Source organism: Granulicella sp. L46, assembly GCF_009765785.1.
GTDB lineage: Bacteria > Acidobacteriota > Terriglobia > Terriglobales > Acidobacteriaceae > Granulicella.
This window is the reverse complement of the sequence record NZ_LMUT01000025.1, coordinates 406890-464560: the sequence shown is the minus strand read 5'-3', so window position 1 is coordinate 464560 and position 57671 is coordinate 406890. Positions and strand designations below refer to the sequence as shown.

Here is a 57671-nt window from a genome sequence, read left to right as displayed (position 1 = left end):
AAGGCGGGTGGGAGAACCCGGACACAGCGCACCGCCTCGCCGAATACGAGGGATATGTCGCCGGCGAGCTATCGCGTCTGGGTGTGCGATACTTCTTCACCATTAACGAGATGCGGACGTTTGTCGAACTGGGATATGGCAACGGTACGCACGCTCCGGGCCTCAAGCTTCAACGAAAAGGGTTGGCGCAGGTGAGGCACAATGTGCTGCTGGCCCACGGATTGAGCGTTCAGGCGATTCGCGCCAAGTCTTCGCCGGGTGTTCAAGTTGGGCTGTGCGAAAACCCCACCGTGCCGGTGCCTGTAACGTTGCGAGCCGAGGACATCCACGCTGCGGCCATAGCCTTGCGCGAGGAGAATGCCGGCTACTTGACCGCCATCTTCGAGGGACGATACACAGAACGATACCTACGGGAACTCGGCGATGATGCGCCTCGTTTCACGTCAGAAGAGATGCGCACCATCGCATCGCCAATCGACGCGGTCGGCTTGAACATCTACACGCCGACGTACGTGCGGAGTACGCCAGATGGATATCGGGCGTTGCCAATGCCTGACAATTTCCCGCATATGGCCAGCGATTGGCTGAAGGTAGGCCCAGAGTGCATGTACTGGGGACCGAAGCTAATTCAAGAAGCGTGGAAACCGCGCGCAATGTATATCACGGAGAATGGATGCTCCGCGGCCGATCGCATGACAGAGCAGGGTGAGGTGCTGGACACAGACCGAATCATGTATTTACGTAACTGTCTCGGTCAGATGCTAAAAGCAGTGAAGGAGGGGGCCGACGTAAAGGGCTATTTCGTCTGGAGCCTGCTCGACAACTATGAATGGGCTGATGGTTACGGCAAGCGCTTTGGAGTCGTCTACGTCGACTACAAGACTCAAAAACGGACGCCAAAACTAAGCGCGCAGTTTTACAGCTCAGTCATTGCATCCAGAGGTGCCGGCTTATAGTTTGCTACTTCTTGTTTGAGACGATGGCTTCGCTGTTAGGAAATGCGCATTGGCCTGTTAGCGACAATTGACGACTATGCGTAGACGGAGCGGCGAACAGTAGTCCACTTCACATCACCTGTTATCCCAACAAATCTAGAGTTCCATTTGAATCTTCAGATCATGTAAAGTCACAAAACGATGGCTCCAGTTGCCCAATCAGGTGCGCCACGCTCGCCAAGCCCCTGGCGACCTCTTCGCAACTCGATATTCCGCAATCTGCTTGTAACCAACCTTATCTCTGATATCGGGACTTTCATGCAGGCCATTGGCGCAGCGTGGCTGATGACCTCGCTCACCAGCAATCCTCTCTATATCGCCTTGATTCAGACGGCTACCGCTTTGCCGTTTTTCCTGCTTGCGCTGCCAGCAGGCTCAATCGGAGATATCTTCGATCGCCGCAAGCTGATTTTCGGGACAGAGACCTGGATGTTTGGAATCGCGATTGTGCTCACCGTGGTCACATTCGCCGGAGCGATGACGCCATGGCTCCTGCTCTTGCTTACTCTGGGGCTATCGATCGGGGACGCCGTCGAATCGCCCACGTGGCGCGCTATTTTCCCTGAATTGGTAAATAAGGAGGAATTGCCTGCTGCCCTGGCACTGAATGGGATCGAATTCAACCTGGCCCGAGCTATCGGACCTGGCCTTGGCGGGTTCGTTGTTGCGGCTGTCGGCGTCGGCGCGGCATTTGCTTTCAATGCCCTTAGTTTCCTCGGAGTAATTGCCGTCATCGCTAAATGGAGGAGACCTGCGCGAACGAGCTCACTGCCAGTGGAGACCTTCCGGGGAGCGACCTCAGCCGGCATCCGCTATGTGCGCTACTCCCCTGGCATTCGCAGATTGTTGCTTCGGTCGGCGGTTCTCATCTTCTTCACAAGCTCCTTCTGGGCACTCCTGCCAGTAGCGGCGAAATCGATCAGCAAGAGTCCGATCACTTATGGATTTCTGCTCGGGTTTTTCGGCTTGGGAGCGGTGCTCGGCGCCATGGTCCTTCAGCGGACCCGGTCCAGGCTCTCCTCAGAGACTCTGTTGTCTATCGCCACGGCAATATTCTCGGCGGTTATCTTGAGCCTGGCATTGCTGCGCTCACCTGCAATTCTGTGCTCGCTGATGCTAATTGGAGGCGCCTCCTGGACCGCAATCATGTCCCTCTTCAACATCATGGTGCAGGAACTCGCGCCCGATTGGGTCCGCGCGCGAGTGCTTGCCGTCTACCTTTTTGTATTTCAGGGTAGCGTTGCCGTTAGCAGCACACTTTGGGGATACGTGGCGTTGCACACGAATGTTCATCTCACCCTGGTCTATGCGGGCATTGGAACTGGCGCGTGCCTGTTGTTGGCACCTTTGTTCAAACTACCAAATACGAATTTGGATCTCAGCAGTTGGAATCACTGGGCTCAACCGGCCATGATTCAGGAGCCCGCGCCAGACCAGGGGCCGGTTCTCGTCATCCTGATCTATGTCATTGATCCAGCTAAGGCACAGGAGTTTCTGGTTCAAATCCACAAGTATGAGCGAGTCCGTCGCCGCGACGGCGCAACGAGTTGGGGAGTGTTCTCCGATACCGAAACTCCGGATACCTATCTGGAGAGCTTCAAGGTTGATTCCTGGGCTGAACACGAAAGACAACATGACCGCTTCACAGTGGCCGATCGCGAGATCGAGAAGCAGGTACTGAGCTATGCCATCAAGCCTGTCGAGGTGAAGCACTATATCTATGCCCAGGTGAGCCCTCGTCCGTAGCATCTGCTGGTCCGCGTTGGGGAGCGACTGAGCAACTGACCTCCGCCATGCCTGAATGGCAACTTGAGTTATCGCTGCTGTAATGCGAATGCAGTGATCAGATTGGTCCGTGGGAGAAGTGGATTGGTGACGGTCGCATGTTGCCAGAAACGACCCTGGGCCCGGTGATAAATCGCGATCGCTTGATTCGAAGAAGGCCGGTTCTGGAAACGCGGTGAGACTTGTTGGCGCCAATCAGGGATCGCGCCTGGACAGATCGGCGGACACTAGCCGACTTCAGGGGACTGACCGTTCGACTTAGAGCCTGCGAAGGGCCGTCATAAAGTTCTCGATGTTGCGCGCCGACGAGGCCTTCCGGGGTTTCAGGTTGCTCTCAATACATAATCCGGAGAAGAAGGAGAGCACCATCTCCGCAATTGCAGACGCCGCCATCTTTGGCTTTTCTGCCTCGATGTTCATTGAAAGAAGACGCTGTAACAACCCCCGATTCTCCGTCACGGCCCCATACGCTTCAGCCGGAAGGATAGCGAACTCGCGCATGGAGTTGACGGAAAAACATCCCTGCTTCTCACCCTTGTTGAGAGGACCGTTTTTGAGAAATGTCTCGACGTTCTTCCAGCCCAGGGGCTCCCTGATCAGAAGTCCTCTCCTCCCTTGGCTCTCAAGATAGTGCCGAAGGCAGGCTACAAATAGATCTTCCTTGCCCCGGAACTCGGTATACAGCCCTGACTTGTTTACGCCTGTGACTCGTTCCAGTTGCTGGAGGCTCGTGTCCGCGAACCCGTGCCTTATATCGCAAATCCTGACCTCGTCCAGAGATTTGCCGAGAATGTCTCTCTTGCAGAGGTTGAATGGGAAACCGTGTATGCCTCTGGAGCGCATGGTTATTCCGATTACCCAAAGTACCAATCATCGTAAGAAAACAGGAGCTGAACATGCCAAAGACAACACCCGCACAGAACAAGGCGATCGTTCTCGAAGCCTTCGACACTCTCTTCAATAAACGCGACTATGCTGCAGCAGAACACTTCTGGTCGCCGAGTTACATCCAGCACAGCGCGCACATTGCACCAGGACGCGAAGGACTGTTCGCTTTGGTGCGCTCGTCGCCAGACACGTTGCGCTACGAAAACCAACTGATTGTCGCAGAGGGCGATTACGTCATCGCGCACGGCCGTTTTACGGGAATTGGAAGGCCCGCGGCCTGGATTGCGGCCGATGTTGTCCGATTCGAAGATGGTCTCCTTAAAGAGCATTGGGACGTCTTGCAGGATGAGGCAACTAGGGCCGAATCTGTCAGCGGCCTCCCTATGTTTGGCAAGAGTTTCCCTTCATAACTGTTCGATATCCTATCGGCAGGGGGAACATGGAAGGGCTGGCGCTGAAAAACTTTTCGAAGACATCGCGCTGAAGCGTATCCACTTGAGTCGTGCAGGAGACCTTCGAGCGAGGTTCCTCGGTCAGTTCGCTCGGCGCTGATACTAGTGGCGATTCATAGGTTTGCGAAAACGCCGTTTCCAGAGAACTATGTTTTCACTCTGCCCAGCCGACTTCCCGTTATGATTTTCCTTCGTGAGTGCGTTGGCGATTTGGCACTAATCCAGTAGCATCGCTGAGGAGAAGCGCGTTTGTCGGGACTCAAATCGAGGTCGTTCCGAAAGAATTGAATCCAGGCGCCTAGTCTTACCGAGGCAAATTGATAGGGAGCAGAATGATGGACTTCCCAATTCTCGACGAAACGCTCGGGCCTATGGTGGCATTCGCAGCCGGGATGAGGATCGTGTGAAGCGAAGGGATTTTGTACGACTTGGATGGGCCACCATGATCGCGACCGGGACAGGCAAGTTGCGGCCCGGGTTCGGGGAGGCGCCACAGCATCTGATGGTGCCTTCTGAACGGAAGGCCAACGAGCGGGCAGCAGATTTTACTTTGCAAATCGCGCCCATGATGGTTGAGCTAGCCCCGCAGGTTGTAATCAGCACGATCGGATACAACAATAAAGTCCCCGGTCCCCTCCTACGGACGCGAGAGGGCCGGTCCGTCACGGTTGATGTTGTGAACGACACGGACGTTCCGGAGTACGTGCATTGGCATGGCTTGTTCGTTCCGTCGGAAGTAGATGGAGTGGAGGAAGAAGGCACGCCGCCGGTGCCGCCCCACGGCAGGCGGCGCTATCAATTCGTGGCCAAGCCGGCGGGCTCGCGGTGGTATCACTCGCATACCGCAGCCATGATGGATCTGCACCGAGGCTCCTACACCGGCCAGTTCGGTTTTTTTATGATCGATTCCGCAAATGAGCCTGGACGCTACGATCAAGAAGTCTTCCTGGCGCTGCGTGAATGGCAATACTTTCTGTCAACGATGGATCAGGACGAGATGGAGGCGGATCCCAGAGACCCGATGCCCGAAAAACCCGCCACTCCAGACCTGCGACCGAACGGACTCGAAGTCAGCGCTCCTCTTTACTCGATTAACGACAAGATGCTCGGAGCAGGGGAACCGCTCCGCGTGCAGTCGGGTCAGCGCGTCCTGATACACCTACTCAATGCCAGCGCCGCCCAAATTCATCGCGTGGCTTTGCCCGGCCACAAGTTTCAGGTAATCGCTCTCGACGGCAATCCCGTGCCGGTGCCTCAGGCGGTCGATGTGATTGAGATCGCCCCGGGCGAGCGTGTGGACGCGATCGTGGAGATGAATAATCCGGGCGTCTGGATTTTAGGGGAGATCCGCAATGCCGCGCGGCAATCCGGAATGGGCATCGTGGTGGAGTACGCCAATCAAAAGCAGCGCGCGCTATGGACTCCGCCTCCGAGGTCGCGCTGGGACTACACCATCTTTGGCACCAACGCGCCGCATCCCGCGCCAGACCAGACAATCGACATGGTCTTTGAAAAAGTACCTGGCGGACCCAATGGTATCAATCACTGGCTCGTCAACGGCAAAGAATATCCGCATGAACGGGAATTCGTGTTGCGACAGGGACGCCGCTACCGGCTGGTGTTCCACAATCGCAGCGACGATTCTCACCCCCTGCATATCCACCGGCACCTGTTCGAGCTCGTCGAACTCAACGGCAAGCCGACTGCCGGAATCAAGAAGGATACGGTGATCGTTCCAGCATTTGGGCGCGCGACGGTGGATCTCGTCGCCGATCAGCCGGGCCTGACGCTGTTTCACTGCCATATCCAGCAACACATGGACTTTGGATTCATGGCGCTGTTTCGCTACGCCTAAAAGCAACGCCTCGCCTGCCAACCGGTCACCACGATCGATGACGCGTTTGTTTACGCGAGGCCCCGTTCTCCTCGGTAGCATCACGCATTTTGTCTTGCGGGTGGCATGAACGATCCTTCCAAGAAGCGGACTGCGCTTTTTCACACATTTGTCATACAAGCGCAACGTCGGAAGGCTACAAACGGAAGGCTGTAGCAACCATTTAACACAAGTCAGAATAGGAGAAATCGCATGGAGACGATTCGGAGAAAGTTGCGGGCCGCGGTGCTCATGGGGGCGACCGCCTCGGTCATGGTATTTGCAGTTGGGGCTAAGGCGCAGAACGAGAACTTCAATAACAATCAGTGGTGGCACAGCAAGGGCTGGTCAAGCGGCAATTGGATGCCGAACGACAATCCGTGGCCGTACAACAGGCTGCAAGGCTCGCCGGTGTTGGCGGTAGTGGGCGACGTTGCCTGCCAGCCAGGCGAGGAAGAGAGTGGCGAGAAGCCGGGTGAAAACTGCAGCGGCGACACCGCTCAGAATCTGCTCGCATCCCAGGCGGCCACTGCGCAACAGATTGAGAATATGAAGCCTGACCTTGTCGCGCTCCTCGGAGATGAGCAATACCAGGTAGGCCAATATTCCGACTTTGAGAACTCCTACGAGACGACGTATGGCGCTTTCAAACTGATCACGCGGCCTGCGCCCGGCAACCACGAGTTTTATACCGAGCACGGCGCGATCGGCGTTGCAGGCTACGGATACTTCTCCTACTTCAACGGCGTCCAGCACAATACCGATGGAACCGTAATGACGGCTACTATCTCTGACAACCCTGACACCGACGGAACCTTCACCCAGCCCGTGCCGCATTCTGATGGACAGGCCGGGCACTTCGCGCAGTCGGGCGGACTCGGAACCAACAGCACTGGCGGCCCAGTCGGGGTCGGAGATGGCTGGTATTCCTATAATCTGGGTTCGTGGCATCTTATCTCGCTCAATATCGAGTGCGAAACGCAGCCGGGCGGCTGCACGGGCTCCTGGATTGCTTCCGAACTCGAATGGCTGAAAAACGATCTCTCGGCGAATCATTCCGCGTGCACACTCGCCTACTGGCATCAGCCCGTGTTCAGCCCCACCAACGGAATCGCCGTACCTGAGGGCCCGACCGCTCAGCAATTTTGGCAGCTCCTCTACGAGCACGGAGCCGATCTGGTTCTGAACGGACACGACCACCTCTATGGCCGCTACCGCCCGCTTGACCCCTCTGGAAAGTCAGATCCAAGGAGAGGCATACGTGAATTCGTCGTGGGCACCGGCGGCGAGACACTCGATCCGGTCGTCACAACCACTGTGACGTCCGGCGCAGGCGAAACGAACATGGAAGATCCTAGCGGCAACCCGAACTTCAACGCAGAGAATCTCGAGGCGGGCACTGGAGAATTCTGGGGCGTGATGGGCCTGACGCTCAATCCGAACGGGTACGCGTGGGATTTCGAGTCGGCACTGAAGGATCCTGCACAGACAACTGGACCGGCTACTTACAGTGACAAGGGCGTTGGAAGCTGCCACGGTCCAGCCTTCCGGTAGCGACCGGATCGTCTTCGCGGCGGTAGGCTTGACTTCGTTTTAGTACCCATTCCCCCTTCGCGAAAAATCGCAAAGGGGGAACTTCCTTGTTTGGTTCTCAGTCCCTGTTCGCGGCGTTTCCTTATCCGCGGATTTTTTGCCAGCGACCCCCACCTTCTTACTCGTGTGGGGAACGTTGCGCTAGCCACTATCAGTGGTGGTGAGGGATAAGACAACTGGCAGCGTTGCTCCTCCAGTCAGCGTGATCGACAAAGTGGCACTGCGACTCAATCAACGCCCGAGGAAAACTTTGGGCTTTGAAACTCCTGCTAGTAAACTCCAAGCCAGCGTTGCAGCGACCCGTTGAGACCGCCCCGTTTTCCGCGAAGGTCGATAACGTGGCAATCCGCCGGCGATTGTGTGGAGTAGACCATCCTCAGGTTCCTATGGGAATGCTGTCTATCCTCCACGCGCGACAGATAGCGCTCCCGTTTCCTCGAAGGTCTAAGAACTAGAGGTGAAATTCGAGAAATTGGACTCGGGCATTCTGGAACTCATCTTTATTTCGCTACGACCGTAGCGTCGATCTGCTCTGCTGTCTGGCCTTGCCCCAGTCTGATGGCGCGTCGCTCGGCGTCCGGTTTGGCGATATCTGCTTCATCGAAGGCTCCATTGGCTTGAATGACTCGAGCGATGCATCCGGTCCATCCAGTCTGGTGGCTCGCGCCAACACCGGCGCCGGTATCTCCGTTGAAGTACTCAAAGAAGAGGACGTTGTCGCGCCAGTGCGGATCTGTCTGGAACTTCTCCGCGCTTCCGTAAACAGGCCGTCTGCCTGAACTGTCTTTGACGAACGTTCCGATGAGCCGCTCTCCTAACACCTTGGCTACCTGGAACAAGGTCATCAGCTTTCCCGAACCGGTTGGGCACTCAATGGTGAAGTCATCTCCGTAATACGCGCCAAGCCGCAGCAGCGCTGTATAGAGGAGGAAGTTTACGGGCATCCACACCGGGCCTCTCCAATTCGAGTTGCCTCCGAACATCCCGCTGTCCGAATCGCCCGGAAGATATCCGACCGAATACTTCTGCCCTGCAATGTCAAACTCAAATGGATGTTCGCGGTGATGGAGCGATAGCGCGCGAATTCCATGGGGACCAAAGAATTCGTTCTCATCCAGCATACGGGTTAGAATTCTCCGCAACTTCGCCTCGTTCACTGTAGAGAGGAGTCGTCTCCCGGCTAAGCCCTGTGCGCCCGGCATATGCAGATTCGCCGCCAGCTCCGGATGCCTGGTCATAAAAAGTTTGGCACTCCTGGCAAAGTTCGGCAGCTTGGACATGATGTCGTCCTCAAAGATGGCGACTGCGGCCAGTGGCAGCAAGCCAACCATCGAACGCACTTTCAAGCGAAACGCATCGCCGTTCGGCATCCGCAGAACGTCATAGAAAAAGCCATCTTCCTCGTCCCACATCGTGTCCTGGGCTTTGCCCATGCGATCCATGGCTCCGGCAATCCACATCGTATGCTCGAAGAACTTGCTGACATACTCTTCGAAGACCTGATAATGCAAAGCCAGTTCCACCGCAATGCGCAGCATCTGCTGGCTGAAGAAGACCATCCATGCTGTTCCGTCCGCCTGTTCGAGGTGGCCGCCACCCGGCAACGGCGCGCTCCGATCGAATACCCCGATATTATCCAGGCCTAGAAATCCGCCTTCGAAGAGATTGTTTCCTGAGCGATCCTTTCGGTTCAGCCACCAGGTAAAATTCACCAGCAGCTTGGAGAAGGCATACGTCAGGAACTGCAAGTCGCCCTTGCCGCCGTTCCTCTCCTTGTCGCTCATGTAAATCTGCATCGTCGCATAAGCGTGTACCGGCGGATTGGTATCCCCGAAGTTCCACTCGTACGCCGGTACCTGCCCATTGGGGTGCTGATAGTCGTTGCGCAGGATCAGCATGAGCTGTTCCTTCGCAAAATCAGGATCCACGACTTGGAACGCCAGCATATGAAACGCGAGATCCCACGCTGCATACCAGGGATACTCCCACTTATCCGGCATCGAGATAATGTCGTTGTTGTACATGTGGAACCACTCGCCGTTGCGTACCTTGTCTCTTAGATCAGCAGGACTTGTCGGTTCCACCTGATGTTCTCTCAGCCAGACATTCAGGTCGTAGTAGAAATACTGTTTGCTCCACAGCATGCCAGCCATCGCCTGGCGCAGCACCATGGCGCGGTCGGGATCGGCCTTTACCTTTGCGGGCGTGATTCCGTCGTAGAACTCGTCTGCCTCTTTCAGTCGCGCTGCGAACACGTCGTCGAACTCTTCAAAGGGAGAGACCTTCTGTTTAGCGGAAGCTCGGCCCAGGTGCAGACGCACGACCTCCGTCTTTCCAGCAGCAACATTCAGCGTGTAATGAGGAGCAGCCTTTGTGCCCTCCATGACGGGATTGACCGCCTCGTTCTTTCCCTGCACCAGGAACGTATGAAACGCATCTTTTACATAGGGCGATGCATTGTTGGTTCCGAATAGTTTTTGGTTGTTGTTTTCATTTTCCGTGAAGAGCAGCGGCACATCTCCTTCGCAGTACAAGGCGTAGTCCGCGAGTGACTCCTGGAAGAGTGGGTCGGTATGATGGGCCGAGATCACTCCGAACCCAGCTTCTTTGGTTCCGTTCAGCTTGGGTTTGCTGCCTGCGTCTGACCACATCCATGTGTTTCGAAACCACAGTGTTGGCAGCACGTGGAGGGTCGCTGCCTCCGGTCCCCGGTTGGCGACGCTTATCTTGATTTCAATGTTCTCCGCATCTGCCTTCGCGTATTCCACGAAGACATCAAAGTAATGATCTTCATTAAAAATCCCGGTATCCAGTAACTCGTATTCAGGCGCGCCCCGGCCACGCTCCCGGTTGGTCTTAATGAGGTCTTCATAGGGATAGGCAGTGTGCGGATACTTGTAGAGGTACTTCATGTAGGAGTGGGTGGGGGTGCTGTCGAGGTAGAAGTAATACTCCTTCACATCCTCGCCGTGATTGCCCTCGCTGTTGGTCAGGCCGAAGAGTCGCTCCTTGAGGATCGGGTCTTTCCCGTTCCATAAGGCGATCGCAAAGCACAAGATCTGATGCTCGTCGCTGATTCCCGCCAGCCCGTCCTCACCCCACCGATAGGCCCGCGATCTCGCCTGATCGTGAGTGAAATAATCCCAGGCATCGCCATTAGCGCTATAGTCCTCACGCACGGTGCCCCACTGCCGTTCGCTGAGGTAAGGTCCCCATTTCTTCCAGGGAGAAATGTGTTCTCTGGCTTCTTTGAGTCTGCTTTGTTCTTCCGCCTGTGCCATTGATGCCTCCAGGGCGCTCGCACGATGAATAGACGCGTTCGGTGTGAAATCAGAACATCTTAGATCTTAATGATTGACACTGCGGTTATCCGATCCTCGCATCGAATTCCAGCACCGGGCCGCCATCTTACTTCCTGGGAGGGGGCGCCTTGGGATTAGAAACGTGCATGTGCCGCCGAACACAGTAGTGTCTCCCTTCAACAATTGAACCAGCCAGTGCGGCTGCTGCTGCTGTCACTAGCTGCTTGGGGTGCAGAGACAGTGGCAGTGTCGGCTCTCGGCCGAACCTACTGGACTGCAGTCGCCAGGGTCCTAGGCACGCTAGGTTGCGGGTGGTTTTTCGCCCGCTCTTTAATATTATCTCCAACGCCGCGGCGCAGCGCTCCGTGGCCGCGGGCAGGACCGAGAAACTTGCGGTCATAACCCTCGTTCGCAGACTTTTCAAGATACTGGTTCTCTTTGCCGTTGTCCTTCTTCTGCTAAGCGGAGGCTCAACTCGGTTCCTATTCGAAGTTGCCGAAACGCCCGTCTTTCAGGTTCTTCCGGGGGTGCCGTCATGCCAGGCCGATTAGTTCCAATATCTCCGAACTAAAAGGCCGCTGCGGTCATTTTTGTATTACTGAAATGATTTGTTACTTGGAAGAAGGCTTTCGAGACTTCTGCGTGGCCATAAGAGCTATTGTTTGAAAGTCAACGCCGGGCCACTGACGCGCTTTACTTTGAGGTCCACATTTACCTCGACGCGGTCGGCGATCTTGATGAAAGGAATGCTGCCATCCACTCCATAGTCCTTGCGATCAAAAGCCATCATTCCCTTGATCTCACCCGAACCCGAGCCTTTTGTGCCAAAAATCGTCAAGTTCAACGTTTCCTGCTTGGAAACTCCGCGGATTGTAAACGTGCCCGGTATCTCAAAGGTGGTTGGACCGGTTTGGACAATTTTGCTCGACTTAAAGGTGATCAGAGGGTTGTGATCAACGTCGAAGAAGTCCTTACTTTTCAGTTTGCTGTCCTTCATGCCACTACCCGTATTTACGCTGGCCGCCTGCACCTTGATGTCCAAAACCCCCGAGGTTACGTCGGAAGAGGTAAACGTTAGAGTGGCGTCCCAGCTGTCGAACTTGCCGACTATAGAAACCGAGGACTTCACGTTGAACGTAATCGTGCTGGAGGCCGGTGTGACCGCAAAGACAGGAGCTTGCGCCTGGACCAAAGGCATAAGTAGTGCAGCAGCCGCGAACAATGGCAGGAGTGACTTAAATGTCATTTGTCTGTCGACTTCCTTTTCTGTTAAGGGGAGTGCCTGACTTCGGAATATCCGCCGTCTTGGACGACGCTAGCAGCTCTCGTCGCAGGAAGATACTGGTAGAAGCATCAGTATCGTTTGGGGTTTGTGTAGTTGCAGAAAACACCGTTTTTCGCAAACAACCCCGGGATCAGAGAGTGCATTGGCCTGATATCAACAACTGAGATTCGAGCTTGGCAATAGCCAAACCTTTCGAGAAGCACTTGGGCTCAGCTTTGATACCGATCTAATGATGAAAAACGGAGCGGCTAGCTGAACGGCCGACAAAGCCTTCTTTAATAGTTGAACTCGATGATCCGTAGAGGGATACCAATGCAAGCGCAGCCGGGCATTGCCGAAGATGAGCTCAATGGTGGCCAACCGGCCAAGGGTCGCGTCCAGCGTCCGCTGAAGAAACAGGCCGCCTGTTGTTTACGCTGGTGAGGTTGACGGGCGGCTTACGAGGGGAAAAAAATGGGACGGCCGAAGCCGTCCCCTGGAAATTCCTGATGGGGTGAGATCAGAAGTTGACTTTGCCGAAGACCTGGACAACGCGGCCGCCAACACCTGCGCCCTGGAAGGATCCGTAGGGGCTGGTGGGCGGAGCTGCGATGGAGGTGATGGTTCCAAAGCCGCCGCTAGCGATGTCTGCAGCCGGCAAGGCGAAGTTCGGATGGTTGAAGACGTTGAAGGCATTCGCACCGATCTGGACACTCAGAGAGTTGCGCTGGTAGAGCCTCTTATTCACTGCGAGATCGGTGTCTGCGTAGTGCGGTCCGGTGAACTGGTTGCGCGGAGCATTGCCGAAGTCGGTCTGGGTGTTGTAGGGGGTGAACTCCGCGGTGCTTAGGCAAGGCGTGACCGCGGCACTCGAACCGCAGTGATGGTTGATGCTTGGATTGGTGATGTCGACCAGGACGCCGCTAAGATCCGTGCCGTTGGTGTTGGCGGCGGACGCGGCGCTGTTGTAGACGGTGAAGGGTTGACCGCTGCGGTAGAAGCTCTTGCCGGAGACGGTCCAGCCGCTCAGCACCTGGTTCTCGATGGGGTTGTGGAACTGGAACGGCAGGGCGTAGACGAAGTCCAGCAGGAAACTGTTGCGGATGTCGTAGTCGGACACCGAGTAGTTCAGACGGCCCACGCTGTTGGGATCGATCTGCCAGTTGGATCTGGCGTTGAAGGAGTTGAAGTTGAAAGGCTCGTTGGTGATGCCGCCGTTGGAGGAATCATCCATGGCCTTGCTGTAGGTGTAGGTTGCGTCGACGGTGAGGCCCTTGCTGTCGGCGTGCTTGTAGGTAATGGAGGCGCCGTTGTAGTTCGAATGCGCGGCATTGGTGTAGCTGATCACACCCGCAAAGTTCGGATCAGGCTGACCTGTGGGCAGACCACCAAAGTTGGTGGCGGAGGCCGCGTTGACGGTACCGTTGGTGATGATCTCGTCGTAACCGGTGTTGCCAGCGTAGGCCAGGATAACGGCATCACTCCTGGTGAACTGGTGCTGAAGCTGCAGGCTGAACTCAAGGTAAGTCGGGTTCTTGAACTCGTGTGGGGCGACGGTGAAGGTTGGAGGCGCGTAGGAGGGGACGGCCTGGGACAAGGAGTCTGAGCTGGCTCCGGTGGAGATGCCGGCCTCGACGGCATTGAACGAGGCGAGGGAGTTGGCCATGGCCGTTCCAGGAACGGTGGCGTTGCCAATATCCCCGGTGGTGATGGTCGTGCTATAGACGTTGGGCAGGTTATCGATGAAGCCATCGAGGAAGCCGGCCGGATAGAGATCGGTAAACATACCAAAGCCGCCGCGGATAACAGTGCGGCCGTTGCCGGTGACGTCATAGTTGAAGCCGATGCGGCCCTGCGGATTGATCTTGGGGACGCTGGCGAAGGGGTGGGCCTGGTTGGAAGTGATCAGCTGGTTATAGGGAGTCATCGTGGTGACGCCGGGGTGCGGGAAGGCGCCATTGTAGAGCGAGAAGCAGTTATTGTTGCAGAGCGGATTGCCGGTACGGTCGAAACGGATGCCGAGAGTCAGCTTCAGCCTGGGTTGGATCTGCCATTGGTCCTGCGCATACACGCCCAAATTGTAGAGGGCGAGGTAAGCCGTCTTTTGGTTGGTGAGCGATTGAGAGAAGTTCGAACCATCACTAAAGCCGGCCGGGTTCATGGATCCGTTCGCGAAATCGCTCATGAAGAGAGCGTAGGTTCCTGCGAAATTCTGCTGCGAGTCGAAGTCGGAGATATCGACTCGACGGAAGTCATAGCCGAAGCGAAGAGTATGGTTGCCCTTGACGATGGAGAGGTCGTCGACGAACTGATACTGGGTAATGTTGCGGCCGTCGATATAGCTGTTAGGCAGCCCCAGCACCATGTTGCCTGCGAAAGCCGCGGATCCATTGGAGCCGCCATCGAGGATCGAGCTGAGATAGGTGGGGAAGGCCGCCAGCGTTGCGTTTGTATCCGCAGGTCCGAAGAAAGCGGTGTACCAGTTGGCGGCGAAGATGAATTGATTGATGATGTTGGGCTTGACGATGTAGGTATCGTTCAACTGACCTTCATAGGCTGGCTGCTTGCTGATGGTGTTGAAGACCGGGCTGACGAAGTTGGTGTAGGTGGGCTGAGAGCCGCGATCCATCTTGTAGCGTCCGAAGAGCTTGTTCCTGGGGCTGATGTTCCAGTCGGCGCGACCGGTGAAGAGCCACTCCTCGTTCGTATTGGAAGCCGTACCGAGAGCGGCGGCGGTGCAGGGAGCGGTGGTGCCGAAGGTGCCACCGCCAGGCGCGGCAATACCAAGAGCGGCAGCCGATCCGCAACCCAGGGTGCCGGTACTGTCCTGGAGAAGGCCGTTGCCTGTGGTGACCGGGACCGCGTTGGCATAGTTAGGCGACGCGTTGTAGAGGTTGAAGGCCTGCTGATAGAAGGGCACATTCGCCGCGGGCACTCGGGCCAGCAGCGCCTGCTCAAAGGGCTGCGTTGGGAAGGCGACGTAGCCGGACGCCGGCAGGACATAACGAAGGCCTTCGTAGTCGGCGAAGAAGAAGAGCTTGTCCTTGATGATGGGGCCACCGCCGTTGGCTGCCCATTGGTTGGAGACGGCGTGGGGGCGACCGACGCCTGACTGCTTGCGGAACCAGTCATTGGCGTTGAGGGCGCTGCCGTTGTACCAGTAGTCGGCGGCTCCGTGGAAGTGGTTGCTGCCCGACTTGGTGGTCCAGTCGATGATGATCCCGGCGGCGCGGCCGTACTGCGCACTGTAGCCGTTCTGCACCACGGCGGCCTCGGAGATTTCGCCCTGGCCAAGGGTGAGGTTGCTGGAACCGGAGTTGTTGAGGTTCAGGAAGGGATCTTCGTCGTCATAGCCGTTCAAGACATAGAGATTAGAGGTGCCGGGCAGGCCGTCCGAGCTGAAGTTGCCGTAGGCTCCGCCGGAGTTGAGGACAACACCAGGAGCGGTGTAGGCGACGGTCGAAATGTCTCCGCCGGGAGCGGGAAGGCTCTGGACCTGCTGTTCGGTGAGGGTGGTGACCGAGTCCGGGGACTGCGTATCGGTTAACTGCACGACCTGAGCGGTTACCGTGACGGTGCTGGCCGTGTTGGCCGGGTTCACGGTGAGGTCGAGGTTAGGCACCTGGCCGACAAGTACGGTGACCGTTGTCGGTGAACCGGAGAGACCGTTGGCGCTGGCGGTGACCTGATAGCTGGAGGGCTTGAGGAGGGAGGCGGTGTAGCGTCCCGCATCATTGGTTTTGACATTAATGGTTGCGTTGGTGGCGGTATCGACAATCTTGACGTTGGCTCCCGGAACCATAGCGCCCGTCGGATCCTGAACCACGCCGGTGAGAGCACCGGTTACGGAGTTTTGTGCGTGCAGATACCTCGGGAGCACGAGGGATGCCAACAGCAGGGCCAATGCGAGGAAGAATTTCTGGGGGGAAATGCGGGAGAACTGAAGGAGTGCTGCTTCGGGGGCCTGAATCTGTTTCATGAGGCAAATTTCCTATACGGGTAACGTGTTGGTAATTCCGTTGACGAGCTAACTGCAGACAATTTGATTGCCAAATCAATTAGAGAGAAATTGCCCAAAAGAAAGGGTAGGAGCAGTGCGGAGCGTCGAGATACCGACGCAATTCATCAATGTTTGACACTCGTATCAACTGTTGTGGGGGTGGAACTGAACTACACCATTTAAAGACGAAGGCGGGATTCACAAAGATGCATGTTCGTCGCAATAAGATGCATGGTGCTCATACCGTTGAGGGACCTGCTGTCCGACAGGCGTGCGGCTGGAGAATTGACTTTTATGACTGCCCTGGAACCGAAAGCATTGTGCATTCACGAGTTCCTTCCGCCGAAGCGAAAAACTCGCTGCGGCCCATACTCAGCAGCACCGTCATCCCATCAAGGCGAAGAGACGTGTTCACGGACGGACTCCGCCCATGCTGTCGCCTTCGTCATGTCTGCGTTCAAACACAGGCGCGCCCAAGGCGCACTGCCCTAAGTAGGGCCGAGCGACCCTAGGACAGAAAAACGCCAGGATGGCGGTGCACTGGACAAGCGAATGAGTGAGATGCCTGCAAAGTCTCGTTATTGGCAACTTCGGGTGTTTTGGCCACCGGATTGGTCAAGTTTCCGAAAACACCGTTTTCAGGGAACGTTGATCTTTCAGACGGTGATAGCCCTCAATGAGTGACTTGGCGTGTCGTCAATAGTTGAATGCCAGAGGCAGATTGTGGGGCAGCCCGCGGGGCTAGTCGTTGGCGATGATCTCGCGGGCTTGCGCGATGTGCTTTTTGATGGTGTCGATCTTATCGGGCCAGTTGCCTCCGGCTTTATCGGGGTAGGGAACGCCAGCCGCGTATTGGCGCTCGGCCTCGGCCAGATGATCGAGAAGGATGTCGAGGTGCTGCTGGGGAGTGAGGCCGGGCATAGGGTACGTATCGCCGTGGGACATAGAGTTAGAGGGTGGCCGGAGGAGGGGAGGTTTCCTCGAGTTCCAGCTGGTGTTTCAGGCAATAGACGGCCCAGGGTATCTGTTTGAGGCGCTTTTCTTCGACGGGTCTGCCGTCCACCCGGCATTTGCCGTAGTTGCCGTTTTCGATGCGTTGCAAGGCGGCCCGAACCTGCTGCAATAGCGCGGTGTCCTGATCTGCTTCCTTCAGAGACAGGCCTGAATCTTCGTCTGCGACGCTTTCATCGCTCCAATCACGGACGCGTTCGCCAGCCTCGCCCCGGGCGTCGTGTTCGGCGAGGTTCTGCTGAGCGAGCAACTCCCGCTGTTTGGCCAAAAGCAGGACTTTGTATTCTTCGTAAGCCATAACGCCCTCCGCAGTTCCTGCAGTCTACGCCAACGTGACTAATGCTCGAAGGTCAGGGTGACGAGGCGGCCCTGAATGTAGGTTTTGTTGTTGGTGCCGAGCATGACGGTGAAGGATTTGACGGGAACGTCTGAGGTGGGAGGCGGGTCGAGAGGGAGCGCTTCGAGCCAGTCGGCTACATAGTCGTCGATCTCCGGGGAGAGGCCCTCCTCGCTGTTGGACAGGATGCTTTCGACGACGGCTCTGTGCGATCGCTCTCCTTCCTCGTCGAGAAAGGAGAATGAGAATCGGTCCCCCGGCTTTGGCTGCGACATGGGCACTCCTTACGGGCATTGTAGTCGCGACGCAGGAGGTTTTGTGGGCCACCGCCAGAAGCAAGTTACCGAAACCTCTGTTCTGCGGAAGTGGATCTTGGGATCTCACTCAATTGCCCACTGACAAATTGCGTTCCGGTCGTACCAAGAGCCAGCACACCGCGGATACGCCGGCGAGAGCGGCCGCGACTCCAAACGAACTCGACCATCCGTAGCGCTTCGCCACCCAAGGTGTCAGCGAGGCGGTGACAGCGCCACCTATTTGTCCGGACATGTTAATGATGCTGGAGTAGATACCCGAGCGATTTCCTGCGATCTCGATCGAGACGGACCAATACGAGCTTTGCCCGATATACAACATTCCTGCGCCACCGGCCAGAATAATGCCTCCAAATGCAGGGTTGTGCACCTGCGAGCCGAGGACCAGAAAGACTCCGGTAAACACCGAGGCGGTCGCGGCCAAGAGGCACCGACCTGCGCGAAGCCCGAACTTGCGACTGAAAATGTCGCTTAGAGCTCCGCCAGCGAGGCAACACACAGTCATCGAAAGAAACGGCAGCATGGTAAAGCGTGCGCTGGACTTAATATCGAAGCCACGTGCTTGTGCCATATAAATGAAGAACCAGCTAAAGAATATCCATGCGATATAGCAGAAACTGAAGTAGGACAGCATGAGTGCCGGGAGGTCGCGCGATGACATTATGGAGCGCCACGAAATCTGTGTTTCTCCTGCCCACCAAGGTTTCGGATCCAATTGGATGTCATCGGGTAGCTTCGCTTGTTGTTGTGTGATGAGAGCGAGCTCCGATTCGGAGACGAGTGGGTGTTGCTCTGGTGTATCGCGTGCAGCAAACCACCATATGGCTCCGGCTACCGCACCGGCGATGGCACTGAACCAAAACGCAGATCTCCAACCGTGGTGTGCGATCAGCCAAACCAGCAAGGGCGGGGTGAGGCCGCTGCCGGCACCAACACCTGCGAAAATCAACCCATTTATCCTGCCTCGTTCGCCTAGGGGTATCCACCGTGCCACAAATTGATTGGCTCCTGGATACATAGCTGCTTCACTCGCGCCCAATATTAATCGAAGAATTAAGAATATCGAAAGTGCTGCGGATGTCACAGGAACAATGGTCGTGAGAGCCGTGATGACGCCCCAGGAAACCACACTGACGGTGAGCACCAGGCGCGGTCCATATTTCGCGACCAGCCATCCGGCGGGGATCTGGCAGCCTGCGTAGCCGATTAAAAACGCGCTGAATATCCAGCCGAGTCGCTGATTGCTGATCCCATAGGAGCGGATAATCTGGGGCCCGGCAATCGAAATGTTTGTCCGATCAAGAAAAGAAACCGCACTCAGTACGAACAGCCACAGAGCAAGCAACAGCCGTATCGGGACCACACTCTTTGTAGCCATGACGCTCCTCGCATGCCGTGTCGCAGCCACAGGGCTATGCGACGGAGTTCACCAGTTGTCCTATACCTTCAATTGCTATGCGAATCTCGTCTTCCGCCTGCAGCGTAAAGGAATCAGGCGGTACGATCCCCGTGCCAGTAAAGAGTATGCAGCCGGCTTCAAAGGTGTTTTCGCGATACAGAAATTCAACTAGCTCTTTCGGTGAGCGCTTCATCTCGTTCAATTGCACGGTGCCGACGAAAGCGGACGCCGCTTTTCGAATGATCTCAATACTGATTTCGGTTGAAGATGGGAGGTAGTCAGGCTGCACAAGAATGCATGGACCAATCGCGCATGCGCCATCGTAGACTTTCGCTTGGGGGAGATAGAGCGGATTGAGCCCCTCGATGTCGCGGGAACTCATATCATTGCCTACCGTGTACCCGATAATTTTTGCCTTTGAATTGACAACCAATACCAGTTCGGGTTCGGGCACGGACCAGGCTGCGTCTCGGCGAATGCGGACCTTCCCGCCTGGGCCAATCACTTTGTTGGCAACAGACTTGAAGAACAGCTCTGGTCGTTCGGCGGAGTAAACACGTTCATAGAAATCTCCTCCCCCAACTTCCTTGCTTTCCTCCATGCGCGCATTACGGCTACGGAAGTAGGTCACCCCCGATGCCCAGACCTCCTGACTTCCAATGGGGGCGAGAATTTTGCTTGGGCGAGACACAACGTGTCCGGTAGCGACGATCTCAGCGAGATAGCCGTCTAAATCTGCCTGGTTTAGAAGATGGTCGAAGTTGTTCTCTGGAACGGCATACCAGTTCCCAGCAGATTCGATGTAGGGGCCGTTGTCGGTCTTGTAGAGCTTCATTGCGTGCCTCTCTGTTTGGGATGTCGCTTACGAAGTGGCCTCGACAGCAGTGGTCCATTCCCCGTTCAACAGACGCACGATGCCTAAAGGATTCGTGCGTCGCAACTCCTGTGGTAATAGCCAATCGGGAGCGTCCTGGTAGCAGACTGGTCGAACAAAGCGCAACATCGCGCGCGTCCCCACCGAAGTCGATCTAGCGTCCGAACTCGCAGGGTACGGGCCCCCGTGCATCATCGCGTGACCCACTTCCACGCCGGTTGGATAGCCGGCGAATAGCAGCCGCCCAACCTTGGTTCGAAGCTCATCAATGAGATCGCCCGCCTGCCGGAGGTCGGCTTCCGTGCCATGAACCGTTGCCGTAAGGTGGCCCTCAAGTAACTGGATCGCAGCCATCAGTTCTAGCGAGTCGTGATAGCTGACAAGCAGCGTCGATGGTCCAAAGATTTCTTCGCTGAGCTGTCTATCCGAGAGATACTCAGCAACCGCCACCTGAAAGAGTTTCACCTCGGCCGCTGCGCTGTGCTTCGGCCAGTCCCCTCCGGAGCAAGCCAAGAGCCTTGAGTCGGTAGCAGCTCTTTGGGTCGTGCGATCACGATAGGCTGAAGCCATTGCGAAGGTGAGCATGCCTGAGGGCGGCATGGCCGCCACTCCGTCCCGCAGAATGCCTAAGAATTTCTCTGTACTTTCACCTTCTGGAATAAAAACAAGACCCGGCTTGGTACAGAACTGTCCCGATCCTAGCGTGAAGGACGCAAGCAAACCCTTCGCTTCACCCGGCGCATCGAGCTCCATCGCCCCGGGAAGAATTACGAGAGGGTTCACACTTCCCATCTCCGCAAAACACGGAATGGGTACGGGGCGATCTGCAGCAACCCGCATCAAAGCCTTGCCGCCGGCTGCCGACCCGGTAAATGCCACCGCATTTACCAGGCGATGCCCTGCAAGCTTGGTTCCTACCTCGATGCCAGCATCGAATAGCAATGAAAACGTGCCTTCGGGCAGACAACAAGTGGATACAGATTGTTGAATGATCCGGCCCACAAGTTCGCTTACGCCGGGGTGCGCTGGGTGGGCTTTCACGATTACTGGACAACCCGCTGCAAGCGCGGATGCGGTGTCTCCGCCTGCCACCGAGAAAGCAAGAGGAAAATTGCTTGCTCCGAAGATCACCACCGGTCCGAGCGACTGAAGCATAGAACGAGCATCGGGTTTCGGCGATGGTTCTCGAGTAGGGTCGGCGGTGTCAATCCGCGCGTCTACCCACCAGCCGTCCTCCACCATCTTTGCAAATAAACGCAGTTGTCCCGTAGTGCGAGCGAGTTCACCGTTCAAGCGCTGGATCGGCAATCCGCTCTCTCTTTGTGCTCTTTTAACGATTAGCTCGGAATGCTGTTCAATTTGGTCTGCGATAAGGCGGAGAAACTCTGCTCGTCGGCTCGGAGCGAGAGAGCTGTACTCTGCAGCGGCTTCTGATGCAAGCGCCGCCGCGCGCTCGATCTCTTCCTCTGAAGTCGTCGTATAGGCGGGCTGCAACTGTTCGCCGTTCGATGGATCAATTCCATGAAACAATCGTCCGGCAGTTGAGCCAACGTTCTGTCCAATGAGCGACAACCCCAAAAGCTCAGTCGCGTGATTTGTTTCTTCCATTTCCAGGCTCGCCTTCAGCAAAAGTGCGTAGTCGCAGTGCCGTCCGAAAGAGTTGACGATGGTCAGACCATATGATTAGTATCTCTTGCATTGAAGACTGTCAATGAGAGAACGATTGGGCAGAGAATTACCCTACGATCTCTCGCTCCGTGGTTCTCCAGGATGAGAGGGTGCGACACTATGAAGGCTTGTGCACGATCGGACTGTGGCTTGTATAGCACTGCAACGATAGCGTTACTGGGTACCTTGGTATGTTCGGTCCCGGCTCAGACTGCCCCAGCCTTCCGAAATCCGACACTCCCTATTGAGCAGCGGGTTCAGGATCTTGTCCAGGTAATGTCACTGGAAGAAAAAGTGTCTCAACTGAGCCATACCTCAGACGCGATTCCTCGATTAGGTATCCCGGAATACAACTGGTGGAACGAAGGTCTTCACGGTGTGGCGCGCGCTGGTGTGGCGACCGTGTTTCCCCAAGCTATAGGCTCCGCAGCTACGTTTGACGAACCACTGGTGCACGACATCGCCTCTACGATCGGAACTGAGTTTCGCGCAAAATATAACGCGACAGTGGCTAAGGACGGCACAAGTCTCTGGTATCACGGCCTTACCACGTGGTCTCCTAATATCAACATTTTTCGCGATCCGCGCTGGGGTCGAGGTCAGGAAACATATGGTGAAGATCCATTTCTAACCTCCCGCATGGGAGTTGCCTTCGTCACGGGTTTGCAAGGAGACGACCCAAAGTACCTCAAGACCGTTGCCACGCCCAAGCATTTCGCCGTGCACAGTGGCCCGGAGTCAACGCGGCACGAAGTCAACGTTCAAGTGTCGCGCCATGATCTTGAGGATACCTATCTGCCAGCATTTCGCGCCGCAATCACTGAGGGCAAGGCTGCTTCCATCATGTGCGCCTACAACTCGCTTGACGGCGAACCTGCTTGCGCGAGTGACCTGCTACTGAACGAGCATCTCCGAAAGGACTGGGGCTTCAAGGGTTACGTCGTGTCCGACTGCGGGGCAATCGACGACGTTTTTCACGGACACCACTTCACCCCAACCATTGAAGCAGCAGTCACCGCGTCTATCCAGCGTGGGACTGACCTTATCTGTGGCGAGCCACCTCAAGATCGCGTCAAATATGAGCGCACGGCAATTTTGAATGCGGTTCACAGTGGGCAGCTTTCCGAGGCAACCATCGACACAGCGGTAAAGCGCCTCCTCACGGCTCGGTTCAGGCTTGGGATGTTCGACCCACCTGGCAGTGTTCCCTTTGAACACATTCCCCCGAGTGAAAATGATAGCGAAGGGCATCGGCGCCTCGCTCTGCGCGCCGCCCGCGAGTCGCTGGTGCTTCTGAAGAACGACAATCATCTTCTGCCTTTGAGCAAAATCTACCCTTCGATCGCGGTCATTGGTCCAAATGCGGACAGCTTGGATTCACTCGTGGGCAACTATAACGGAACTCCGTCTCACCCCGTAACGGTGTTGGCTGGTATTCGTAGCCGCTTTCCCCATTCGCAGATTCACTACGTTCAAGGCAGCGGTCTGGTCGGCCCCGTCGTTCGCCCCGTGCCGGAGTCCGTGCTGTTTACAGACGCGTCCCATGCAACACACGGGCTCAAAGCTGAATACTTTCGTGGCATCAGCCTCACCGGTGCGGTTGCCATGCACCGCGTGGATAAGACTATAAATTTTGCCTGGGGTTTTTCGGGCGTATCCCCGCAACTCGCACAGAATTACTCTGTGCGCTGGACCGGTGTGGTTGTTCCCGCAGAAACGGCTGATTACGTCGTCGGATTCACGGGACAGGACGGCTACCGCGTTTGGATCGACGATCAACTCGTGCTGGAAGATTGGTCGACGCATCGTCCAGCAACGACGGTCACAAAGCAAATTCCCCTCAAGCAGGGTCATGCATACAAGATCAAAATTGAATACTTTCAAACAGTGAGAGGCGCCGAGGCTAGGCTCCAATGGGGCATCCCTGGAACCGAGGAGAAGGCCGCCCTCGATGCCGCAAAACGCGCCGATCTAGTTGTTCTGGTGATGGGGCTTTCCGGCAGAGTGGAGGGTGAGGAGATGAAGATGCATGCCGATGGTTTCGCGGGTGGCGACCGCACGGCAATCGATCTTCCCAAGCCACAAGAGAATCTTCTCGAAAAGATATCGAGTTTCGGCAAGCCCACCGTGCTCGTTTTAATGAACGGAAGTCCGCTCTCTGTGAACTGGGCGCAGGACCACGTTGGAGCCATCATCGAGGCATGGTACCCGGGAGAATCGGGAGGCGAGGCTGTTGCCAGCGCTCTTGCTGGAGATTTTTCCCCGGCTGGGCGATTGCCTGTGACCTTCTATCGATCTGCTGGCCAGCTGCCACCCTTCGATGACTACTCAATGGAAAACCGTACCTACCGGTATTTTAAAGGGGATGTCCTGTATCCTTTCGGCTACGGTCTTAGCTTCACCGCATTCGCCTACAGTAATGCCATCGTCAAACCAGTCGAAGGTGCCGCTGAGGGAGACATTACGATCGCCGCCGACGTCGCGAATTCGGGAAACATGGCCGGAGATGAAGTAGTTCAACTTTACCTAACTCAAAACTCCGTTCCAGGCACTCCCCTACGCTCGCTCGAAGGTTATCGCCGCGTTCATCTAAACCGAGGCGAGAAACAAACGGTGTCTTTTCACCTCAACTCTCGAAATCTGAGTGTGGTTGATCAACAAGGCGTGCGCCGCCTCATACCAGGAACCGTGCATGCATGGATCGGAGGTGGCCAACCCTCGGGCACCTCGTCCGCACAGCCAGCAACGGGAGTAGGCATCGACTTCCACCTCAACGCCACAGGAGTTTTACCTAATTAACCCATCTGCGGCGAGCTCAGTCACTGGACAAGTTGTCACCAGTTCTAAGTTCTCGACGATGGAAAGGCCACGAAGGGCTCATGAATTTACGCGAAACGGCAAAAGATCTATTTCTTGAGACACTTCGCCACCTCAGCATTGAGGAGGCAATGACGGTGCGTGTAAAGATATCCGGCACCACATTGTCGGTGGGAAGATACGAGTACAACATCGCAACGTTTCGCCGCGTTTTCCTCGTGTCGATGGGCAAAGCTGCAGTTCCCATGTTGGACTCGATGCTCTCCAGGGTCGGGCCGCTCTTACGCAATGACCAGGAGCTTCGCGGCATCGCCGTAGGCAGCTCGCTACCATCAAAGGCCGATCCTCGTGTTCAATATCTTAAGGGCGATCATCCTTTGCCAGGCGTTACATCGCAACATGCCGCGGACGCCATTTTACGATTACTGTCACAAAGCGATTCCGAAACCCTCGTACTGTTCCTAATCAGCGGTGGCGCTTCAGCGATGGTCGAGATGCCACTTGATCCGACAATAGCGCTCGAGGAGTCGACCGCATTCCATAAGGCACTTGTGCATTCCGGCTTGCCCATTCAGCAGATGAACGCTTTGCGTAAACATTTCTCCCGCGTGAAAGGAGGAAGATTGGCAGTTGCGGCGCATCCCGCAACACAATCTACCCTTCTGATTTCAGATGTGCCCAACAATCTCTTGCATATCGTAAGCTCGGGCCCTTCCCTGCCCGACCCGTCCACGGTCAGTGAATGCCGGAAGATTCTTCGTGATCACCGGGCATCTCTGCAACTATCACCCGACCTATTGCACTTCTTTGAAGCAGCTTGGTTGGAGGAGACTCCAAAAGCCGATCACCCCGCCTTTCGTAAAGCGGCATGGACGTCTCTGCTGTCAAGCGACGATCTATGTAGTATCGCTGGAATGTTTGCCGCTTCACGTGGTTTTCATGTTGTCGTGGATAACACCTGCGACGACTGGGACTATCGAGAGGCGGCTCCCTATCTGCTTGAAAAACTACGTAGCCTTCGGGAACAATATCCTCGCATATGCTTGCTGTCCGCCGGCGAGCTTTCGGTTCCACTCACGAAGCTGCATGGAACAGGTGGCCGAAACCAGCAGTTTGCACTTGAATGCGCCAAGCTCCTCGCTCGGGACGGTTTGCATGGGACCGTACTTAGCGGTGGATCCGACGGCGTGGACGGCAACAGTTCTGCGGCCGGCGGCGTGTGTGACGAAACCACAGCTAGTCGTGCGGAGGCTGCGGGGTGGAACATGTGGAATGCGTTGGAGCGGTTCGATAGCTTTCCCTTACTCGAGGCCATCGGCGACGTGATCATGACTGGGCCCACGGGCAACAATGTGCGTGACCTTCGGATCCTGCTCTCCGAATAGCATTCGCGGCGCTCATACTTGCTACAGCACAAGCCGCAACAACGATGGACTCCTGCTTACGATGGCAACTGCCATAGACATGAGAAGTGCTAACGCGATGCTGTGCACCAGCAGAACGCGCAGAATCGTGCCTTCACTGCCGTAGGATCCAACGGCTGTGCTCGCAACTACCAGACTCTGTGGGGCAATCATTTTGGCCATGACGCCGCCAACTGAGTTGGCTGAAGCCATCAGCTCCGGGGGGATTCCCAGTTGTAATGCTGTAAATTTCTGTAGGCTTCCGAACAATACATTCGACGAAGTGTCGGATCCAGTGAACGCGGTGCCCATCCAGCCGATCAAAGTTCCGAAAAACGGATAAAGCAGACCGGTTCGAGCGAATGCCAGTCCCAGGGTCGCATCGAGCCCAGAAAATCGGATCACAAACGCAAACGCCATCAGGGCCGCAATCGTGAGCACCGTCAATCCGACGGAGGTCAACGTCTTACCCAATACGGCCAGGTAGGTACGTGGCCGTAGCTTCATGCTGGCTGCAATTAGTAGCGAAGAGAGGAATATTCCACTTCCCGTCGCTGACAGCCAGTTGAAGACAAATACCGCAGTTTCAGCGGTAGGCTTTGCAACGATAGGAGCGGTTCGAAAGACCAGGAGATCCAATCCGGGAACGGCCGTGCGCCACGTTGTCCGCGCATCGATCCATCTGTTGAACTGTGGGATCCCCCAGAGGACAACAAACACTGTGAGTATGACCCACGGAACCGAGGCCCCCCAAACGTCTGCCCTCGACGTTACATTGCGTGATACTTCGAAGTCGTTTACCTGGTGGAGCGTCTGCAGATTTGGGTCGAGAATTTGCGAGGGTTTCCAAAACCTCAGAAAAGTAACAAAAATTCCTAAGCTGATCACTGACGCAGTGATGTCGACCAGCCATGGACCATGAAATACGCCGACAAGAAGCTGTACCGTCGCGAAGCTAACGCCTGCGACCAGAATTGCCGGCAGCACCTCGTACATTTTGCGGAAGCCTGCATACGCCCATATTAGCCAGCAAGGCACAGCGATGCAGAACGGAAACAGCAGAAAGGCCATCACTCGCGTGAGCAAGAGTGTGTCAAGGCCGGTCACCCCGTGTAGAGCTATTACCGGAATTCCAAGCGACCCGAACGCGACCGGTGCTGTGTTCGCAAGCAGTGCCAGCTTTGCCGCCTGTAGCGGGCGAAACCCCAAACCGATCAGAATGGTTCCACACACCGCCACTGGTGTACCAAATCCCGATATACCTTCGAAAAACGCACCAAACAAAAATGCAATCAATATCAATTGCAGGCGGCTGTCACTGGTTATATTCACAAGGCAGGCCTGAAGAAGGCCAATGCGGCCTGCCTTCACAGCGAGTTGGTAAATAAACAGCACAGGGAGCACAATCCAAAAGATCGGGAATATTCCATACGCGGCACCATAAAGCGCGGCCGGCCCGGCTAGCGATGCAGGCATATGGAAAAGAATCATCGCGGTCAGGAGTGCTACTACCAGTGAAATGAGAGCTGCCAAATGCGCACGGATCCGCAACCCTGCCATCAAGGCGAACAGCAAAATCAGGGGCAGTGCCGCGCAAAGTGCCGAAAGCCACCAGCGTCGCATCGGATCATAACCTTGGAACCAGCTTCGCCCAACTCGAAGCGATGCATCGAGCCCACTCCCCTGCCATGCCAGTGCCATTTGTATGCCTTTTAGTAGGTTTTGCGTGTATTCGCGCTCACTAGCTTCGCAATCGACGATTGTCTGTGCAGCAGAAGCATAGTAATATGGCCATACCAATGTCAATGCCAAGTATGTATATTCAGTAAGTCCAATTGGATACACACTTCCACGCTGCTGGTTGCTAAGGTTAGACATCACTACTGCAGAGGAACTTTGCCACATGCCGAAGCGCACAGCGCCGCCGGATCAAACGAACTCCAAGATTCGGCGAGTAGAAAAAACATCGATTAGCGAAGAGATCGCAAATCAGATCATGAACCTCATCGCCACCGAGCAATTGAAGCCCAGGCAGAGGCTTCCGTCGGAGCGGGAACTCTGCATAGCGTTTGGCGCGAGCCGCTCTTCCTTGCGCGAAGCAATGCGCTGCCTCGCCATTGTCGGAGTGCTCGACGCCTACGTCGGCGGAGGCACCTCAGTTGCTCAGGACGGGCAGAAGTTTCTGGCTAAGATTCTTGAATGGCGGCTGATTTCGGAAAAGCACGACATAGAAAACTTGCTCGAGGTCCGCATTGGTCTCGAGGGCATTGCTGCCGCCAGCGTTGCGCGCGACCATAGCGAAGTCACCATGGAAAAGTTGGAATCTCTGGTTGAACGGATGCGCGAAACCTTGTCTGATCCAAAACAGTTCACTAGCAACGACTTGGACTTCCATACTGCTATCGCCGAAGCCTCTGGGAACAAGCTCTTGTGGGACATGATCATGATGATTCGCACGCAGCTCGCACATGGCATGTCGCGTGTCCTGTCCCTGCACCACGCCATACCCTTATCGTTTGATGAACATAAAGCAATTCTCCAGGCGATTGGCCGTGGTGATCCATCCGCTGCCCGGCAAGCCATGCAGGCACATCTCAATGCAGCTCTACTGCGCTATCGCGACACTGCCGGCAGCGCGCCCCGCGAGAAAGGGATTCCAGTCCGGCGCGGTCGTGGGGTACCTCGGAAACTCACAAGCGTGACCGCGAGAGCAAAACGGAGCGACTGACTCAGGACGAACCCCCCGACGTCTAGACATACTTGATCAATCCCATGAAACCGTAATCCATGTGCAGTTGCATATGGCAATGGTAGAGTGTGTTTCCCGGGTTGTTTGCGATGAAGTCCACCGAAATTTGGTCGAGCGGCATCATGTTTACCGTATCCTTCATCAGACCGCTTACAGCTTTATCGTTGATACGAACCACTTCGAATGAATGCCTGTGCAGGTGTATTGGATGCTGGTCCGCACCGAGGTTTTGAAGCTGGAGACGATACCGTTTTCCCTTTTCCACGAGCAGCGGTTCAACGTCTGGCCACGATTTCCCATTCACCGTCCAGGTATCGAACTTCGAATCATTCAGCGGCCCAATATCCATGAACTTCAAGTCGAATATCTTGTCCGGCTCCCGCGCGGCCGCAGAAGACGCAAAGACCGAATAATCCCATACCGTGGCCGAAGGATCTTTCCATACTGGCGGACCCGATTTCCCGGCATACTCCACCACGATTCCCAAACCCATTTCGCGAGACTTCTGCAGCGTCGCACCCAGCACCCAAACCCCCGGCTGACTCATCTCGACCAGGCAGTCAATGCGCTCTGCCACCCCCAGCGACAGCACCTCCACCGCTTGCGGCGAAGGAACCGGATTGCCATCCATCGCAAGCACTTTGAACGTGTGCCCAGGCAACGAAAGCACTACATTCTCAGTCGCACTCGCGTTCAATAGATGGAGCAACACCTTCTCGCCCGCTTTCACCTGCAGCGGCGCGCCCGCGCCCAGACGGTGTGCATTGACCGTAGCGTACTGGTAGCCAACATCCGAGCCCGAAGTCGCTGGATGATTCGCCGAACTTTGTTGCATCACCGAAGCCATCGGGACAAAAGAGGGCTCCCAGTGATGGATCGCGAGATAAAATTCCTGATCGTAGCTGCCAAAGGTTTGTCCTCCTTCCACAATCAGAAATCCAAATTGACCGGTGTACGTGCTGAGCGAGAGGTCGTCGTAAGCGGAAGCGTGGGTGTGATACCACCGGGTCCCGGTTGGCTCAGGCGTCAGATGATAGCGCTGAGTCGCACCTGCAGCGATCATCGGCGAGCCCTCTTCCATCGCACCGTCGTTTTCCACGTCCGTCGGTAATCCATGCCAGTGTACGAGTTCCGAATGGCCGCTCTTGTTCACGACATCGATCGACACCGGAGCGCCACGCTTCAATCGCAACATTGGTCCCGGCACGCTCTCGTTATACCCAATCGTCTTAACCACCACCCCAGGAGAGATCTCCAAACTGCAGGGTCCGATTGTCAGCATGTGATCCGCCGGTTGGAGGCTCGGCTGCGCGATTGCCACGCCGTTCGTTGCTACGGGTTCGCCTGTTTGCGATTGTAATTTTTGCGCCATCATTTTGGCTGCGAACACTGTTGCTCCAGATGCCAGGAACTGTCGTCGATTTAACATAACCTTCTCCTTTGATCTGGATGTCTAGAAAACGCCCTACCCGAGTCGCGCGTTCCAGGCTTCAAGGAAGTGAGAATGCCACATACACCCCGCCGGTAGGCGTACTGTGGTCGCGTCCGCCTCCCGAAGCCACAACAATGTATTGCTTTCCATCAATGGCATAGGTGGACGGCGTCGAAAGGGCGGAAAACGGGAGCTGTGTCTCCCAAAGGAGGTGGCCCGTTGACTTGTCGTAGATTCGTAATTTCCTGTCATAGACACTGGCAGCGATAATCAGCAAACCGCCTCGGGTAACTACGGGGCCACCAAAGTTTTCCGTGCCGGTATCTTTCATGCCCTTCGCGACCAGCGCGGGATACTCTCCGAATGGAATCTTCCATAGATAGGCACCCGTATTGAGATCGATGGCGCTCAGTGTGCCCCATGGGGGCGCTACTGCGGGATATCCATCAGGGTCAACGAACATCTTGTAGCCCGTTGTGTTGTAGCCAGAGGTCGCGGTTCCCGCCGAACCTTCATCGGTCTCGCGCTGCAACAGGTAGTTAACGATACTCTTCCTCTTTGCCACTTCCAGGTTAGAGAACGAGGGCATGCGACCGCGGCCATGGTCTAACAAATCTTCCATTTGGTCTGCGCTCATCTTCTTTTCCACCCCGATAAGCGACGGTATGGCCGGCGGCGAACCTGTGCGCAGCTGCCCATGACACGACGCACACTGTTGGAGGTAGGCTCCCTTCCCAGTGTTCCCTGCGGCACCCTTTGCGAGACTTTCGGTTAAAGCGGTGTCATTGGAGTTGATATAGATGATGTGGGTTTTAGGGTCGAAGGCGGGACCGCCATATTCAGCCCCACCGATCCAGCTGGGAAACATGACGGTATCTTTGTCCACCCGATTCGGAGTGAACTGGCCGTTGCTAATCATGGAGCGAAAGCGTTGCAAGGCCCACTCGTGGATTTCGGGGGTTCGGTTGGTGAGCATGTCCTCGGTCAAAATTTGTCTGGCAAATGGCTCCGGCATCGCGGGCAGGGTCTGCTCAGAAGCCGTGATTTCACCGGGCACTGTGCTCGCGGGATATTGCTGAGTTTTCATCGGAAAAAGCGGCGTGCCGTCGGTCCGATTGAAAACGTACAGATAGCCCTGCTTCGAGGTTTGCGCAACGGCCGGTATGTTCCTGCCGTTGCGTCGCAGCGTTACTAACGCCGGAGGGGCAGGAAAATCCCTGTCCCAAAGATCGTGATGAATGCCTTGAAAATGCCATAGCCGGTCACCTGTGGAAGCGTTCAGCGCGATAACAGAGTCAGAAAAAAGGTTGTCGCCGATTCGATCCGCTCCATACCAGTCTGTTGCTGGTGAGCCTGTCGGCACATAGACAATCCCCCTCTTCTGGTCAATCGTCATGCCGGTCCAGTTGTTGGCCGCGCCACTGTACTTCCATGCGTCCTTCGGCCAGGTTTCGTAACCGAATTCGCCAGGATGGGGGATGGTGTGAAACGTCCAGCGCAGCTTACCGGTGAGGCAATCGAATGCCCGGATATCTCCTGGAGCAGCGGGAAGTTGCTCCGGCTCTGCGCCACCGATAATGATTAAGTCCTTGTAAATTGCGCCTGGGCTGGTTGCATAAATCGAGACGGTCTTAGGGTCGTCGCGAAGCCCCTCGCGCAAATCGATGCGGCCAGAGTCGCCGAAGCTCAAAATTGGCTTACCCGTGGTCGCATCAAGCGCGTAAAGATAATTTGCGATCGGCGCAAAGATGCGGGGATGTATTCCATGTTCCCAATACGAGACACCACGTTCCGGTCGCGCGCCATGTACTCCAGATGAAAATTTCCAAATCAACTTACCAGTCAGAGCGTCGAGCGCAATCACACTCTTTTGAGGAGAATATCCGTAGACGACGCGCTTCACGATCAACGGGTTCGTTTCCAGACCCCCGATCTCGCCGGTGTCATAGCTCCAAGCCACCTTGAGCTGTGCCACGTTTCCCTTGTTGATCTGAGCAAGCGGCGAGTAGTGAGTATTGTCGGGTGTGCCACCGTAGACTCCCCAGCCCAAATTTTGTTTTGATTTTTCATGGGACTGACCATAAGCTACATCTCGAACTGGAGCCGCAAACACTGCAATTGCCGCCAGAATCGCGACCGCGCAAACGACTCTTGCCGCGCACTTGACCCGTTGCTGATGCACCCTAACTCCTTGCATTCCGTTCTTACTTTCCATAGACCGGCATCTCGCCCGCTATCTTCGTTCGCAACCGATAAATACTGTGCGTGGCGGTTATGTAGAGGGTTTTGCCGTCTTCTGCCCACGCCAGGTTCGCCGCTACTTCAGGCAGTTTGATTTGACCCAGCACTTTGCCTGCTGGGGTGAGAATCCGAATTCCCCCCGGCCCTGTGCTCCAGATGTTTCCGACCGAATCTACCTTTAACCCATCGGGGACGTTCGTGTTCGGATCGTCTGGGTAGCTAATCAGCTTGCTGCCGTTTGTCAGCGTGCCGTTCACGCCGACGTCATATCGCATCACAAACTTTTGCGGCCCTGAGTTTGATATGTAGATCACTTTGCCATCGGGCGAAAATCCGATACCGTTAGGCTCAGGAAGATCACGCACCACCGCAGTCAACTTCCCGTCGGTATAGCGATACACTCCACTAAAGGGCAGCTCTTTCGCTGGGTCCTTGTCGAGTCCCGCGAGGCCAAAGGGCGGATCGGTAAACCACAAAGCTCCATCCCGATCAAATACAAGATCGTTGGGACTATTGAATCGCTTCCCTTCGAAGCGTTCGAGGTACGGATGCATTTTAAGTTGACTATCGAGGCGAACGATCCTTCGCAAACCGTGTTGAAGCATCAGAACGCTTCCGCCCTGATCCGTCGCCATCGCATTTGAGCCGCTGAACGAGCCGGGGGGAGAGGGGTTAAGGCCGCCCGCGTGATCGATCAGCAGCGTTACCTTCCCATCCGGAGTAACCGCATACATCCGATTTCCCACCAAGTCTGAAAACCAAAGGCGACCCTCGCGCCACATGGGCCCTTCAACAAACTCAAATCCGCTCGCGACTCGAGTGATCTTCTCGCCAGGTTCTACCAACGCATCCAGTCCGCCGTCCAACCGCACGATGGCGGGTGAAGGGGACGGCGCAATCTGCGCCCCTCCTTGTATCGGAGTATTGAGCGCAATTGCGAATAGAGAAGCGGAAGCCCCATAACCAACCCGGCGAAGCATGCGCATCAGCATGCCTCCGTCAGGAGCACTAGATAATCCTTATTCGTTACGGTGTCTTCGATCAGCGGCCAAACTTTCTGGTGGGTATCGGAATGGATCCAAAGCTGGCGTTTCTTTTCGCTCTCATACGTTAGTTGAAACCGGTAATTGATCCCGTTCGGAGGAGCCGGCCTTCCCTGGATCACAGAACGAAGCTTCAGCATCTTCAGGTCAACATAGCCATCGAACTGTTTGGCCGCCGGCTTGAACTTGTCATGAAAGCCGGCGAGCATTTCCGATTCGCGGGCCGGATCAACAGCCAAATCGCAATATAGAACGATCGGTTGCGCTGCATCTGTGTCGTGAGGCGTCATCGCCCATGCAGGGGCGGCGAACGTAATAAAGCGTCCCGCTCCGAACAGCGCTCCCAGCCTAAACAACGAGCGACGATTCATATCTACCCCTTTCACAAATAATCTGGATTAGCGTTTTGGCATTGTCGCCTGGATGAATGCTTCTTTGGCGGCCATGTCGCGCGCCACACCAATCACCATTAACTCCAATGGAGCGTTGCCATTGTTGGCAAACGCTTTTCGCTGTCCTAGCCGGACTGGAATCGCGTCGCCCGTTTTGATTGGCGCGGTCTTGCCATCGACGGTAACTTCACCGTTACCCTCCAGAACGTAATAGACCTCACTCATGTCAGGCTGTGCATCCGGACCCGCCGATGTTCCGGGCGGAAGGAGTAGGTGATCGATATAAGACCACGAAGTGAAAAACACACTTGGTTCCAGGACGCGACGGTATTTCACCGTGCCGGTCCCGTCACGAAAAGCGGGAACATCTTTCAGGAGCGAGCGATCCAGATGCATGGTGATAAACGTAGGGACGGGATCTAGAGAAGCACCGACCCGCGTATCTCCAAGGTTGAACATGTCGTAAATTTTCGTTAGTCCGACGTTTATATTGAGCCATTGCACCGGCTTGTCGGTCGCGTTGTAGATGCCGTGGGAATGGCCAAGCCGTGCAGGTGCGCCAGAGCGCGCAGTTAACAGCGACGTTCGTCCGTCAACCGTAAACTGCGCCTCACCGTCGAGGATGATGAACATTTCCTCGCATCGGTTGTGAAAGTGAGCCCCGATCCCGCTCTTTGGTTGAATGACCCCTCGGTGCAAGAAGATCAGATTCGTGTCCAGCGCGTCGGTACCGAGAAGCGGTCCGAAGTCCATTGAACCCGCACCCTGATGTACCGCTTCGATGTGCCGATACTTCGCGGGATCTGTGTGCACAACCGTCTGGGCGCCTGCTATTCCTGTCACCAATGGCAGCAACAAGATCAATGACCAACACCGTCCATACCGCTTTGTAAACAGAAATGGCATTAAAAACGTCCTCTCTTGGACCACGCCAGGTGTAGTTTTTACTGATTGGGCTCTATCGACGCGGATCAACGTTTCGCTTTTCTGTGATCTCTTCTGCGAAAGGTCCTGGGAATCTTTCTTTGCCTGTCGTGTGTCCGAAGAAGTCCGTGTCAAGATGATCGAATACTGGAAGCTTCACTAAATCCGTGGGATAGGTCAGAGTGAGCTCTAGAGTGTCAGGATCAAAGGACGCCTTTATGTCAACAACTTTTCCGTGTTTGTCCCAGTCATGCTCTTCCTGCCACATCGCCAGATCAAGCCACTGCTCCGGGACATCGTCTACCTGATAAGTAGTCGGCCCGGTCACTCTCAAGTACCCGCCAAAATAAGGCATTTTGCTGAAGACGTTGCCATCCGAGTGGTTAGTTGTTGTAGTGAACTGAATTGCTTCTAGCCCGATCGAATGGAAGACATTGTTGTAAATCTGGTTGTTCCATCCATCAGCCGTGTGGCCGTAGCTTCCGATCAGGCGCGGCGCCGCTAGACCGGTGGTCATCGATATCCCGGCTCGGCAATCAAGAAACAAATTATTTGCAACAATCAAGTTGTTTGTGTCGCGGATAAGCACTCCGGCTGTGAGTCCGGAAAAGATGTTGTTATCTATCTCATTGGGCAACGCGGTTGCTTCTATATGAATTGCGTGTGGATTGATTTCACCCGGGATGTCTGCAAAGATGTTTCCCGTTAAACGGGTGTTCTCATTCACCGTGTCGAGCCACACTCCGTTCGCATGCCTGATATGGCGAATAACGTTTCTTCGAAACAGGAGATCCACGGCGTTGTGCAACTTCATCGCCGCCGACTCGGACATGCCCGCGGCATCTTGCCAGCCAATCCATTCGAAGAGGTTGTCCTCTACGAGGACGCCATGTAAGCCCCCTGGATTTCCCGCTCCACCTAGACCCTCGATACCGCAATATCGAAAGGTATTATGACGCACGACGTCGAAGCCGAGAGTTTCGGGTGGCATCGTTGCATCCCACACCTCGTCGCCAATATCCAGACCGATCGAGTTCGCCCACTCGAACGTATTGTCTTCGAAGATCCAATGATGGCCCCGGTTGGTCGACACTAGGCCGCGCTGTGGCATCGGGAATCCATTCCCCGCATATTGAAACTCAATGCCTTTGACTCGGATATATCCAAGACCGCGCTGAGACGGAGAGAACACTGTCTCCTTCGTCGTGATCTCTATTTTGTGACCCTCCGGATTGGCATCGTTGTTGAGCCGGATGTGCAATGCCATCCCGTTGTTCTCAATCCATACGCGTCCTGCGGCGCCGCCGATCTCGTCATAGAGGTTGTTCTGCGGTTCCTCAACGATGGTGGCGTTCACCGCGCGCGACCCAGGCCGAGGAGGACCAGCCGGATCTGCAAGATCTGCAAAATTATCGACCTGAGTGAGCGGTTTACCGTCCACGAACACCAGCCCGCGGTGCCTGTAGTAGGTCGCCAGATTCAGACTCGTGCGAAGCCACGGCATGTTGTATCCCGGCTGTCCCGGCGGATGATTCCCTACCGATACTAGGTACGCTTTCTGTTGCGGGACATTGAGGAGCCCGAAGGGGTTGTAGCCACCAAAGAGATTGCCGTCGAGTTTGGTTTGGAAAATTTGGGGGTCGCCCTTATGGGGGCCACGATAGGTAAAGCCTGTCGAAGGCTCCCATGCGGTAACGATTGCAGCTCCAGACACGATCACATGAGCGTTGGGAGCGGCCTCATAACTGATCACTTTGTCCGGTCCTGTTCCTCCTCTCGCCGGATCGACACTCTCCCGGTAAAGGCCTTCTGCGATGACCACCCGCTCCCCGGGCAGAAGCACCTGCGCCGCTTTGCTAATAGTTCGGAAAGGCCTCTCTTGCGTGCCGGGATTCGCGTCGTCTCCGTTGGAGGCACTCACGTAGTAGGTCTTCGAAAACGTGAGCGGCTTCTCCCAGAAATGAAATTCACTACCGTTAGGAAGCGTCGTGTCCGAAGCAGCGTATGCGCTAACTCCAAGGCAGCACAATGCGCTTAGGAGAAGCAGCGATCTAGTTCTTGAATATAATGGCATCGTAACCTCTGACTCCTACGTAGTGGGGAGATATTGAATTTGAAGACGCGTGAATCGACGACCTGGCATTTCGCACTGTCAATGCATTAGAACGTGATCTTCGCAGCAAACTGCAGGTTCCGCGGGGAATAGGAAGGGTTAGTCTGAGTGATTTTGCCGAATGCGGAATTTGGAGCCGCTGGCGCTGTGCACGTTGGCGCTCCCGGGTGCAGCGTATAACTACATGACGGAGTGAAGGCGTTGGTCTGCGACGCTCCGGCCGCGATGTAATATGCAGGTGTGTTCGTTAGATTGAAGGACTCAGCGCGGAGCTGCAGGCTGACCCTGCTCGTTATGCGAAAATTGCGAAAGATCGAAACGTCGAGATGCTGGAAATGAGGTCCATAAAGTTGATTCCGACGTTCATTTCCGATCACGCCGGGAGCTGGCTGCACAAAGGCTGTCGTATTGAACCAGTGGTTGATCCCGGGATTCTTTAGGATCGGATTGGCGATCTGCATGGGCCGATCAGTGCCGCCGCCCAATCCGGACTTGAACACGCTTTGGCTGAACGTAGTCGATGCGTCGGTAACCGTAAACGGATTTCCGGTATTCCAGATGTACACAATATTGAACTGGTAACCAGTCAGCAACGCTCGGCTGAAGCGATTCCAGCCCTTACCCCAACTTGATGCATAACTCGCGGTGAATGCTGTGCGCTGCCTCAGGTCTAAATCGCTATTGCCGTAATCAACTGACGAATAGTCATATGGATTCATGTTGCCGAAGCCGGACGCACCTTCATTGCTGATGCTTGAAACATTGTCCATATCGTGAGAAAAGGTATAGTTCGCCTGGAAGCTCAGTCCGTTTGAGTATCGCCGCTGAAACGTCAATTGCAGCGCGTGATAACTCTGCGTACCGCCGTCGGTCCAGTATTTGACCGACCCAATGTTGGGGTAGGTCGCGAAGGTGGGCCGATTCTGCAAGACCAGCTCAGCGGGGGTGTAAAGTGCGGGGTTTGGAACATTCATGTCATATAGGGGCGCAGGAACGTGCCGACCCAGCGCCCCCACATAGGCAATGGTGAAAACGTTCAGATGAAACTGACGTTCCACCATCAAGTTGAATTGTTCTGCCATGCCGTTTTTCAAGTGGCGATCGACACTCGTAAAGCTAAGGCCCGGACTGTTGATGTTTTGGACGGTCGGAACTGGCATTCCCTGATCAAATCTTGTTGGCGCAGTCGGAATGGTGCTGCACAATGGCTGTACTTGCGTCGCCGCGATGCTTCCTGCGGCCGCTCGCTCTGCCTCAATCTCCACTGCTATGTCTGACCCGCAGTTCGGATTAAATGTTGAGTTGAAGGGAATGTTCTTCATGGTAGCCATCGTCGTCATTGTTCCTGGGTAGAAACTGATGCCGAAGCCACCACGTACTACTGTCCCAGGCAAGACAGAATAGGCAAATCCCACGCGCGGCGAAAAGTTGCTGTAGTCTGTCTGCACCCCGGCCGTTGCTCCGACGCCATTCTCGCCCGCGACGTAGAGCTGCTCATTGAAGGGGTCAAAGTTGGATTGATAATTATGCGCTTCCGTGAATGGCGTAAATATGTCATATCGAGCGCCATAATTTAGGGTGAGTTTCTCATTCACACGCCATGTGTCTTGGGCGTAGAATCCGGGTTCCCAAACACGATAATCAGGAGTATTCAGGTTCACCGTTCGTTGTTCGGTGGTGAAGGCTCCAACCAAAAACGATGCCAATCCAGCCGATGTTGTCGAGTCGCCGGGAACAGAGAATGTGTAGTTGCTGTTCGCGCTGATGCTTTGCAAGACGCGCACTTGCCGCCGAATCAACACTGCTCCGAATTTCATTGTGTGACGGCCGTGTGTATAGCTCAGATTTCCGTAGTACTGATAGGTTCCGGTCAAGTTTTGGAGCGGTTCATACTCGCTGTCACCGAGAGGCGACAGGCTATTGCTGAAGGTTAGTACTGGAAGAGCGCTGCTCGCCGGTCCGTAGTTCACATTCGTCGGAAATCCGAAGGCTGTCGCCGCATTCGTTCCCTGGTTCGGTGCGGACGCTGTATTGTTGACACGATCGTAGGCGGCCTTCAATTCAAGCAGAAAGTTGGGCGTAAATACATGGATGTAGTTGAGCTGATAGCTATACGCAGTGTTCAGCGCTGGCCCGCTATATCCGTTTGGGCCATTACCTGGGCTCAGGACCAGACCACTGAAGTCAACCGAAGGCATATTGGCTCCGATATATGTGCTTACATAGTTCATCGTGAATCGCCCGAAGACTGAATTAGAACTATTGAAACGGTGATCAACGCGCGCGTCTCCAATATTTGAAGTTTGAGTATTCACGGGAACATACACATAATTCAGTTGCGTCGCGTTCGCTCCGCCCGTGTTCGGTAGCGGATAGAACTTGAAGTAGTTCACTGCAATCGGATCTACCGGATATGGCGCGGTCGCCGGATCTGCATCCTTGATCCCTTCTGGACCAGCCTCCTGCTCTGCCAGCGTCGGTACTGTATTCAAAACTGGATTCTTCCCTTGTGTCTGCGTGAAACCTTCGTAAGCTACAAAAAAGAAAGTTCGCCCTCTGAAGATTGGACCGCCTACGCTTCCACCAAAATCGTTCTGCCGCAATGCCGCTTTCGGACTGAACGGCGTGAGCTCATTGGGAGTTGGGTTGAAGGGGTTGCGCGCGTCAAACACCGTGTTCTTTATGAACTCAAACGCGGAGCCGTGCAGCGAATCGGTGCCAGACTTCGTAAGTACGCTGATGATGCCGCCTGGTGCGCGGCCCACCTCGGGCGCGTACTCATTCGTCTGCACGGTGACTTCTTCAATCGCATCGATCGGCGGCTTCACACCGATCGTTCCGATTACACGCTCGTTGTTGTCAGTGCCATCGATCAGCTCGTTATTGAGCGTGTCCTGCTGGCCATTTACTGAAAATGAGCTGGTTTGACGACGGTCGTTCGGGCGACCGCCGCTGGACAATCCGTTCGGATTCGACGCCTCATTCGCTCCCGCTGTAAACGTGATCAGGCTTGTTAGGTTGCGCGTCGGCAACGGTAGATCAGCCGCAGCCTGTTGACCGATCGTTGTCTGCATCGTCGAGCTGTCTGCCTGCAATAAGGGCAATTCACTCGTAACTTTGACCGTTTCTCCAACGGCGCCGGGCTGCATGGCCGCGTCGGCCCGACCATGATCGCCACCTTGCAATCCGATATCTGGAATTTCAAACGTTTTAAATCCCGGCGACTCCACCCTCACGGAATAATGCCCCGGCTGGAGAAATGTGAAACCGAAACCCCCTTCACCGTTACTTTTCGCGACCTGGGAAACATGCGTATCTACGTTCGTGAGAGTCACAGTCGCGCCTGGAATTGCCGCACCCGTTGAATCCGTGGCCGTGCCTGTTAAATCTGCTGTAGCGACTTGGCCAACTGCAACGCCGCAAAGAGTTGCCGCTACCAAAGCTAAACCGAGAAGCCGCATTAGTTGGCTGCTGGTCTTTTCAATGAGATTTTCCGCGCGACATACAAATTTAGCTTCGGGTTTCATATGTTTTTCTCGAATAACTACACGTTGTGCGGGTTTCCGCTGTTATCGTTGAGCCCTTCCCTCGGCATGTTCGGCTACGGGAGGGCCTCCTCAGATCCCGGCTTGCCTCGAAAAGAACAACACTGTCTTGCATATCCACTTTTGCTTTCGTGACTAACCCTTACTGCTTGATTGCAAACCGATACACGTTGATACTGATCGGGGCAACCGATATATCCTCTTTGGCATTGACCACTTGCTCGGTCACGGTGACCTCCGCAGGTTTTCCCACCGAGTTGACCGCTGTCACGGTCTGGCCTGTAAGTGTCCACACAGTTCCATCCGTGGAGAGCGTTCCTCCCCTCACCAACGGCACCAGTGACTGCGTACTATTGGTGGGGTTCACTACGCCAAGGGTTAAAAACTTCCCGTCCTCGGTAGTTGTTGCAATCACATCAAGGGGATAGGTCGGACTGCCCGCGTTGACCTTAGGTTGCTCACCGCCGATCGGCCACTTGGGTGCCGGCTGTGGTGAGTTACCATCCAACTCCACCGGTATATTTGCGAGATGATCGCGGTAAAGTTTGAACATCAACCCATTCGCGTTGTATTCCGCGCGAGTGTTGTTGTAGTCCAGCGTCGAAAGTCCCATCGTGAACGCCGACATCTTCATGTCACTGGTGTGGCGGAACATCTCCTGGAGCACTTCCGCATAAGCCAGCGCCAGCTTTAGATTGCTCGGACCGCCGGTATATGCCCATTCATCCATCGACAAAAATAGGTTCTTCTTCGCAATCTCCGGGAAGCGAATCTTATAGTCGTCCCATTCTTCAGCTTTCTCGCGTACCCGGTTGGATGGATGGCGAATCCACTCCACCTGCGTCTCCTCCACCGGTACGTAGCCCCAGCGATGTGGTGGAGTTGAAATTCCATTCCTCGCATACGGTGCAATCGTGATGTCGAAACGGGTGCCCATCCGCGCGTACCAATGCTCGCTGATTCCATCGAAATTGCCCATGCTGCTCGCTAACATGCCACCAGTCCAATCGGTTTCGGTTCCCGGAATCGCCATCGTTACGCCAGCGGTATACGCGGCATTGCCCAGCACGGTCATCTCGTCCAGCATCGCGCCCGATGCGATCACCGTGATGCTGGGGTCCACCTTGCGCATCGCAGCCGCGAACAGGTTGTGTTTGAAGGGGTAGTACTGAATCGACATGTGACCAAATTGCCACCAGCCGTATGGTTCATTTCCGACGTTCCAAAGTTTCACCCCATAAGGCTCGGGATGCCCATTTTTCGCCCGCAAGGATCCCATCGGCGTGGCTACCGACCCGTTCATGTACTCCACTTGGTCGGAAGCGGAGGTCGCGTCACCGAAGCCCGCATTCACGGTGATGTAAGGCTCTACTCCGATGAGACGACACAGAGTCATCAGTTCGTCCATTCCAACGTCATTTGGCTGGACCGCGCCCCACACAGGATCCCAGTTCGGTGCTCGATGGTCGCGGTCGCCCACAGCGCCGCGCCACTCATATGCCGAAATGTAATTACCCCCGGGCAAGCGCCACATACCCGAATGAAGATCTCTGAGCCGTGCGATCGTATCTTTTCGAAAACCCTCCAGATTGTCTACGGGCATCAGCGAAACGGCGCCCACATGAAACGAACCAGAGCCCAGCCCCGTGAGAGAAAACGTTCCGTGTTCGGTGTCATCTTGTGAAGTGAACTGAAGTGGAATTGATGCATAGGCTGCCTGCACACGTCCCAGCTCTACCGTCTGTTTTTGCCCGCTCCCGTCTCCCCAAGACAAGGTGGCCTGTACACGAACGCCAGGTGTCTTGCGGATTACGATATGACCTACGTACGCTTTGTCCTTTTCAAGCGCTAACCCTGTTTGAGCAAATCCGTGCGCCTCGATTTCATCAGTCAGCACCTCGGGACTTTGCGCGCCCGTATACGCTGATACGTTGTCCATCACCACGAAGCGGTCGGCACCTACCGGCCGCCACCGCCGGCTGCGCATCCGAAGGGCACGAGCGGCGTCCTGGGCATCAGTCGGTAGTGGCGTATCTGGTGAACTGTCGATTGGATTGAAGAATTTACGGTCATCGAGCATTTCAGCCCATAGCCCGTGGTTTATGAGGTTGCCGCCGTGCTCGATGAACATGCCGTAAAGGTTCGGAGAGATTGGAGCCTGCTTGGCGCGCAAGTTAACCGATCCTTCGAGTCTCGAGGGTGCCTTCGTGGCCACAGGAGCCGCTTGGGGAGCCTGTCCATTGGCTGTCCGGGTCGCCAATACCGCCGCTGCGGCGAACAACAAATACGCGAGTCTCCGATCCATGTCCTCCCTTTCGCATCGCCGAAATACAAAACCCTTCAGCGAACGGCATACTAGGCATATGGCCATACCATCGTCAATAGAAAAATTAGACTTCCCAGATCGGGGAGGATGAGGGACCGCTTGCGCGGGAGTGACACTGCGCCGGAAACGCGGGTTTCTTGTTAGGCTGAAACCGGAAGTACGTGGAGAATCCGGCATATGCCCAAACAGCCGATAGGCCTTTCGGCCGTCCGTTCGAAAATCAAGCCCATCAAGAAGGTATCGATCAGTGAAGACATAACCCGTCAACTGGTTGCCTTAATCATGAGCGGGCACTTGGAGTCGGGACAGCGGCTTCCGTCAGAGCGTGACCTCTGTATCCAATTCGGCGCCTCCCGCACTGCTCTGCGCGAAGCCTTGCGTTGCCTTTCCATCGTCGGAATTCTCGACGCCCGCGTTAGTGCGGGCACGTCCGTTGCTCTCGATGGCTCGAAGTTTATGAGCAAGATCTTCGAATGGCGTCTCATCACCGAGCATCACGACGTTCGGGATCTTCTCGAAGTTCGCATTGCTCTGGAGAGCGCCGCGGCAGCGAACATGGCTGCGAATGCAACCCCTGAACAACTAGCTCGGCTCCAGTCATTGCTCGACCGCATGGAGACGGCCCAATCGAATACAAAACGCTTTGCTGCACTTGATCTTGATTTCCACATGGCCATAGCTGAAGCATCGACCAATCTGATGCTGACAAGGCTGATCACTCTCATTCGCGAGCATTTTGTCCGAGGTGTCGCTAGAGTGTTGCTTTTGCCTGATGCGATACCACTATCGCTAAGTGAGCACAAACCAATTGCCCGTGCAATCGAGCAGCGCAATCCGCAAGCCGCCGCCGCGGCAATGGAGTCACATCTGTCAGCCGCGCTTCTTCGCTACAAAAAGGCCGCCGATGTTGACGTAGCCGACGAGGCCAGGATTCTGCCATAGCTTTTGTGTCGATTCGTCGGCAGCGGGTATGCGGTGAGTTCGAGTGACTCCGGAACTGAAAACGTGGCCCGATATAAATGCGCCGTATCTGCACGGCTAAGATGAAGCCTCTTGCGAGGTTCATCTTCTGGTCATCGATTAGAATTGGCATGTTGAAGCCGAACGACTCAATGCTCTGATCGCCAATGCCTTCATCGAGAGAGGCAGAGCCTTCCAGTGAGATGCCCGCAAAGTCGGCTTTTCGTCAACTTCGCCGTTATTGCCGATAACGCCGTTTTTCGAGAACAACGCGGGCATTGGCCTGTTAGCCTCAGTCGAGAATTATCTCCAGAAGCATTGGCGAATATCGTCGAAGCTCTCGCTGCCAATCCGTGTCGGGCCGCGTGGACCGGTTAAAGCCTCGGTTTTGCCCACCAGGTGCGCTCTGGCCGAGTCTTCTTCATCGTTTAAAATAAGCAATCAAATCCGACCGCTCCTGGGCCTTCGGAACACTAAAGTCCATCGTGGTATTCGGCACTAACTTATCTGGATCTCTGAGCCATTTCTCGAGCGTAGCCTCGTCCCATGTCATACCAGAATTCTTCAACCCAACAGAGTAGTCGAACCCTGCCACGCTCCCGGCCTTTCTCCCAAACACTCCGGTCAGCCTCGGTCCCTCGCGGTCTCCGTCCATCGCATGACAGCCCGTACACCGTCGCTCAAACACGGCTTTTCCGCGCGCCGCATCTCCCGCTTCACCCGCACCGGCCGCTTCACCAACTCCATTGCCCATCCTCGAAAGCACCGCAACCTCCGCCGGCGTCAGCCTCGCCCCCCAATGCAGCGCACGGTATTGCGCAGGTGGCATGTCCCCGCTCTTTGCTTCCTGAATGATCTTCCCGATCAGCACATCCTGCGCGTCGCCAGGCGTTCGCTCCCACGTCGACAGATTCATCTTCCTGCGCGCCTCCATGACATCCTGCTCCATAAGCCATGACCCGGGAACCAGCCGTGCATACACCGGCCACCGCGTCTCGTTCGAGTGACAGTCCGCGCATTTTGTGATCAGAACCTGCTTCGCATCCGCAGACATATTAGCGCCTTGCAGCAGTGTGCCGAGACCCCTTGCAGGCTCCTCACGCGGATTCCCGAACGGATGCACAAATGCCAGCCCCACTCCGGCAGCGGCACACAATACGATCACGGCTCCGATGCGTTTCAAGCGCCCTCCGCCAGCGAGTGATCGACTACCGCGAGGTGGCTATGTCCGCGAACCACCTTGACCTTCGTGATGCCGAGCACGCTCTGCAGCTTGCCTGCGGGAACCGCCATCGGTCCAGGGTTCGGCGCCGTCCCCGGCGCAGGCTGCGGAAATGCGGTAGCCATCGCGGTATGAAAGGCAACGTTCCCCTCGATTTTTTGCACCACTTGATGAATGTGGCCGTTCAACACCGTGACTGATCCAAAGCGTTTCAACAATGCCAATGCCTGCGTGCCATCGGCCGTGCCCCAGCCCCACTTCTCATAGACCATCCACAGCGGAATATGCGCAAACACCACAATCGGTGTCGAAGCACTCAAGCCAGCCAGATCGGCCTTCAGCCACGCAAGCTGCTCTGCGCCCAAGTTGCCCATCGCGTCAACCTGAACACAATTGTTCAGCCCCACAAAGTGAACGCCCTTGTGGTCATAGCTGTACCAGCCATTTCCAATCGTGCCTTTACCGAACCGCCGCTTGTACAGGACACCGTCATCGACAGAAAAATCATGTTCCCCCGGAATGTAAAATACCTCTCTCACCTTCGCACTCTTAATCACTTGCACTGCCGTATCGAACTCCGCAGCCTTCGCGTTCTGCGTGATGTCGCCGGTATGAATCATGAAGTCCGGCAGCTTCATCCCCGTCGGGACCACATTGATCTTGTCGATTGCCTTTTGCAACGTTCCCGTTACATCTGGATTAGCGCCCTTGTTAAACCCAATGTGACTATCGCTAATCTGGACGAAGGAAAAGTCCTCTACCTTCCCAATCCCGGTACCAGCCTTCGCCGCTTGGGCCAGCAGCCTGGACGTTGGAATTCCGCCCGCCATCGTCCAGAGCAGCCCCGTGCCCGCCCATGCCATGCATCCCAGAAAATTCCGCCGATCGATCCCATCCCCGGCAGGCTGCACCTGGTTCTTCTGCACTACTTCGTCTTCCTTAAACCGATTCATATCCGTCTCCCTTGGTCTTAATTACCTTCCCAATGGAGAACTACGGAACCCTGCATTTATTCCAGACAACCCGAAAATAAACGCATGGAATAAACCGGCCGCAATTTGGTTTACGGTTAATATGTCTCGCGTTCCAGGCCATCTCGCCGGCCCATTCCACCTTCAGTACACCGAGGCATCTCGCACCATGTCCTCCGACACCACTAGCGCATCCTTCGAGCAGCTTGCGCTACCCCTCCTGCCATCGCTCTACAGTCACGCTTTCTGGCTTTGCCGCAACCATGCGGAGGCAGAAGACCTCGTGCAGGAGACCCTCTCCAAAGCTCTTCGCGCGTTCGACTCCTTTCAGACCGGCACCAACTTTAAAGCATGGGTCTTCCGAATCCTCCGCAACACGTTCCTCACCTCGCGTACTGGCATCGCGGCCTCGCGAACAGTTTTTCTTGAAGACCATCCCGACCTGCTCGGTACCACCGATGCCGGTCCGACACCGGAAGATCATCTCATCAGCCTCAACAACCAGGCGGCAGTGAACCAAGCCCTCGATCAGCTTCATCCACCGCTTCGCGAAGTTCTACTCCTTTGCGATGTCGAAGAACTCAAGTACAAGGACATTGCACTGGTCCTCGATGTCCCCATCGGCACCGTCATGTCGCGCATCTCGCGCGCCCGCCGCACTCTTCATCAACTGCTGCAACCGCAACGGGGGGAATCGTTATGACGCAGACAACGCAAGCCACCGGACATCTCGACCCGGATCTACTCAATGCCTTCATCGATGGCGAGCTATCTCCCACCGAGTCAAACGGCATTCAGCAACACCTGGCCGATTGCCACCCCTGCGCCTTGCGCGTTCTTTCTGCTACGCAACTCAAAACCGCCACCGCCCGTGCCGCGCGGCGCTTCGCCGCTCCCCCGGAAGCACTCGCCCGCCTCGCTGCACAGCTTCGTCCTCAGGAATCAAAGAGAACGGCTCGCAGCTACTCGTTTCGTTCCGTCGCATGGGCCGGGTTGGCTGCCGCCCTCGTGCTTGCCCTATCACTAGGCGGTTGGTGGCAAGCCCATCAAGCCAATACCCTCTCCGCAGAATTGCTCGATCAACATCTCGCCACTCTTTCCAGCGGTGCTTCCCCTGAAGTCCTGTCGACTGACCGTCACACCGTAAAGCCCTGGTTTCAGGGCAAGCTACCGTTCAGCTTCAACCTACCCGACGTTCTTCCTGCCGACACGACGCTCAAGGGCGGCAATCTCGCCTACTTAAACGGCCAACCTGCGGCGCTGCTCCTCTTCACCATCCACAAGCATGAAGTCTCCGTCTTCCTCACGCAGCGCTCCGGCAGCCCCATCGCCACCCCACTGCCCGGCACTCGCTCAGGATTCTCTATCCATTCCGCCACGACCCATGACTTACGCATAGTCGCCGTGAGTGATGTCAACCCCGCCGACCTGGATCTTCTCGTATCGGCCATCGAACAAACCCAATCGCCCCGTTAGGGGTGACATCGGAGAGTTTCTCGCGCCTCGATCGATAAGGATCGTGAAACATGCGTGCAGGAATCAGAGACTCTCGTTTTGCTCATAATCGCCAATGCACTCACCGAGAAGGAGAGGGCCTCAACACGCTAGCGCCCTGTATGCCGGCGAATACCGGACAAGATCAGATCCTCAAGGCTTTGCGGTGAATCCGGACTTGCAGCCCGCCTGTGTTTGACATTTAAGCAAAAACTAAATAAACAATAACCAGGAGGATTTATGAGGGCTTTACGCGTGTTCGAGTCGATTTCGATCGACGGCTATTTCGCCAATGAGACCAACGATATGAGTTGGGCGCATGCGGGCCATGGAGACCCTGAATTCGGAGCATGGCTTGGCGAAAATGCCAGTTCCGGCAGCGAGCTTTTGTTCGGGAGAAAGACATACGAGATGATGGAGGCTTACTGGCCTACACCGATGGCGGCACAACAGATGCCAGTAGTTGCTAAAGGCATGAACGCCGCCAAAAAATATGTGGCATCGAAAACCATTCAACCCCAGTGGAACAATACCGAATTGCTCAAAGGGGACCTTATCGAGGCAGTACGCGCTCTCAAGGAATCCGCAGGACCCAATGTCGCTGTGTTAGGCAGCGGAGACATCGCTTCACAGCTTGGGGAAGCCGGATTGGTCGATGAATATCAATTCGTAATCGTGCCGATCGCCTTAGGTGCTGGACGCACAGTATTCACTGAAGGGTGCGAGCTACGGCTCGTGAATCAGCGCTTATTTCGTTGTGGCAACATCGTGGTGACATATGCAGCCTAGGGGCACCCTCCATGCCGATGGAGACTTCGCTACCCTCACGTTTCAGCGAACATACCCACACGTGCTCGAAGACGTGTGGGAAGCGATCGCTACACCACAAGGATTACAGGGTTGGCTAATGTGTACCTTCGCTAACATTGAGGGCCGCCTTGGTGGACGAATTGAGACGATCTCCGGACCGGCCGGATATTATTCCGTTGGGAAAATCCTTGCATGGGAGCCGCCTCGCATCTTCGAATACGAATGGAACGTTGCTCCGACCCCAGAAATGCCGCGCGGCGAGAACGCCATCTTTCGGTACGAGTTGACTCCTGACGGTCTCACAACGCATTTGTTCGTTACCTACAGCAAGATAACGAAGCAGACGGCCCGCGGCTTTCTTCCTGGTACTCACGCGTTTCTTGATCGACTGGAAGCTCAATTGGACAAAGCTTCTTTGCCTCACTGGGCCTCAACCTTTGACGGACTTAGCGTACTGTACCCAGAATGGACCGGCCATGCGCCCCACTCAGGCAAATGATGTATTTCACGCTATCGCGCATCCAACGCGTCGCGCCATCCTTCTCAGGCTAAAGGCGAGCGAATGCGCAGCGAACGAATTGGCAGAGCCGTTTCAGATAACGTTCGCCGCTATCTCTCAGCATCTACGGATTCTGGAAGATGCCGAACTGGTCTCTGCACGCCGCGATGGCAGGTATAGGTTCTATCGGCTCCGTCCCGAACCATTGCAGGACGTTCTTGACTGGAGTAACGAATTTGCGGCCTTCTTCGAGCAGCGACTAGACGCACTTGGGTCGTACCTGGATAAAAAGCATGGCAAGTCTGCGAGCGGGAGCAAGAAGAACGCATAACAGCCTCGAGAATGTTGATGTCTCTCTGGACTCAAAGCACAGATGATTTCGAGCGGTCCACTACCCCTCGCCACCTTAATCCGGCACAGAAGAGTCCAGAGGTAGCGTGGCAACGTCTCCCGAATCAAAGGTGCTTTGCAAGGTATTGAACACGCTTGCCGGATGGAATCAGGCTATCGCCAACATGATTGAACCCCAACCGGTTGTGAAATAAATCCGAGACGGGATTTGGCGGGTCTGAATTCACTTCGCAAACAATCAAGTTCTGCGATTGCGACCTAGCGAGTTTGAACAGGTCCTCGTAGAGTGCGCGGGCTACCCCTTGGCCACGGAATGCAGAATGTACAACGATTCGATCCACATAGATGAAATTCTCATAACGGGCTCGGAACCAGAGGAAGTTGAAGTTTTCGTACAGGGCATTCTGATCAAAGGCGATAAGAAAACCCTTATTGGGAGCGATGCCGCGAGCGTAGACGGCATTATGGATCATTGTCTCGAATTGTGGTTTCTCTACCCAGGAAAGTTCTCTAGCGTGCACATTATTGAGTGCTATCAGCGCATTCGCGTCGAGTGCGAGCATCGACACGATTTGCATTGCTCCAATTGGCGGATTCATGATCGGCCCCCTCATAAAAATAATTTCGGGTGAATTTTGGATTATTGGGATGACAACCAAGTAGGGATCGATCCGACACTTGAAGAATGGTGATTTCCCCGCATAGTGTGACCAGACACTTCATAACATTAATCAACTGGCTCAACTGGCCGCTGCGCAAATTGCGCTGGATTCTGATTCCTTTTCTCACGTCCAGCTGTATTTAGAAGCATCACGCCGGCGAGAGCAAAAGTGCCTCCTGCTACGGTAGAAAACTGCAGGCTTTCGTGTAGCCAGAACCAGGCAATAATGAATGAAAGCACGGGAATGGCGTAAAGCAGGCTAACCGCTCGCGTGGCAGGCAGACGGGAAAGCACAACTGCCCACGAGAGATATGCGAGCGCTGCTGGAAAAATTCCGAGATATATCACCGCGAGCGTGGCTTGGAGTGAAGCTTCTCTGCAGGCAGTCGCAAATCCCGGAAGAAATACCAGGCTCACCAGCGTCCCGCTCCATATTGCGTAGCAAGTCAACTCCAACGGTTGGTAGTCGGCGAGAAGTCTTTTTTGCAGAATGACGAATATGGATTGAAGCGCAGCCGCGAGCAAGACCAAGAATGCCCATGGATTGAACGCAACACGGTTACCGGAAGTAGTCACGATGATGGCGACTCCGCCCAAGCTCACGATTAGGCCGATCCAACCCCGCAGCAGGATGCGTTCTTTCAAGAGGAGCACCGCAAGTACGGCCGTTATAACGGGAGCACAGTTGACCAGAAGACTTGCTGTTCCGGAAGACACATGGGTTTCTCCGAAACTGAGTGCAAGGTTGTACCCCGTAATGCCAGTCAGTCCAAGTACGAAGAGCGAGGGAACATCCTGTAACTGTGGAACCCTGACCCGCTTGAATGGGGCAATGAAAAATAGCGCAACCGATGCTGTAAGCAACCGTAGTAACACCAAATGCTGCGGAGCGTAGCCTGACAAGCCGACACGAATGCCCGCGAATGCTGATGCCCACAGCAGGAGGGTTACACCGATTGAAAGAGCGAGCACCACGTTCTTCGCTCCGGCTGAGTTACTGAGTTGTGGACTATTCATAATAAATATCCGCGATCTAGAACTAATTCTGCATTCAGCAAGGACCACCAGTTGCATGGCGCTTCGACCTTTACGCTTATCTCATCCGAACGCCTGCTCGAGATCCGACGGTGACATTCTCCAGATGGTTACAGCGGCCCAAGAGTTTCCTCAAGAAAACTACAGGTTGCTACCCATGATCGACGATCCGCTGTTTCGTCGTAGTAGATCCCACTGCGACGGTTGTTAGCAGCGGGGTTCGTAAATGCATGTGCTACCTGACCGTAGAGGAGCATCTGCCAGTCGGAACCGGCATCGGACAGCTCACGAGTCAGGGCCAAAACATCTTCCTCTGGTGCAATCGGGTCTTTCCATCCGTGAATGACGAGAACCTTCGCTGTAATCGCCCGTGTGTGCGAAAACTCCGGTGCATTCAAACTGCCATGAACACTCACCACGCCCCGTAGTTCCGGCGGAGCAGCGCGTGCCAAATCGAGCGCACATAGGCCGCCGAAGCAATATCCAATAACGGCGATACGGCTGGTATCTGCGAAGGAATGTCGCCTTGCTGCGGCGAACGCCGCAAGCAAGCGGCGTCTGAGCAAAGCCCTGTCACCTATGTAAGGAGCCATAAGCTCCGTATTATCGTCGGATGCACCGCCACGAATGCCCTTACCGTATACGTCGAGTGCGAATCCGAGATACCCCAACCGGGCAAGGTCCGACGCTTTGGCTCGGATCTGTTCGTTTGGGCCGTCCCATGCATGAGCAATCAATACACACGGTCGCCTTGCGCGGCTTAATGTATTGAAGGCAACGTGACCTTCACAAAGCACTTCTCCGTCCCTGTATTCGAGTGGTTCATTCAACACATCCACCGTGCTCACCTATCTTCCTCTTTCCTGGGCGGCAGACCGAACGATTCCACATGGGCGACATACCACTCGGGGTGCCCCATCGACCGCACGCATTGAGCAAGCTGCTTGACAAATGCGGGATCCGGTGCAGATTCAGGCAGCTGTGGAACGATGTAGCAGAGTGCTGGCAAAACGAAGCCCTCTCGCGTGGTCGCTAGGACCGCTTGGGGGACGTATTTGATTCGGAAGTTCTTCTCCAGGCCAGAGTAGATAGTTGTGAGGTCTTCATGTGTCACGGTCATCAGCGCCCCGAACACGACCGCACGATCAGATGGGACGAGATTCGGTCGAGGGCGCACGACGAGGTCGAACCCTGGTAGCTTCGCAGGAATCGCGTCAGTGACCGTTACCCCGAAGTCTTTCATCACTGTGGAATCCATGATCGTGCCATAAAAAAATGCCCAAATTGCATGTCGTGCTGTCGTCATCCATTTCTCCAAGAGGGAGCGTCTGTTTGATCAGTGTCCCCTTTCGAGATTCATTGCGTCCAACGATTTGTTTCGATATAACTAATCGGTAGGGACGATTAATATGTATGAGCTTCGCCAGCTAAGAACGTTCCAGGCCGTAGCGGCCCGACAAAGCGTGACGCGTGCTGCAGCCGTCTTGGGCTACGCGCAGTCAAGCGTGACCGCTCAGATCCAGGCATTGGAAGAGGATCTCGGGGTTCAGCTTTTCGACCGGATCGGCCGCCGAGTTGAACTGACGAATGCCGGTCAAATGATGGCGAGCTACACAGATCGGATTCTTTCCTTAGCGAGTGAGGCTCGCACAGTTGTCGGTAATGGTCGCAAGCCGAGTGGTGCATTAACCATTGGGGCGTCAGAGACATTGCTGACTCATCGTCTACCACGCGTGATCAGCAGATTTCAAAAGATGCATCCTCAGGTAGAGATTTCAGTAATAGCAGCGGATAATTGCGAATTCCATGCTGGACAGCTCAAGCTGGACTCTTCGATCGAAATAGCGTTTGTGCTTGATCAGCAGCACAAGAGCGGCAACCTGATCGTAGAGACTCTGTCAGTGGAGGATGTTCTTATCCTGGTTTCGCCCGGACATCGACTCGCTTCCGTCAATCGATTGAATGCGGACATGCTGAGGGACGAGCAGGTGCTTTTAACTGAACGAAGTTGCGGCTACAGAGTGCTCTTCGAACGAGTTGTCTCGGAGGCAGGCGCTGCTCTTAACAAGACCCTTGCACTTCCCAGCATCGAGGCGATCAAGAGATGTGCTTCAGCGGGTATGGGCGTCGCCGTGCTGCCCCGGATTGCTGTCGAGGAAGAATTGGCACAACATCAATTGGTCCCCTTATCCTGGCCAAAAGACAAAATTCGTGTTTATTCGCAGATGATCAGACACTCGGAAAAGTGGCAATCGTCTGCGCATGTGGCATTCTGGCAGCTTGCGAAACACATGCTTACAACTGATGATGTAAGCCACAAAGTGCCTCTGTCAGCCACTCTGCCACTGAAATCGGTCAGTAGGCATAGTAAGTCCAACCTTGCATCTCCAACACACAATAGCGCCCGGCACCTGACATCTGGACTCTAACTGCGCAAACAGAGCGGGCCGTATACTCAGGACTCAGACTTGGTGGAGGACTATCTTTCGATAACTGACGACATCTTTTGGGCGCGTCGAATCTCTTCTGCCCCAGACCATGAGCGCGGGCGGTAATCTTTCGCGGCGATCATCATCCATCGTGTAGCTGACAGTAAGCCTCGGGAGCGATTGGGTGTTAACAAATACTCCTCGAACAGGCGGTCCGGACTGGGCAATGCAGCCTTCATCGGTTTGGGAAGGGTGAGTTAGGAAACTCGCCGGCGCCGGCGAGTTACGAAAACGTGACGTGGGACCGGCGGGCGCGCCGGCCACGACGAACCTTTGGGTGTTGCTAAATCCCAGGGTCCGGGTTTTCTCCTGGCCAAGTTGCGGAAACACCGTTTTCCGACGGCTAGACTGAAAGCCAAGGGGCTACCTTGCTTGTCTCGCCCTATACAGAAGGTGATCTTTGACTCCTGAACTCCCTTAAAAATCTTTACGCGATAAGATCTTTTTTCAGATACTTACGGAACGACTGCATAGTTTCTACTGTATTCGCGAGTTGTACATCTTGGGGCAATAAGCGAAGATTAAGCGAAGATTATGCGCTCCGCAGCCGCCCTCCATACCCAGATCGAAGCTGCCTTGGCAGACCGAATCCCGTCCGCTCTCACACCTGCGGTGAAAACGATTCGAGAGGTCGTGCCTACAGGCATTGCAACGATTGATACCGTCCTGGACGGCGGACTTCCGGTAGGCGCTGTAACAGAGATGATTGGGGCAGAGTGCTCTGGGAGAACGGCTCTCGCTCTTTCGTTCGTGGCTCAGGTCACGAAGGCGGAGAGAGTCTGTGCGTGGATCGATGTATCGAACGCGCTCAGCCCTGAATCCGCCGCTGCATCCGGCATAGACCTGAAACGGCTTCTCTGGGTTCGCTGCGGCGTACAGCCTGCCAGTCAACCTGCGTCCTCTTCGCAAGACACCTTCGTACTACCTGAGCAGTATCTTGCGCCGCCCGCAGCGAAGAGAGGACTGCATGGTGGCGGCTTCGGCCCGCATCCTCGCACGGAGACAAAGGGTCTGTCCGATGGAGTCAGCGGCTTGCTACGACGTGATGTCGTCGCCCCCCGCTGCGCCGAGCCGCAACGAAGGATTCAGGTTGAACGAGACGCAGTTGAGCCATACACTTTTCAGCCCTCTAAACGCCACCCTCTTTCACCTCACACAGCAAAGCCATGGTCGAGGATCGAGCAGGCATTGCGCGTCACCGATCTGCTGTTGCAGGCCGGCGGATTCAGTGCAATCGTGCTGGACCTGGGAAGCATTGCACCTGAATACGTCTCGCGCATACCTCTGGCGACATGGTTCCGCTATGGCACGGCTGCGGAGAGGAGCCGGACGAGTGTCCTCCTGCTGACACAACACGCCTGCTCGAAGAGCAGCGCTGGACTTGTCCTGCGTCTCCAAGCAGGACCACCGTTCTCCGGGGAGAGCACCGTGCTTGTCGGTCTTGAACGCCATATCGAGGTATCACGTCAGCGATTCACCGAAGTCTCGGCGAACGTCGTTCCCTTCCACAAGTCTCCGCAACGGGCAAGCGGTGCCGACTGGCAAAGCAAAACAGTATGGGCAGGCATTCGATGAACCATGTCGGCGAACTGTATGCGTGCTTGTACGCGAAGGAGTTTCCTGCGCAAGCGATCTTGCGGCTGCGGCCAGAGCTGCGAGGACAGCCCGTCGTTGTTGTCGAAGGTGAACCACCGCTGCAAACGGTTTGCTCGTTCAATGCGAAAGCCCGCTATCTGGGCATAGTCCGTGGGATGACGAGAGTAGAACTGGACACCTTCTCTTCGTTGATCGTGCTTCCACGATCACGTTCGGAAGAGGTCTCGACACACGCGGTCCTGCTGGAGTCCGCGGGCGCCTTCTCCCCGCGCGTCGAAGATCGTAGCGATGGCTGCTCCTTCCTCTGTGTGATTGATATTGCGGGGACGGAAAAACTGCTTGGCACGCCTGAAGTGTTAGCGCGGAAGTTGTTGCGTTGTGTGCAAGCCGTTGGGGTAAGCGCATCGGTTGCGATGAGCAGGAACTTCTACACTGCGCTGTCCTGTGTTCGCGGCTCATCCACACGCATCACGCTCATTGAACCCGGCAACGAAGGCCCAGCTCTCGCTCCGTTGCCGCTCAACGTTCTGAACGTGTCAAGCGAGCACGCTGAGACGTTTGCTTTATGGGGTATCCGCACACTCGGCGCCTTGGCAGCTCTTCCAGAAAAGGAATTGATTGCACGTATAGGGCAGGAAGGCAGACGCCTTCGCCAATTAGCTCGGGGCGAACTCCCCCATCACTTCGTGCCGCATGAAGCGGCCTTTGAGCTTCAAGAACGAATGGAGTTGGATACGCCAGTCGAGCAGCTGGACTCACTCCTTTTTGTCTTAGGAGTCATGTTCGAACAGCTCACCGTTCGCGCTATGGCCCGTGTCCTTGCACTTGCGTCGGTCATTATCACACTGTCCTTAGAGGGCGGTACCACGCACGTCCGAACGGTACGACCGAACCTTCCCACCAATGATCGCTCGCTGTGGATCAAGCTGGTGCATCTCGATCTGGAGACGCATCCGCCACAGGCCGCGATTGTTGCGGTCACTCTCACTGCTGAGCCCGGTAGCACCAGCAAGGTGCAGCTCGGCTTGTTTTCTCCCCAACTGCCGGAGCCAATGCGTCTAGATGTAACGCTCGCACGCATCCGCGCTCTGGTGGGGGATGAGTGCGTGGGCAGTCCCGTACTCCGAGACACGAACCAACCCGACAGCTTTCGTGTCGAGCCCTTCAAAGTCCCGCCAGTCCATAGCCCCTCGTCCACGACTGTTAGCTCTTTGACGGCGATGCGACAACTCCGTCCGCCGCAGAGGGTGTCGATCACGTTGCGCGATCGGCAACCGGCATCCTTCGTTTTTCGAGATTGCAGGTATGAAGTGGAACACGCCTACGGCCCCTGGCTGGCCGAAGGCGATTGGTGGAACCGTCAGGCCTGGGCGCTGGAGCAATGGGACCTGATTGCCCGGTCCAGAGACGGGGTGATGATCTGTTGTTGCCTAGTACGCGACCTGAAAGAGCAGTCATGGCAGGTGGTGACGCTCTATGACTGAGCGATACATCGAACTGCACTCCTCAAGCGCCTTCAGTTTTCTTGAAGGCGCTTCGCAACCTGAGGAGCTTATCAAGCGGGCCGTAGAACTGGAGATGCCCGCGATGGCATTGCTCGACCGCAATGGTGTCTACGGTTCTGCACGGTTCCATACAAGCGCGAAGCGGAATAACGTCCACGCTCATGTCGGAGCCGAGATTGCCGTATCGAGCTTCGGAAACCGGCTCACCCCTCCCGCGTGGCTCCCACACCTACACCCCGTAGAACCCGCGCGACTGCCTTTGCTGTGTGAGTCGCGGGTCGGCTACCAAAATCTTTGCCAGCTCATTACCCGCTTCAAGATGCGGGAGAGGGTCAAGTGCGAAGGAGCAGCTACCTTCGACGACTTGCAGAAATACTCCGCCGGGCTGGTCTGCCTCACGGGTGGTGACGAAGGCCCGTTGGCCGCTGCGCTTGTTAGCGGGGGTGAAGAGGCAGGCCGTGAGACGGTCGAACAGCTGATAAGGACTTTCGGAAGAGGTAGCGTTTACATCGAAGTCCAGCGTCACCGTGAACGTGAGGAGGAATGGCGCAATCAAGCGGCAATCCGAATCGCCGAGTCTTTGAAGCTGCCAGTCCTCGCCACCAATGGAGTTCGCTACGCCACGGCATACGACCGCGAGGTACTGGATGTCTTTACCGCGGTGCGCCACCATATCGATCTCGACCACGCAGGTCGTCTACTAGCTCTCAACAATCGGCGGCATCTGCGCTCTGGGCGAGAGATGGCGGCGCTCTTCCGTGATATGCAGGGAGCTGTGGCGGAGACACTTGAACTCTCCGCTCGTCTGCGGTTCCAACTGGGTGATCTCGGTTATGAGTTTCCACGCTACCCGGTGCCGGATGGCGAGACGATGGACAGCTTTCTTAGAAAGCGAGTCGCCGAAGGTGTGATGCGCCGCTACGGGCCGAAGAATGACTCTGCTTTGCTGGAACGAGCTAAGAAACAAGTCGATCACGAACTCGATCTGATCGCGCGGCTTGGCTTCGCAGGATACTTCCTCATCGTTTGGGACATCGTTTGTTTCTGCAAGGAGCACGACATCCTGATTCAAGGCCGCGGCAGCGCGGCGAACTCTGCCGTCTGCTATGCGCTCGAAATTACTGCTATCGACCCGGTAGGGATGGAGCTGCTCTTTGAGCGATTCCTGAGTGAGAGCCGTGGTGAGTGGCCGGACATCGACCTCGATCTCCCCTCCGAAGACAAGCGAGAGAAGGCTATCCAATATGTCTACCAACGATACGGCGAGCTCGGAGCAGCCATGACGGCGAACGTCATTAGCTATCGCGGCAAGTCGGCGGCGCGGGAAGTTGGTAAAGC

Annotated in this window: 43 protein-coding genes (1 of these 43 only partly in view); 18 read left to right on the top strand and 25 right to left on the bottom strand. The window is 55.5% G+C overall.

Annotation, left to right across the window (positions count from 1 at the left end; translation table 11 throughout):
• Nucleotides 1-956 carry the 3' portion of a GH1 family beta-glucosidase gene (locus GSQ80_RS21920; protein WP_158789758.1) on the top strand. It extends 493 nt beyond the left edge of the window, so 956 of the gene's 1449 nt are visible here — the last part of the coding sequence; its start codon lies off the left edge, out of view; its stop codon occupies nucleotides 954-956.
• Nucleotides 957-1136: 180 nt separating this feature from the next.
• The gene (locus GSQ80_RS21915) at nucleotides 1137-2741 is read left to right on the top strand and encodes an MFS transporter (protein ID WP_158789757.1); all 1605 of its coding nucleotides are present in this window, start codon (nucleotides 1137-1139) and stop codon (nucleotides 2739-2741) included.
• A 297-nt stretch (nucleotides 2742-3038) separates the two neighbouring features.
• Here GSQ80_RS21915 and GSQ80_RS21910 read toward each other — a convergent pair whose 3' ends face one another.
• Entirely contained in the window at nucleotides 3039-3623 is a 585-nt protein-coding gene (locus GSQ80_RS21910) for a TetR/AcrR family transcriptional regulator (protein WP_158789756.1), read from the bottom strand.
• A 53-nt stretch (nucleotides 3624-3676) separates the two neighbouring features.
• Here GSQ80_RS21910 and GSQ80_RS21905 point away from each other — a divergent pair, with 53 nt between their 5' ends.
• The 3 genes from GSQ80_RS21905 (at nucleotide 3677) to GSQ80_RS21895 (ending at nucleotide 7547) form a co-directional block, all read left to right on the top strand.
• Nucleotides 3677-4078, top strand: coding sequence for a nuclear transport factor 2 family protein (locus tag GSQ80_RS21905; protein WP_158789755.1), 402 nt, complete (start codon nucleotides 3677-3679; stop codon nucleotides 4076-4078).
• 484 nt (nucleotides 4079-4562) lie between these two features.
• Complete coding sequence (locus tag GSQ80_RS21900; protein WP_158789956.1) at nucleotides 4563-5975, top strand: multicopper oxidase domain-containing protein; 1413 nt, start codon at nucleotides 4563-4565, stop codon at nucleotides 5973-5975.
• Between the two features lie 231 nt (nucleotides 5976-6206).
• Nucleotides 6207-7547 carry a metallophosphoesterase gene (locus tag GSQ80_RS21895; RefSeq protein ID WP_158789754.1) on the top strand — a complete coding sequence of 447 codons (1341 nt, stop codon included), beginning with the start codon at nucleotides 6207-6209 and terminating at the stop codon, nucleotides 7545-7547.
• Between the two features lie 539 nt (nucleotides 7548-8086).
• Here the strand turns inward: GSQ80_RS21895 and GSQ80_RS21890 are convergent.
• The 9 genes from GSQ80_RS21890 to GSQ80_RS21850 form a co-directional block, all read right to left on the bottom strand.
• Complete coding sequence (locus GSQ80_RS21890; protein ID WP_216850519.1) at nucleotides 8087-10867, bottom strand: glucosidase; 2781 nt, start codon at nucleotides 10865-10867, stop codon at nucleotides 8087-8089.
• A gap of 676 nt (nucleotides 10868-11543) precedes the next feature.
• Complete coding sequence (locus GSQ80_RS21885; RefSeq protein WP_158789753.1) at nucleotides 11544-12134, bottom strand: YceI family protein; 591 nt, start codon at nucleotides 12132-12134, stop codon at nucleotides 11544-11546.
• 538 nt (nucleotides 12135-12672) lie between these two features.
• A complete protein-coding gene (locus GSQ80_RS21880; protein ID WP_158789752.1) occupies nucleotides 12673-16131 on the bottom strand; it encodes a TonB-dependent receptor in 3459 nt (1152 codons plus the stop codon).
• Between the two features lie 762 nt (nucleotides 16132-16893).
• Nucleotides 16894-17097: a hypothetical protein gene (locus GSQ80_RS21875; RefSeq protein WP_216850517.1), complete on the bottom strand. Its 204-nt coding sequence runs from the start codon at nucleotides 17095-17097 to the stop codon at nucleotides 16894-16896.
• 4 nt (nucleotides 17098-17101) lie between these two features.
• The gene (locus GSQ80_RS21870) at nucleotides 17102-17461 is read right to left on the bottom strand and encodes a TraR/DksA C4-type zinc finger protein (RefSeq protein WP_158789750.1); all 360 of its coding nucleotides are present in this window, start codon (nucleotides 17459-17461) and stop codon (nucleotides 17102-17104) included.
• 38 nt (nucleotides 17462-17499) lie between these two features.
• Entirely contained in the window at nucleotides 17500-17775 is a 276-nt protein-coding gene (locus tag GSQ80_RS21865) for a hypothetical protein (protein ID WP_158789749.1), read from the bottom strand.
• Between the two features lie 109 nt (nucleotides 17776-17884).
• The gene (locus GSQ80_RS21860) at nucleotides 17885-19192 is read right to left on the bottom strand and encodes an MFS transporter (protein WP_158789748.1); all 1308 of its coding nucleotides are present in this window, start codon (nucleotides 19190-19192) and stop codon (nucleotides 17885-17887) included.
• Nucleotides 19193-19226: 34 nt separating this feature from the next.
• Nucleotides 19227-20048, bottom strand: coding sequence for a fumarylacetoacetate hydrolase family protein (locus GSQ80_RS21855; RefSeq protein WP_158789747.1), 822 nt, complete (start codon nucleotides 20046-20048; stop codon nucleotides 19227-19229).
• A 27-nt stretch (nucleotides 20049-20075) separates the two neighbouring features.
• The gene (locus tag GSQ80_RS21850; RefSeq protein ID WP_158789746.1) at nucleotides 20076-21695 is read right to left on the bottom strand and encodes an aldehyde dehydrogenase (NADP(+)); all 1620 of its coding nucleotides are present in this window, start codon (nucleotides 21693-21695) and stop codon (nucleotides 20076-20078) included.
• A gap of 210 nt (nucleotides 21696-21905) precedes the next feature.
• Between GSQ80_RS21850 and GSQ80_RS21845 the strand changes: the two genes are divergently transcribed.
• A complete protein-coding gene (locus tag GSQ80_RS21845; RefSeq protein ID WP_158789745.1) occupies nucleotides 21906-24554 on the top strand; it encodes a glycoside hydrolase family 3 protein in 2649 nt (882 codons plus the stop codon).
• Between the two features lie 80 nt (nucleotides 24555-24634).
• A complete protein-coding gene (locus GSQ80_RS21840; protein ID WP_158789744.1) occupies nucleotides 24635-25957 on the top strand; it encodes a glycerate kinase in 1323 nt (440 codons plus the stop codon).
• Between the two features lie 21 nt (nucleotides 25958-25978).
• On the opposite strand, the gene GSQ80_RS21835 is transcribed toward GSQ80_RS21840, so the two are convergent.
• Nucleotides 25979-27853, bottom strand: coding sequence for an L-lactate permease (locus GSQ80_RS21835; RefSeq protein WP_216850516.1), 1875 nt, complete (start codon nucleotides 27851-27853; stop codon nucleotides 25979-25981).
• A gap of 25 nt (nucleotides 27854-27878) precedes the next feature.
• On the opposite strand from GSQ80_RS21835, the gene GSQ80_RS21830 reads away from it, so the two are divergent.
• Entirely contained in the window at nucleotides 27879-28703 is an 825-nt protein-coding gene (locus GSQ80_RS21830; protein ID WP_158789743.1) for a FadR/GntR family transcriptional regulator, read from the top strand.
• A 22-nt stretch (nucleotides 28704-28725) separates the two neighbouring features.
• Here the strand turns inward: GSQ80_RS21830 and GSQ80_RS21825 are convergent, their stop codons facing one another.
• The 8 genes from GSQ80_RS21825 to GSQ80_RS21790 all read right to left on the bottom strand — a co-directional run bounded on the left by GSQ80_RS21825 (nucleotide 28726) and on the right by GSQ80_RS21790 (nucleotide 42587).
• Nucleotides 28726-30153 (bottom strand): multicopper oxidase family protein, encoded by a 1428-nt coding sequence (locus GSQ80_RS21825; protein ID WP_254059850.1) that lies wholly within the window; start codon nucleotides 30151-30153, stop codon nucleotides 28726-28728.
• A 61-nt stretch (nucleotides 30154-30214) separates the two neighbouring features.
• Nucleotides 30215-32371: a pyrroloquinoline quinone-dependent dehydrogenase gene (locus tag GSQ80_RS21820; RefSeq protein WP_158789742.1), complete on the bottom strand. Its 2157-nt coding sequence runs from the start codon at nucleotides 32369-32371 to the stop codon at nucleotides 30215-30217.
• Entirely contained in the window at nucleotides 32361-33383 is a 1023-nt protein-coding gene (locus GSQ80_RS21815) for an SMP-30/gluconolactonase/LRE family protein (RefSeq protein WP_254059849.1), read from the bottom strand. Before GSQ80_RS21815 ends, GSQ80_RS21820 begins: the two co-directional genes overlap by 11 nt.
• Complete coding sequence (locus tag GSQ80_RS21810) at nucleotides 33383-33811, bottom strand: hypothetical protein (protein WP_158789741.1); 429 nt, start codon at nucleotides 33809-33811, stop codon at nucleotides 33383-33385. The genes GSQ80_RS21815 and GSQ80_RS21810 overlap by 1 nt, the downstream gene beginning before the upstream one ends.
• Before the next feature lie 27 nt (nucleotides 33812-33838).
• Nucleotides 33839-34696, bottom strand: a complete 858-nt coding sequence (locus tag GSQ80_RS21805) for a cupin domain-containing protein (protein ID WP_254059848.1) — start codon at nucleotides 34694-34696, stop codon at nucleotides 33839-33841.
• Between the two features lie 94 nt (nucleotides 34697-34790).
• A complete protein-coding gene (locus GSQ80_RS21800; RefSeq protein WP_158789739.1) occupies nucleotides 34791-36677 on the bottom strand; it encodes a right-handed parallel beta-helix repeat-containing protein in 1887 nt (628 codons plus the stop codon).
• A gap of 239 nt (nucleotides 36678-36916) precedes the next feature.
• On the bottom strand, nucleotides 36917-40330 hold the full coding sequence (locus tag GSQ80_RS21795; protein ID WP_256369929.1) for a TonB-dependent receptor: 3414 nt from the start codon (nucleotides 40328-40330) through the stop codon (nucleotides 36917-36919).
• 226 nt (nucleotides 40331-40556) lie between these two features.
• The gene (locus GSQ80_RS21790) at nucleotides 40557-42587 is read right to left on the bottom strand and encodes an alpha-N-arabinofuranosidase (RefSeq protein WP_254059846.1); all 2031 of its coding nucleotides are present in this window, start codon (nucleotides 42585-42587) and stop codon (nucleotides 40557-40559) included.
• A gap of 330 nt (nucleotides 42588-42917) precedes the next feature.
• Here GSQ80_RS21790 and GSQ80_RS21785 point away from each other — a divergent pair, with 330 nt between their 5' ends.
• On the top strand, nucleotides 42918-43682 hold the full coding sequence (locus tag GSQ80_RS21785) for a FadR/GntR family transcriptional regulator (RefSeq protein ID WP_158789737.1): 765 nt from the start codon (nucleotides 42918-42920) through the stop codon (nucleotides 43680-43682).
• 439 nt (nucleotides 43683-44121) lie between these two features.
• On the opposite strand, the gene GSQ80_RS21780 is transcribed toward GSQ80_RS21785, so the two are convergent.
• On the bottom strand, nucleotides 44122-44883 hold the full coding sequence (locus GSQ80_RS21780) for a heme-binding domain-containing protein (protein ID WP_158789736.1): 762 nt from the start codon (nucleotides 44881-44883) through the stop codon (nucleotides 44122-44124).
• Complete coding sequence (locus tag GSQ80_RS21775; protein WP_158789735.1) at nucleotides 44880-45875, bottom strand: metallophosphoesterase; 996 nt, start codon at nucleotides 45873-45875, stop codon at nucleotides 44880-44882. The genes GSQ80_RS21780 and GSQ80_RS21775 overlap by 4 nt, the downstream gene beginning before the upstream one ends.
• Nucleotides 45876-45996: 121 nt before the next feature.
• Between GSQ80_RS21775 and GSQ80_RS21770 the strand changes: the two genes are divergently transcribed.
• The 5 genes from GSQ80_RS21770 (at nucleotide 45997) to GSQ80_RS24025 (ending at nucleotide 49027) form a co-directional block, all read left to right on the top strand.
• Nucleotides 45997-46596, top strand: coding sequence for an RNA polymerase sigma factor (locus tag GSQ80_RS21770; RefSeq protein WP_254059845.1), 600 nt, complete (start codon nucleotides 45997-45999; stop codon nucleotides 46594-46596).
• Entirely contained in the window at nucleotides 46593-47369 is a 777-nt protein-coding gene (locus GSQ80_RS21765) for an anti-sigma factor (RefSeq protein WP_158789734.1), read from the top strand. The genes GSQ80_RS21770 and GSQ80_RS21765 overlap by 4 nt, the downstream gene beginning before the upstream one ends.
• A gap of 258 nt (nucleotides 47370-47627) precedes the next feature.
• Nucleotides 47628-48176 (top strand): dihydrofolate reductase family protein, encoded by a 549-nt coding sequence (locus GSQ80_RS21760; protein WP_158789733.1) that lies wholly within the window; start codon nucleotides 47628-47630, stop codon nucleotides 48174-48176.
• Nucleotides 48166-48696 (top strand): SRPBCC domain-containing protein, encoded by a 531-nt coding sequence (locus tag GSQ80_RS24030; protein ID WP_371315756.1) that lies wholly within the window; start codon nucleotides 48166-48168, stop codon nucleotides 48694-48696. The genes GSQ80_RS21760 and GSQ80_RS24030 overlap by 11 nt, the downstream gene beginning before the upstream one ends.
• Nucleotides 48674-49027: a metalloregulator ArsR/SmtB family transcription factor gene (locus GSQ80_RS24025; protein WP_158789731.1), complete on the top strand. Its 354-nt coding sequence runs from the start codon at nucleotides 48674-48676 to the stop codon at nucleotides 49025-49027. Before GSQ80_RS24030 ends, GSQ80_RS24025 begins: the two co-directional genes overlap by 23 nt.
• A 124-nt stretch (nucleotides 49028-49151) precedes the next feature.
• Here GSQ80_RS24025 and GSQ80_RS21745 read toward each other — a convergent pair whose 3' ends face one another.
• The 4 genes from GSQ80_RS21745 to GSQ80_RS21730 form a co-directional block, all read right to left on the bottom strand.
• Nucleotides 49152-49646, bottom strand: a complete 495-nt coding sequence (locus GSQ80_RS21745) for a GNAT family N-acetyltransferase (protein WP_216850514.1) — start codon at nucleotides 49644-49646, stop codon at nucleotides 49152-49154.
• A gap of 128 nt (nucleotides 49647-49774) precedes the next feature.
• Nucleotides 49775-50725 carry a DMT family transporter gene (locus GSQ80_RS21740; RefSeq protein WP_158789730.1) on the bottom strand — a complete coding sequence of 317 codons (951 nt, stop codon included), beginning with the start codon at nucleotides 50723-50725 and terminating at the stop codon, nucleotides 49775-49777.
• A gap of 128 nt (nucleotides 50726-50853) precedes the next feature.
• Nucleotides 50854-51591, bottom strand: coding sequence for a dienelactone hydrolase family protein (locus GSQ80_RS21735; RefSeq protein WP_158789729.1), 738 nt, complete (start codon nucleotides 51589-51591; stop codon nucleotides 50854-50856).
• The gene (locus tag GSQ80_RS21730; RefSeq protein ID WP_158789728.1) at nucleotides 51588-52049 is read right to left on the bottom strand and encodes a gamma-glutamylcyclotransferase family protein; all 462 of its coding nucleotides are present in this window, start codon (nucleotides 52047-52049) and stop codon (nucleotides 51588-51590) included. Before GSQ80_RS21730 ends, GSQ80_RS21735 begins: the two co-directional genes overlap by 4 nt.
• A gap of 103 nt (nucleotides 52050-52152) precedes the next feature.
• Between GSQ80_RS21730 and GSQ80_RS21725 the strand changes: the two genes are divergently transcribed.
• The 4 genes from GSQ80_RS21725 to GSQ80_RS23560 all read left to right on the top strand — a co-directional run.
• The gene (locus GSQ80_RS21725) at nucleotides 52153-53172 is read left to right on the top strand and encodes a LysR family transcriptional regulator (RefSeq protein WP_158789727.1); all 1020 of its coding nucleotides are present in this window, start codon (nucleotides 52153-52155) and stop codon (nucleotides 53170-53172) included.
• Nucleotides 53173-53808: 636 nt separating this feature from the next.
• A complete protein-coding gene (locus tag GSQ80_RS21720) occupies nucleotides 53809-54807 on the top strand; it encodes a DNA recombination/repair protein RecA (protein WP_254059844.1) in 999 nt (332 codons plus the stop codon).
• Nucleotides 54789-56312 (top strand): DNA polymerase Y family protein, encoded by a 1524-nt coding sequence (locus tag GSQ80_RS21715; RefSeq protein WP_371315755.1) that lies wholly within the window; start codon nucleotides 54789-54791, stop codon nucleotides 56310-56312. The genes GSQ80_RS21720 and GSQ80_RS21715 overlap by 19 nt, the downstream gene beginning before the upstream one ends.
• A partial coding sequence (locus GSQ80_RS23560) for a PHP domain-containing protein (protein ID WP_254059887.1) occupies nucleotides 56305-57671 on the top strand: 1367 nt, incomplete at its 3' end. The genes GSQ80_RS21715 and GSQ80_RS23560, both read left to right, overlap by 8 nt.

Coding starts and splice junctions, on each gene's coding strand:
- GSQ80_RS21760 (WP_158789733.1), top strand. CDS start 47,628: ATGAGGGCTTTACGCGTGTTCGAGTCGATTTCGATCGACGGCTATTTC.
- GSQ80_RS21875 (WP_216850517.1), bottom strand. CDS start 17,097: ATGTCCCACGGCGATACGTACCCTATGCCCGGCCTCACTCCCCAGCAG.
- GSQ80_RS21785 (WP_158789737.1), top strand. CDS start 42,918: ATGCCCAAACAGCCGATAGGCCTTTCGGCCGTCCGTTCGAAAATCAAG.
- GSQ80_RS21825 (WP_254059850.1), bottom strand. CDS start 30,153: ATGTTAAATCGACGACAGTTCCTGGCATCTGGAGCAACAGTGTTCGCA.
- GSQ80_RS21855 (WP_158789747.1), bottom strand. CDS start 20,048: ATGAAGCTCTACAAGACCGACAACGGCCCCTACATCGAATCTGCTGGG.
- GSQ80_RS21775 (WP_158789735.1), bottom strand. CDS start 45,875: ATGAATCGGTTTAAGGAAGACGAAGTAGTGCAGAAGAACCAGGTGCAG.
- GSQ80_RS21905 (WP_158789755.1), top strand. CDS start 3,677: ATGCCAAAGACAACACCCGCACAGAACAAGGCGATCGTTCTCGAAGCC.
- GSQ80_RS21725 (WP_158789727.1), top strand. CDS start 52,153: ATGTATGAGCTTCGCCAGCTAAGAACGTTCCAGGCCGTAGCGGCCCGA.
- GSQ80_RS24030 (WP_371315756.1), top strand. CDS start 48,166: ATGCAGCCTAGGGGCACCCTCCATGCCGATGGAGACTTCGCTACCCTC.
- GSQ80_RS21910 (WP_158789756.1), bottom strand. CDS start 3,623: ATGCGCTCCAGAGGCATACACGGTTTCCCATTCAACCTCTGCAAGAGA.
- GSQ80_RS21835 (WP_216850516.1), bottom strand. CDS start 27,853: ATGTCTAACCTTAGCAACCAGCAGCGTGGAAGTGTGTATCCAATTGGA.
- GSQ80_RS21880 (WP_158789752.1), bottom strand. CDS start 16,131: ATGAAACAGATTCAGGCCCCCGAAGCAGCACTCCTTCAGTTCTCCCGC.
- GSQ80_RS21745 (WP_216850514.1), bottom strand. CDS start 49,646: ATGAATCCGCCAATTGGAGCAATGCAAATCGTGTCGATGCTCGCACTC.
- GSQ80_RS21770 (WP_254059845.1), top strand. CDS start 45,997: ATGTCTCGCGTTCCAGGCCATCTCGCCGGCCCATTCCACCTTCAGTAC.
- GSQ80_RS21740 (WP_158789730.1), bottom strand. CDS start 50,725: ATGAATAGTCCACAACTCAGTAACTCAGCCGGAGCGAAGAACGTGGTG.
- GSQ80_RS24025 (WP_158789731.1), top strand. CDS start 48,674: ATGCGCCCCACTCAGGCAAATGATGTATTTCACGCTATCGCGCATCCA.
- GSQ80_RS21915 (WP_158789757.1), top strand. CDS start 1,137: ATGGCTCCAGTTGCCCAATCAGGTGCGCCACGCTCGCCAAGCCCCTGG.
- GSQ80_RS21895 (WP_158789754.1), top strand. CDS start 6,207: ATGGAGACGATTCGGAGAAAGTTGCGGGCCGCGGTGCTCATGGGGGCG.
- GSQ80_RS21870 (WP_158789750.1), bottom strand. CDS start 17,461: ATGGCTTACGAAGAATACAAAGTCCTGCTTTTGGCCAAACAGCGGGAG.
- GSQ80_RS21730 (WP_158789728.1), bottom strand. CDS start 52,049: ATGACGACAGCACGACATGCAATTTGGGCATTTTTTTATGGCACGATC.
- GSQ80_RS21885 (WP_158789753.1), bottom strand. CDS start 12,134: ATGACATTTAAGTCACTCCTGCCATTGTTCGCGGCTGCTGCACTACTT.
- GSQ80_RS21810 (WP_158789741.1), bottom strand. CDS start 33,811: ATGAATCGTCGCTCGTTGTTTAGGCTGGGAGCGCTGTTCGGAGCGGGA.
- GSQ80_RS21715 (WP_371315755.1), top strand. CDS start 54,789: ATGGGCAGGCATTCGATGAACCATGTCGGCGAACTGTATGCGTGCTTG.
- GSQ80_RS21830 (WP_158789743.1), top strand. CDS start 27,879: ATGCCGAAGCGCACAGCGCCGCCGGATCAAACGAACTCCAAGATTCGG.
- GSQ80_RS21820 (WP_158789742.1), bottom strand. CDS start 32,371: ATGGAAAGTAAGAACGGAATGCAAGGAGTTAGGGTGCATCAGCAACGG.
- GSQ80_RS21795 (WP_256369929.1), bottom strand. CDS start 40,330: ATGCGGCTTCTCGGTTTAGCTTTGGTAGCGGCAACTCTTTGCGGCGTT.
- GSQ80_RS21840 (WP_158789744.1), top strand. CDS start 24,635: ATGAATTTACGCGAAACGGCAAAAGATCTATTTCTTGAGACACTTCGC.
- GSQ80_RS21890 (WP_216850519.1), bottom strand. CDS start 10,867: ATGGCACAGGCGGAAGAACAAAGCAGACTCAAAGAAGCCAGAGAACAC.
- GSQ80_RS21850 (WP_158789746.1), bottom strand. CDS start 21,695: ATGGAAGAAACAAATCACGCGACTGAGCTTTTGGGGTTGTCGCTCATT.
- GSQ80_RS21900 (WP_158789956.1), top strand. CDS start 4,563: ATGATCGCGACCGGGACAGGCAAGTTGCGGCCCGGGTTCGGGGAGGCG.
- GSQ80_RS21815 (WP_254059849.1), bottom strand. CDS start 33,383: ATGCGCATGCTTCGCCGGGTTGGTTATGGGGCTTCCGCTTCTCTATTC.
- GSQ80_RS21765 (WP_158789734.1), top strand. CDS start 46,593: ATGACGCAGACAACGCAAGCCACCGGACATCTCGACCCGGATCTACTC.
- GSQ80_RS21865 (WP_158789749.1), bottom strand. CDS start 17,775: ATGTCGCAGCCAAAGCCGGGGGACCGATTCTCATTCTCCTTTCTCGAC.
- GSQ80_RS21860 (WP_158789748.1), bottom strand. CDS start 19,192: ATGGCTACAAAGAGTGTGGTCCCGATACGGCTGTTGCTTGCTCTGTGG.